Source organism: Candidatus Methylomirabilota bacterium (assembly GCA_035936835.1).
GTDB lineage: Bacteria > Methylomirabilota > Methylomirabilia > Rokubacteriales > CSP1-6 > AR37.
In genome coordinates this window covers 1-55935 of sequence record DASYVT010000159.1, presented here as the reverse complement: position 1 = coordinate 55935, position 55935 = coordinate 1, and the positions used below count along the sequence as shown (strand labels likewise).

Genomic DNA, 55935 nt, shown 5'->3' with positions numbered 1-55935 from the left:
AGTCCGTCACGTGGAAGTCGTCCTTGGCGAGCGTCTTCCTGATCGAGGGGTCGATGAGGGCAAAGTCGGCGTCGCTGCCGGGCGCGATCACGCCTTTGCGAGGGTAGAGACCAAATATTCGCGCGGCATTCGTCGCCGTGATGTCGGCGAAGCGCTCGAGCGTCATGCCGCGCTTGCCCACGCCCTCCGTGAAGCCGATGCCAAGGCGCGCTTCCGCGCCCACGTTGCCGCCCGTGACATCCTCGATCGTGCGCCCCCTGAGCTTGAGCTCGAGGCTCGTGGGGTACTCGTCGGTCGCCAGTGTCGAGAGCCCGCCGTGCACGAGCCCGTCCCAGAGCGCCTTCTGGTCCTCGGGGAACTTCAGCGACGGATAGGTGTGGGAGCAGAAGCCGCGCGGCGTCTTGTAGTACTCGGCGTTGAAGCACGCGTACTGGTGGAGCGTCTCCCCGTAGACCGGCAGGCCGAGGGATCGCGCCTCGCCGATCGCGTCCACGCCCTCCCTGGCCGAGGTGTGGACGAAGTACACTGCCGCATCGTTGGCTTTCGCCAGGGCGATCGTGCGCCGGAAGGCCAGCAGCTCGGAGAGCTTGCTGTGCACGAGGTGCAGGTTCGTCCCGTCCATCCGGCCTTCCTCGCGGAAGCGCTCGTAGTTGAATTGGACGAGGTCCTCGTCCTCGCCGTGGACGACCATGATGCCGCCGTGCGCGGCGACTTTCTCCATGGCGAAGCCGATGCGCCCGAAGTCGAGGCGGTTGCCCGCGCGCTTGGGGTGCGGCGGCAGGATGTTGGTCGTGAACACCTTGAAGGACGGGTGCCCCTGCTGGATCGCCTCGGGGATCTGCTCGAAGACGCGGAGCGGCAGCGCGCCCGCCAAGGTGATGTGGAAGGCGTAATCCACGTGCGACTGCCCCTTCCACCGCGCGGCGCGCTGCTCGAGCACCGGCATGATGTCGCTGCCCGGCCGCACGTAGCAGAAATCAATGTGGGTCGTGGTGCCGCCACAGGCCATGCCCCGCGTGTCCTCTTCGGGGCCAAGCGTGATGGACGGCGACTCCGGATGCGACATGATCGCGTGAGCGAGGTGCGTATGGGGCTCGACGCCGCCCGGCGTGACGATGAGGCCCGTCGCGTCTATGACCCGGGCGGCCTCCGTGGGCATGGTGCCGGGGGCGCCCAGCACCGCGATGCGCCCGTCCTGCACGCCCACGTCCCAGGAGCCGACGCCCTGGGGCGTCACGACACGTCCGCCGCGGATCACGAGGTCGAGCACGCGCCGAGCCTAGCCCAAGCCGTCGTAGCCGTCAAATCTAGTGTGGGACGAGGGCCCAGAGCGGATCGAGGTTTTTCGGATCGGGCTTGAGGAGGCCTACGCCGGGGGCGTTGACCAGCTCGACGATCTTGTCGTTGAGCGGCGTCTTCACGGCGACCTGCCGCCCCTGCTCGGCGACGTAGCCGTTGAGATAGTTGATCTCGGTGCGGCGCCCCTTCATCACGTCCTGGAGCATGGAGGGCCGGCCGCCGACCCGGCTCTTGGCGTCGCGCGCCATGTCGGCCTCGACTTCGTCCAGTCCCTTGCCCTGGGTCGCGTCCACGAAGCGCTGGGTCTCGATGCTGTAGATGGGCTCGACTTCGTACCCGCGCGCGCGCCCGACCTGGATCACCTCGGCCGCTGTGAAGACGGCGATGCGTCGCGGCACGCGGTCGGTCCGCGCTTCGGCGGAATCGAAACCGGACAGCCCCGAGATCGGATTGACCATGCAGTTGACGGCCAGCTTGGACCAGCGCTCGCCCCAGAGGTTAGTCGTGACCTTGCTGGTCGCGACGTCGTTCATGATGAGCGCAATTTCCCGTGCGCGTTGCGTGTCCTTGCCGTCGTGCTCGCCGATCTTGAAGCCAACGGCGCCTCTGTCGGTGCGGATCGCGTGGCCCGGCTCGTACATACCCGCGCTAATCGTGATGACGCAGCCGAGCGTCCGCTCCCTGCCCGCCACCGCCGCTACGCGCTCGTCGTTGATCCCATTCTGGAAGTCCACGACCACGCCGTCCGGCCGGCGGAGATTAGTCACCGCCATCGCGGTCGCCCACTCGGTGTCATAGCTCTTGACCGAGATGAAGATGGCGTCGAAGGGCTCGCGAAGGCTCTGCACCTCGTGGATGTGGAGCGCTTTGACAGGAACCACGTGCTCGCCGCAGGTCCCCGAGAGCCGGAGGCCCACGCGTTTCATCGCCTCGACGTGCTCCGGCCACTGCTCGATGAGCGTGACGTCGTGGCCGGCCTTCGTCAGCATGCCGCCGACGATCGAGCCGATGGCCCCTGCCCCGATGATGCCGATCCTGGTCGCCATGTCGCCTCCTTGGTCCAGGCGGTTCCCGAGCCAGGTGAGGAGTCTACCACTGCCGACGTGCGCGTTTGGGTCTCACGCAGGGTGACGAGCTGGGATCACCGCAAGCTGGGCGGGAGCTACTGAGCCGGCGGGGCCTCTAGCCCGACGCGATCTCGTCGAGCAGGGCCTTCGCCGCGCGGAGGTCCTGGGTGTCGAAGCCCTCGGTGAACCAGCCGTAGACGTCGGCGAGCGCACGGCGCGCGTCCTCGCGCCGGCCCTGGTCGCGCCACAGGCGGGCGAGGCTCGTCGCGGCGCGCAGCTCGAACGACCTCGCGTCCCGACGACGCGCCATCTCGATCGCCCGCTCGAAGCAGCGCGCGGCATCCTCGGGGACATGTGGCGCGAGCCGCCGTCGCAGCTCACCCTCGAGCCGGGCGATCTCGGAGCCATAGTAGCCGCCGCCATCCGGATCTCCCAGCGATGCCAGCACCTCCAGTCCTTGCGCCGACGCCTCGGCCTCGCCGTATAGCGACGCGAGGATGCAGCCGCTCATCACGCGGCGCCAGGCGGTGCTCTGTGCCGCCGCCATCTGCCGGCGCAGGGCGTTCAGCGGCTCGACGCCCTCAGGCCCGCTTCGGGACGCGTGGAGGAGCATGACCGTGTCGGTGGCCCAGGCCGCGAAGCCATGCGTCTCGATGAGGGCGAGGGCGCGCTCGGCGCTGGCGACCGCGGCGGGCCGATCGCCGCGCTGGTAGTGGACGAAGGTGGCGAACCATAGCGCGATGGCTGATGTGAACGCATGTCCCAGCGTCTCGGCGAGGCGCGACGCCTCGTACGCCGAGGCCAGCGCCTGCTCGGGATACCCGAGCGCCCACTGGCTCAGCGCCAGGTAGTAGCGGCAGCACACGCCGGGGTCGTGGCCGCCGTAGAGCAGGGCATATGATCCGTGGCGCTCCCGGTCGTAGAGGGCGACGCCGCGCTCCATGTGCGGCAGGGCGCGCTTCGCCTCGCCCATCGACACCAGCGTGGGCCACAGGGTATGGTGTGCCTCGAGCAATTGCCCTTGGTCGTCGCCTTGCGTGGCGATCGCGAGTAATCGCTCGCCGGCCTCCACCGCGGGGCCGTAGTCACCCCTTGTGTAGCGGACATACCAGAGACCCCACAGCACGGTGAACCGGCGCGCGGCGTCGTCGAGGCCCTCCACCAGCTCCAGCGCGGCGAGATACGACGCCTCCACGAGCGGCGAGGGCGCGCCGTGCACGGCGATGAGTGGCGTGCCCAGGGCGATGCGCAGGTCGAGGGCCTCGGACAGTGTATCCCGCGTCTCGGGCAGCTCGGCGAGGAGCGCCAGCGCACGCTCGAAGAACTCGACGGCCTCGCGGTTCGCGGAGCGCGCGACCGCCTTCGCCCCCGCCTCGCGCAGGTAGCGGACGGCCTTGTCTGGGATGGCCGCCCGCACCGCGTGGTGCGCGAGCACCTCGGCGTGCTCGGCGAGGCGGTCGGCGTGCAGGCGCTCGAGCCTCTCGAGGATCGTGGCGTGGAGCGCACGCCGGCGCTCCTGGAGCACGCCGTTGTAGGCGACCTCGTGGGTGAGGGCGTGCTTGAACGTGTACTCGATGTCGGGAAACAGGCGCGCCTCGTACAGGAGCTCCGCGGTCTGTAGCTCGCCCAGCGCCGGGTGCAGGGCGTTGTCCGCCATCTCCGCGACGGCGGCGAGGAGCGCCACGGGCACATCCTTGCCCACGACGGCGGCAGCCTGGAGCAGGCGCTTGAGTTCCGGGCGGAGGCGATCGATGCGCGCGGCGAGGATGGCCTGGACCGTCGCGGGCATCTGGATGGTGGCGGCGGGCCGGACGAGCCGGTACGCCCCGGGCTCGCCGGCGAGGGCGCCCGTCTCGACGAGGGTCCGCACGCTCTCCTCGAGGAAGAGCGGGTTGCCCTCCGTCCGCGCGATGAGGAGCGGCGCGAGCGGCGCGGTGGACGGGTCGGCGCCGAGGAGGGCCCGGAGCAGCGCGTCCGCGCTCTCCGGCGGCAGCGGGTCGATGCGGAGCTGGCGATAGTAGGTCTTGCTGCCCCAGCCGTGGCGGTACTCAGGCCGGTAGTTGACGGCGAGCAGGACGGCCGCGCTCCCCAGGCTCTCGGCCAGGCTGTCGAGGACGGCCTGCGTCTCCGTGTCGATCCAGTGGAGGTCCTCGAACAGGAGAAGCAGCGGCTGTACCTGACTCTCGCGCAGCAGCGCCCGCTTAACGCTCTCCATGGCGCGCCGGCGGCGCTGCGGCGGCTCCAGGCCGAGGAACGCGGCCCCGGGCTCGAGGGCGTCGAGGATCCACAGCACTGGCGCGACGGCCTCCTCGAGCGCGCGGTCGAGGGTGAGGAGCGTGCCCGTCACCTTGGCCCGGACGCTGCGCAGGTCGTCGCGGTCGTCGATGCGGAAGTAGCCGCGCAATAGCTCGGCCAGCGGCAGGAACGGCGTGGCCTTGCCGTAGGACACCGAGCTGGCCTCGAGCACCCGCCAGCCACCCCCGTTCGCGCCGAGCACGTGGTGCGAGTGGGTGAACTCGTAGAAGAGCCGCGACTTGCCGACCCCCGCCTCGCCGACGACGGCGACGAGCTGGCCCCGCCCCTGCCGGGCCTGGGCGGCCGCCTGCCGGATCTGGTCCATCTCCCCATCCCGGCCCACGAAGCGGCTGAACCCGCGGGCCCGCGAGGCCTGCAGGCGCGTCCGGACGGCGCTGGCGCCCGTCAGCTCGAACACCTCCACGGGCGCGGCGAGGCCCTTGACGGGGATGGGCCCGAGCGGGCGCACCTGCACGAACTCCTCTGCGAGGCGCAGCGTGTCCGCGGTGAGCCGAGTCGTGCCGGCCGGGGCGAGCTGCTCCATGCGCGCGGCGAGGTGCGTCGTCTGCCCGACCGCGGTGTAGTCCATCCGCAGGTCGCTGCCCACCGAGCGTACCACCACGTCGCCGGAGTTGATCCCGACGCGGATCTGGACCTCGGCGCCGTGGGTGCGCCGCACGTCCTCCGTGTAGCGCCGGATCGCCTCGTGCATGCGCAGGGCCGCGTAGCACGCGCGCACGGCGTGGTCCTCGTGGGCGAGCGGCGCGCCGAAGAGCGCCATGATGCCGTCGCCCATGACCTGATTCACCGTGCCCTCGTAGCGGTGCACCGCCTCCATCATCCGCTCGAGCACGGGGTCGAGGATCCGCCGCGCCTCCTCCGGGTCGCGGTCGGCGAGCAGCTCCGTCGAGCCCTTCATGTCGGCGAAGAGGACCGTGACCTGCTTGCGCTCGCCCTCGAGGGCGGTCTTCGAGGTGAGGATGCGCTCGGCGAGGTGCTTGGGCGTGTAGGCGTGCGGCGAGCTGAAGCGGGCGGCGGCGGGCGCGGCGGCGGCCGGCGCAGTGCCCGGCGCGATGGCGCTGCCGCAGTCGCCGCAGAACTTCTGGCCCAGCGGGCTGACGGTGCCGCAGGTGGGGCAGCGGCTGGCCAGGCCCGCGCCGCACTCGCCGCAGAACTTCTGGCCGCTGGCGTTCTCGTGCCCGCAGTCCGGACAGGCCGTCACCAGGATAGCCTCGCCCAAACGCCCGGCGGAAGCAAGGGCATCGGACAGCTTCCGTTGAGTCCCGCGCGAGTTTTCGGTATAACTAGGCCCCCATGCCCGCCGACCTCCTGACCCTGACCCGCGAGCGCGCCCAGGCCAACCTCTTCTGGCGCTACCTGGGCGTCCAGGTCGACGACGCCGGCGAGGGCTGGGTGCGCCTCCGCGTGCCCGTCAAGGACGGACTCCGGAACGCGGCCGGCGCCCCGGTTCACGGCGGCGTGCTCAGCGCGCTCGTGGACATGGCGGTCGGCGGCGCCCTCGGCACGACCCACGACAACGCCGCCGGTGGCGTGGGACAGGCCACGCTCGACCTCAACGTCAGCTTTCTCGCCGCGGCGGGCGACGGTGACATCGTCGCCGAGGGACGGCTCTTGCGCCGCGGGCGCTCCGTCGCGTTCGGCGAGGCCCGCATCACCGACGGCACGGGCAAGCTCGTCGCCGTCGGGCGCGCCACCTACATGCTGCTCCAACCGAAGCCCTAGCCCGGAACCCGGACCAAAGGAGAATCGCGTGGCCACCAAGATCGTCTTCGCCCCGAAGATGCCCGACCCCATCATGGATACCGCCCGCTCGATGGTGCCCGCGGGATACGAGCTGGTCGTCACCGAGCACGACCACCCGGACTTCCTCAAGCACGTGGCGGGCGCCGAGTACTACGTCGGGTTCCCGCGGGCCGGCATGGGCGAGGCCTTCTTCAAGGCGGGGTCGGGGCTCAAGCTGGTGCAGCTCATCAGCGCGGGCTACGACAGGGTCGACGTACCCGCAGCGAAGAAGGCCGGCGTGCCCATCGCCAACAACGGCGGCTCCAACTCCGTCGCCGTCGCCGAGCACACCATGATGCTGATCCTCGCCGTCTACAAGAAGATGGCCTGGCACCACATCAACGTGACGCATGGCAAGTGGCGGGTCGGCGACTTCTCGACCACGCGGACGTACGAGCTGGCGGGCAAGAAGCTCGGCATCGTGGGCCTCGGCACCATCGGCAAGAAGGTGGCGCGCCGCGCTGAAGGCTTCGACATGGACATCCAGTACTACGACATCGTCCGGCTCACCGAAGACCAGGAGGACGCCCTCGGCGTCAAGTTCACGCTCTTCCCCGAGCTGCTCCAGACCTCCGACGTGGTCAGCCTGCACGTTCCGCTCAACGACGCCACGCGCAAGATGATGGGCGCGCGCGAGTTCGCGATGATGCAGAAGGACGCCATCCTGATCAACACCTGCCGCGGCCCCGTCGTGGACGAAGAGGCCCTGCGCCACGCGCTCCTCTCGAAGCAGATCTCCGCGGCGGGGCTCGACGTCATGGTCGAGGAACCGCCGCTCATCAACCACCCGCTCTTCGGTCTCGAGAACGTCACCTTCACTCCGCACTCGGCGGGGCCGACCTGGGAGAACTGGACCAAGGCCTTCCGGAACGCCTTCGACAACGTCCAGCGGGTGGCGCGGGGCGAGAAGCCCCTCTGGGTCATCCCGGAGATGAGGTAGGAGGCCGCCCAGGACAAGACGGGGCGCGAGACATGGACCAGGGGCTCTCTCGCGGGCTGACGAACTACGGCGACCGGGATTTCGCGCTCTATCTCAGGCGATCGTTCGCCCGATCCATGGGCTACTCGGCCGAGAGCCTCGCCAAACCAGTCGTCGGCATCGCGGATTCGGGCAGCGGGTTCAACAACTGCCACCGCCACTTCCCCGAGCTGATCGACGCGGTCAAGCGCGGCGTCCTCGCGGCGGGCGGCCTGCCGATGGACTTCCCGACCATCTCGCTCGGCGAAGTCTTCCTCGAGCCGACCAGCATGCTCTACCGCAACCTCATGTCCATGGACGTCGAGGAGATGGTGCGCGCCCAGCCGATGGACGCCGTCGTCCTCGTCGGCGGCTGCGACAAGACGGTGCCGGCGCAGTTGATGGGCGCGGCCTCCGCCGGCGTCCCCGCCATCCAGCTCATCGGGGGGCCCATGATGACGGGGCGCTGGGAGGGCGAGCGCCTCGGGGCCTGCACCGATTGCCGCCGTTTCTGGGCGCGCTACCGCGCGGGCCAGATCTCCAAGGACGAGATCGAAGGAATCGAGAGCCGGCTTGCGACGACGGCGGGCACCTGCGCGGTGATGGGCACGGCCAGCACCATGGCCTGCCTCGCCGAGGCCCTCGGCATGACGCTGCCGGGGACGGCGGCGATCCCCGCCGTTCACGCGGACCGGCTGCGCGCCGCCGAGGCGACGGGCGAGGCCGCGGTGCGGCTGGTTGCCTCGCGGCTCACTCCCGAGCGCGTCCTCACTCCCGAGGCGTTCGAGAACGCGCTCCGCGTGCTGCTCGCCATCGGCGGCTCGACCAACGCCATCATCCACCTGACGGCGATCGCGGGCCGCGTGGGCGTGCCGATCTCCCTCGAGCGGCTCAACCGGATCTCGGACGAGACGCCGGTGCTGGTGGACCTCAAGCCCTCAGGCGATTTCTACATGGAGGACTTCTTCAACGCGGGAGGCCTGGGCGCCGTCTTGGCCGAGCTGCGGCCCCAGCTCCACCTCGACTGCCTGACCGTCACGGGCGAGACGCTGGGCGCGCGGCTCGACGCGGCTCCGCGCTACGTGGATCGCTCGGTGATCCGCGCCCGCACCGAGCCGATCATGGCCGTAGGCGGGCTGGTCGCCCTCTTCGGCTCCCTGGCGCCGGGCGGCGCCATCCTCAAGCGCTCGGCCGCAGACTCGCGCCTCTTCGAGATCGAGGCCGCCGCCGTGGTCTTCGAGTCGCTCGAGGACCTGGCGGCGCGCGTCGATGATCCTGCCCTGCCGGTGACGCCCGAGAGCATCCTCGTCCTCAAGAACGCGGGCCCCAAGGGCGCGCCGGGTATGCCCGAGGCGGGCTATCTCCCCATCCCGCAGAAGCTCGCGCGCGCCGGGGTCAAGGACATGGTGCGCATCTCGGACGCGCGGATGAGCGGCACGGCCTTCGGCACGATCGTGCTCCACGTGACGCCGGAGGCCGCCGTGGGCGGTCCGCTGGCGCAGGTCGAGACGGGCGATCGGATCCGTCTGAGCGTGAAGGAGCGGAAGCTCGATCTCTTGGTGAGCGAGGCCCTACTCTCGAAGCGGCGGGCAACGTGGAAGCCCGTCGCCTCGCCGGAGCGCGGCTACCGGAAGCTCTACCTAGACCACGTGCTCCAGGCCGACGCTGGCTGCGACTTCGACTTTCTTCGAAAGGCGCCGGCCCGCTGACCTATCGCCGCGCGCCGGCGTGGATGTCGGGGTTGCCCGTGTTCCAGTAGACGGCCTGCTTGACCTTGTGGATCTTCCACCCCGAGGCGCCGCGCACGAGGGCGTGGGTGTAGGCGCAGTAGGTGTCGAAGCGCGCGCCGTCCTCGGGCCGGAAGCGGTGAATGACCGCCGCGGACACGCACGTGGCGCGATCACCGTCCACGGTGACGAGGTGGTTGGCGCTCAAGTGCAGCGTCTTGAGCTTCTCGAGCGCGGCCCGTCTCAGGGCGACGAAGTCGTCGGCCTTGACGGTGGACGCCGGTTCGCCGCGCAGATCCGAATAGTCGGTCTCGATTTCGTCCGCGAAGCAGCGCCGGCACGCCACCCAGTCCTTGACGTCGAGCGATCGGGCGAAGCCGAGCACGACATCGATCACCGCGGCGCGATCCTGAAGCGGACTGAGTGAGCGTTCATCCGTCATGGCTTGGACGGCCTCATTTGCCCCCATTTTGCTTGGAAATCGGTCACTTGTCCCCAATCCACCGGCTCAGGATGCCATTCCCCAATCTTTTCAGCGCGTTAGCAGATTCATCCCCAGCTTGCCCACATAGTGTGGGTAAAGCCGCTCCAGACCACATCATACAGGGTGTCTCCAGCAGTGGGCAGTCTCAAAAAAGGCAAATGTTGACAGGGGTTTATCCTTCTATTAGAGTATCGCCTGCTCGGACCAGTAACTCACCCTGACCTCAGAAAGGTGGAGGAGGGTCATGATCACCGTTCCCGCGCACCGCGTGAAGCAGTTTGGCGTGGAATTCTTCCAGGCCTCTTTCTCGGCCAAGGACATTGATCGCCTGGTCAAGTTCGAGGTCTTGGGCTACGCGGGCGCGGCCACTCCTCCAGCCAAGGCCAAGCGGGGCAATCGCTCGCGCGTGAACTGGGAGGCGCTCGAGAAGCGGATCGGCGAGAGCGAGGCCGCGTACCAGCGCCCGGTCATCCGCCGCAAGATCGACGAGCTCGTGGCCTACTACAGAGATTGCAAAGACGCGGGCACCCTGCCCGCCATCCCGGGCGCGGTCATCATCACCTCCGAGAAGCGCTTCACCTTCACGCCGATGGCGAGCCAGCACGACCTGGGGCTCTTGCAGATCCCCGAGGAGCATGGCGTGCTCCGTGTGCTCGACGGCCAGCACAGGCTGTTGGCGCTCCACGCGCTCACCCAAGCGGGCGAGAATCTCAGCATCGAGGTCCCCGCGGTTCTCTTCGACAGGCTCGACGCGCGGCAGATTGTCGAGCTGTTCGTGACGATCAACGCCAAGCACACGCGCCTCAACCCCTCGCACATCGTGAGCCTGGCCGGCCGCAAGCTCTACCCCGACCCGAACCAGGCGCTGGCCCACGACGTCATCCGCTCGCTCAACGAGGACGACACCTCGCCGCTCGCCGGCGAGATCAAGATGCTCGGCACCGGTCGCGGGCGCGTCTCGCAGGCGCCGCTGGCCGAGGAGATCGTGGACTTCCTCGAGACCGTGGAGAAGATCGGCGGCGGAGCGCGCCTGACCGAGCTGCGCCAGGGAGCCAAGCGCTTCTTCCTGAACTACGTGAAGGCGGTGGCGGGCGTCTTTCCCGCGGCGTGGGCCGGACGCAAGTACTCGATCAAGACGGGCGCGGCGCTCCGCGCCTTCATCCGCGTGGCTCCCGACGTCATGGCGCGCTCGCGAGAGCTCAAGCGCGACCCCTTCGACCACAACGCGATCCGCGAGGCGGTCAAGCCCTGGAGCGACCGCCTGAAGGACCGCCGCTTCGAGACCGAAGGCGAGTGGAAGAACAAGCTCCAGGGCGGTACGCGCGGAACGGTGGAAGCGCTCACCCGCGAGCTGCGCGACGCGCTAAGGTAGGCGCCCGCGCCGCGGGCTACGCTTTCTCGTCCCAGGGAAAGTTCGCGGCGAGGATCTCGAAGGTCTTCTTGCCGCCCGGCAGCTCCGCCGTTACCGTGTCTCCCACCTTCTTGCCGATCAGCGTCCGCGCCAGCGGGGCCATGATGGAGATGCGGCCGCGGGCGGGATCGGTCTCCTCGGATCCCACGATCTGGTGCCGGCTTTCCTTGCCGGCTTCATCCTCGAGGCGCACCGTGGAACCGAACGTGACGCGGTCGCCGGAGGTGGGCGGCTCGATGACCTCGGCCGCGCCCAGCTTGGACTCGAGGTCATTGATCCGCGCCTCGGTGAAGCTCTGCTTCTCGCGGGCGGCGTGGTACTCGGCGTTCTCCTTGAGATCGCCGTGGGCACGGGCTTCGGCGATCGCCCTCGTGATGGCGGGCCGTTCGACGCGCTTCAGGCGGTCGAGCTCTTCCTTGAGGCGGGTGTGCCCTTCGCCCGTCATGGGCGTGCGCTGGATGGACATGCGTGTCTCTACCGCTCCGAGATTGTTTCGCCCTGCACCTGGATCTTGGCGCCCGTGAAGAGTGCCTTGATCCACCGCTCCCACGCCTGGTTCCGCTTCGCCTCGAGCAGCTGACCGCGCACCTGGTCGCGCATCTTGTCGAAGCCCTGGAGATCGGCGGCGCGCCGCTCGATCGTCTTGACCACGTAGAACCCGGTGCCGGTCCGCACGGGCTCGGAGATCGCGCCGGTCGGGGTGTGTAGGGCCGCCAGCAGCACCGCGCCCGGCAGCGCCTCCTTGTCCTTCGGAGGCTCGCCGCGCGAGAAGAGCTGCGTCTCGCCGGCGGCAAGCTTGTCGCGACGCGCCGCGGCCAGGAAGTCACCGGTCCCCACGTTCGCCGCGAAAGCCTTGGCGCGCTCCTCGGCCAGGACCCCCGCGCGTTCGCGCTTGACCGCGTTCAGCGCCTTGTCCTTGATCTCGGCGAAGGGTGGCACACCGGCCGGGAAGGACTCGGCGACGCGGGCGATCACGAAGCCGCCCGGTGTCTTGATCGGCGGCGACACGCCGCCCACCGCGAGACCGAAGATCGCCTCCTCGAGCTGCGGGTCGCGGCCGATGCCCTCGATCCCGTCACCGCGAGCAACCGTCGCTTCCTTCGCTTCGACGTCGAGCTTCTTCGCCTCAGCGGCGAAATCCTTGGTCGCGGCCAATCCGGGCCGCGCCTCGTCCGCCTTGGTCTGGGCGGCGCGCTCGCTGCGCTCGGCGGCGAGCTTCGCCTTGACCTTGACTGCCGCGTCGCGGAACGGCTGGACGCCGCCGTCCTGCACGTCGGAAACCATGATTGCGTGATAGCCGAAGGGCGTGCGCACGGGCTGAGGCGAGATCTCCCCCTTCTTCAGCGCGAATACCGCCTCCTCGAACTGCGGCACCATCTCGCCCTTGCCCACGAAGCCGAGATCGCCGCCCTGGGGCGCCGTCGCGGTGTCTTCCGACAGCTCCCTGGCCAGCTTGCCGAAATCCTCGCCGGCCTTCGCCCGCCGGATCGCCTCCTCGATCTTGGCCTTGGATTTGTTCTCGGCCTCGCTGCCGCCGGTGGGCGGCACGCGCACCAGGATGTGCGACGTCTTGAGCCGCTTGGGCCGCTCGAACTCGGCCCGGTGCTCCTTGTAGTACGCCTCGGTGTCCGCGTCGGGCACGGCCTTGGCGAAGGCCTTGGGGGAGATCAGGACATACTGGATCTGGCGGCGATCCGGGCGGCTGAACTGGGCCTCGTGCGTCTTCACGTACGCTTCCGCGTCGGCGTCGCTGACCGTCACCTGGGCGATCAGCGGCGCGCTCTCGATGGAGGCCCAGTCCGCGCGCACGCGCTCGAAGCGCGTCATGTACGCCTGCTCCACCTCGGCGTCGGACGCCTTGATGCCGTCCTTGACGAGCGCCTCCATCCTCTGGCGCACGAGGTCCCGGCGCACCTCGGTCTCGAATTCTCCGGGGTCAATGCGGGTCTGCTTGAGCTGGGCCAGGTACCGCTCGCGGGAGAAGCGCCCGTCCTCCTGGAAAGCGGGAATCGACTGGATGCGGAGCCGCAGCTCCTCGTCGCTGACCGTGATGCCCTCGCGCTTGGCCTGCTGGATGATGAGCGCCTCCTGGACGAGCTCGCTGATGACCTGCTGGGTCAGCCCCATGCGCTCGGCGATCTCCGGCGTGATGTCCTGCCGGTTGGCGCGGCGGTAGTACTCGAGGTAATTCCGCTGCATGCGCTGGAAGCGGGCGGCCGGTATCTCCTCGCCGTTGACCGTGGCGGGCGCGGCCGAGCGCGCGCCGTCACCTTTGAGGGAGCCCGAGCCGAAGTAGAAAAGCGACGTCGCGATGAACGCGACGATGACGAACAAGAGGATGAGCTTCAACCCCTTGAAATACTCCCGCATGGCGCCGATCAGCAACGCGACCTCCTTAGGGCGGATTCAGCCGGCAAGACGGCAGAGCACCTAGCCTACCACAGGACGTAGAAGGCATTGGACAGGCGGTTCCCGCCTGCTAGATGCGAAGGAGGGGGCGGATGGCGGGCAGCGCGAAGTAGATGAGGAAGGCGGCCGCGGCACCGTACATCATGCCGTGGACCTCCGCCCCCTTGCCGCGCAGGAGCTTGATGGCGCAGTACGCGACGAAGCCCGCCCCGATGCCGTCCGTGATCGAGTACGTGAAGGGCATCAGCGTCACGGTCAGGAGCGCCGGGAATCCCTCCTCGAGGTCGCCGAAGGGAATGTCCCGGACCAGCGAGGTCATGAGGAAGCCGACCAGGATCAGCGCGGGCGCCGTCGCCTGGGCGGGCACGACGCCTGCCACGGGAGCGAAGAACAGCGCCAGGAGAAAACAGCCGCCCGTGACCACGGAGGCGAGGCCGGTGCGCGCGCCCGCCGCCACGCCGGCCGCCGACTCGATGTAGGTCGTTGCCGACGACGCGCCCGCCGCCCCGCCCGCCACCGCCGCCAGCGAATCGACGAGCAGGACGCGGTTCAGGCGCGGGAGCCTGCCGTCGGGAGTGAGCCATCCCGCCTCGGCGCCCACCCCGATCACCGTGCCCATGGTGTCGAAGAAATCCGACAGCATGATCGAGAAGATCGTGACGATGGCGGTCAGGACCCCAACGCGGGCGAAGATCGAGAAGTCGAAGCCGGCGCCCAGGCTCGAGAAGTCCGGCCAGGCGACAAAGCGCGCCGGGATCACGGCCTGCCCCGGCAGCGGGAAGGCGCGGCCCCCCGTCCACGCGTTGACTCCCATCGCCAGCGCCGTGGTCAGGACGATCCCGAGGAGGAGCCCACCGGTCGTGCCGCGGGCCTGGAACCACAGCATCAGCAGCAGCCCGAAGAGCGACACCGCGACCGGCGCCGAAGTCAGGTCTCCGAGCGTCAGCGGCACGCCCTGAGGTCCGATCTTGACGATGCCGGCCGCGTTGAAGCCGATGAAGAGGATGAAGAGCCCGATGCCGACGCCGATGGCCCGCTTCAGCGAGGCCGGGATGGCGCGCATGATCGCCTCGCGGAGCCCGGTGAGCACGAAGACCGTGATGGCCACGCCCTCGAGCACGACCACGCCCATCGCGGTTTGCCACGGCAGCTTCATGCCGGCCACGAGCTGGAATGCGACGGCGGCGTTGAGCCCCATCCCCGAGGCGAGGGCGAGCGGGTAGTTGGCCGCGAGCCCCATGGCGATCGTCATAACTCCCGCCACGAGGCACGTCGCCGCCTGCGTGGCCGCGAAGGGCGGCCCCTGCCCCTGGAGCGCCGGGATGCCGGCGAAGCCCAGGATGGCCGGGTTCACGAAGATGATGTAGGCCATGACCATGAAGGTGGTCAGGCCCCCGCGGACCTCGCCGCCCACTGTCGCTCCCGAGCGCGCCAGACCGAAGCAGCGCTCGAGCAGCACTCAGTGGCCCTCGGGATGCTCGACGTGAGGCTGCGCTCCACCCTCCTCCGGCACCACGCGCCGCGCGACGGTGAGAAAGCCCGTGTGCGCGACCATGCGGTGGAAAGGACGCACCGACAGCCCGTCGATGTTCCACGGCCGCATCAGCGTCTCGAAGGTCTCGACGAGCGAGTATCCGGGGTGCCGGCGGAGCGCTTCGGACAGCTGGTGGGACTGGATGATCGTGGGCACGTAGGAGAGAAAGATGCCGCCCGAGCGCAGGACGCGCGTGACGGGATCGACCAGATGCCACGGCTCGGGCAGGTCGAAGACGGCCCGGTCCACCGGCTCCTCCTCGGCGAGCCCCTCCTCCACGGGCCGCAGCCGAACCGCGAGGTTCGACACCTCGCCCATGCGCATCTTGATGTTGGCGAGCGCGCGCCGCGCGAAGTCCTCGCGCTGCTCGTACGTGATGACCTTGCCCTCGGGCCCGACGGCGCGCAGGAGCGCCAGCGTCAGCGCGCCCGACCCCATCCCCGCCTCGATCACGCGCGCGCCCGGAAAGATGTCGGCCCAGAAGAGAACCATCGCGAGGTCCTTCGGGTAGATGACCTGGGCGCCGCGCGGCATGTCGAGCACGTACTCGGCCAGCGTTGGGCGCAGCGCGAGGCAGCGCGTGTTCTTGGAGGTGCGCACCCACGAGCCGTCGGGCCGCCCGATGATGTCCTCGTGCTTGATCCACCCGCGGTCGGAGTGGAAGGTCTCGCCCTTCCTCAACAGGATGAGATGGCGCTTGCCGCGCTGGTCGATGAGCAGCGTCTGCTCGCCATCCTGGAAGCGGGAGAGGAGGCTCACGGGCGGGCTCAGGTCAGCGCGAGCGAGGCTCGGGCAGCGTCAGGGAGACGGCGCAGCCCAGGATCGGCATGAGCGCCGAGATCCACAGCGCCGAGGACAAACCCCAGTGGTCCGCGACCCAGCCGAGCGCGGTGGCGCCGACCCCGCCCGCGCCGATAGCGAAGCCCACGATGAGCCCTGAGGCCATCCCAAGATTGCGCGGCATGTAGGCCTGCCCCAGCACCACGGAGACGGTGAACGTCGACACGAGGACGAACCCGAGGGCGGCCAGGAACACGAAGGTCCACACGCCGCTCACGAGCAGGAACGCCACGGCGAGCGGGGCGGCAAGGAAGAACACGCTGACCATGTAGCGGCGGTGGCCGATCCGGTCCGAGATCGGCCCCGCGATGAGCGTGCCCACGGCGCCCGCGCCGAGGAAGACGGCCAGGAGCGTGCCGACCATGCGGGGGTCGCCCTTGAGGACTTCGAGGTAGTAGAACGGCATGTACGTCGTGAACCCGAGCTGGGTCCACGCGCGGATGGAGATGACGAGGACGAGCAGGCTCATGCCTCTGACCATGGTCTTCGGCGCCAATGCCGCGCCCTGCGCGCGCGCCGGCAGCGGCCGCGACAGCCCCGGCAGCACGACCATGAGGAGCCCCGCCACGAGAAGCCCCGGCAGGAACATGCCCAGGGTGCCGGGCATGCCGAAGCCCGTGAGGAGGAGCGTGATGAACGGCGGGCCGACCGCGATACCGATGTTGCCGCCGGTCGAGAAGATGGAGACGCCCGTCGCCTTGCGCTCCCCGGCGACCTGGGTCGCGGTGCGATAACCCTCGGGGTGGTACGCGGCGACGCCGAAGCCGCTGATCATCACGAGCGCCAGCACGGCGTAGTAGGACGGCGCCACGCCGCTCAGCGCGATGCCCAGCGAGGAGAGGAACACGGACAACGGCAGGAGCCACCGCCGCGCCGTCTTGTCGGCGAGGAAGCCGAAGAGCGGCTGGATAAGCGACGACGAGATGTTGGCCATGAGCACGATCACGCCCGTCGCCGTGTACGTGAGACCGAGCGCGGTCTTCAGATACGGCAGGAGCGCGGGGAGCGAGCCCTGGTTCGTGTCGATGACGAGGTGCCCGAGCGCGAGCAGCCCGAGCAGCTTGTAGTTCGGCCTCGCCTTGTCGGCGGGCGCTGCGGCGGCGTGGACCGGAAGGGCAACCGCGGGCGCGCTCGGATCGGGCGTCATAGACTCCTATGCTACACTACCGCCGCCATGCGAGTCAGCGAGTTGGGCCACGTTTCCCTCTTCGTGCGCGACCTCGAATCGTCCGTTGCCTTCTATCGCGATGTCCTCGGCCTCCGCGAGACGGGGCGCGGCAAGGACGGGCGCATCGTCTTCCTCTCCGCCGGCGCCCACCACCACGACGTCTCGCTCGAGGTGGCGCGCGTCGAAGCGAAGGCCCTTCCCGCCGGAGCGCCCGGCCTCTACCACGTCGCCTTCCGCGTCGGCAGCACTCGCGAGGCCTTGCAGGCTGCGCGCCGCGAGGCGGAGCAGGCGGGGCTCCAGCCTTTCGGCGAGGCGGGCGGCGCGACACCCTGCTTCTGCGTCAAAGATCCCGACGGCCACACCGTCGAGCTCTACGCGGCGCTGCCCGCCTGACGCACGCGCCACATCAGCGCCGGGCCCGGAGCGGCGCTCACATGCCGAAGGCGTCGAGACCCGTGATGTCGCGTCCGATGATCAGCGTGTGGATGTCGTGGGTACCCTCGTAGGTGTTGACGGTCTCCAGGTTCATCATGTGGCGGATGATCGGGTGCTCGTCCACGATGCCGGCGGCGCCCAGGATGTCGCGCGCCAGGCGCGCCGTGTCGAGCGCCATCTGGACGTTGTTCCGCTTGGCCATGGAGATCTGCTGCGCCCGGACCTTGCCCTCGTCCTTGAGCTGGCCCAGGCGCAGGCACAAGAGCTGGGCCTTGGTGATTTCCGTGATCATCCAGACGAGCTTCTGCTGGACGAGCTGGAACGAGCCGATCGGCTTCCCGAACTGGATGCGCTGCTGCGAATACTTGAGCGCCCAGTCGTAGCAGCCCATGGCCGCGCCGATCGCTCCCCACGCTATCCCGTAGCGCGCCTGGGAGAGACAGCTGAGCGGGCCCTTGAGCCCCTTGACGCCGGGCAGCTTGTTCTCGAGCGGGATCTTGCAGTCGGCGAAAGCGAGCTCGGAGGTAATGGACGCGCGCATGGAGAACTTACCGTGGATGTCGAGCGTCGAGAAGCCGGGCGTGCCGCGCTCGACGAGGTAGCCGCCGATCTCGCCATCGTCGCCCTTGGCCCAGACCACGGCGACCTCGGCGACCGAGCCGTTGGTGATCCAGAGCTTGGTGCCGTTCAGCACGTACTCGTTCCCCTTCTTGATGGCGCGCGTCGCCATGGAACCCGGGTCGGATCCATGATCCGGCTCGGTCAGCCCGAAGCAGCCGAGCGACTGTCCGGACTGGAGCCGCGGCAGCCACTTCTCCTTCTGCGCTTCCGAGCCGTAGGCGTAAATCGGGTACATGACGAGGCCGCTCTGCACCGAGGCGAAGGAGCGCAGCCCCGAATCTCCGCGCTCGAGCTCCTGCATGATGAGCCCGTACGCGACGTTGTCGAGGCCGGCGCAGCCGTAGCCCTTGAGCGTGGCGCCGAAGACGCCCATCTCGCCGAGCGGCTTGGCGACTTCCAGCGGGAACGTCTCGTCGCGGTGGTGCTGGCTCACGACGGGCACGAACTCCTTCTCCACCCAGTCCCGGACCGCGTCCCGCACCATCCGCTGCTCTTCCGTTAGCAAGGCCTCGATGCCGTAGTAGTCGACGCCGCGATAGGTGTCCATCGGTGAGTCCTCAGGTCTAGGGGTTGGCGACTAGAGGTTGGTCGGGTGGGCGGGGCGCTCTTCTCCGAGCGCCTGGTTGAGCGCCTTCGCAAGCGCCTGATCGTGCTCGTGGGTCTTTGCGAAGATGCGGCACTGCGCGACCTTGCCGGGCAGGTATTTGAGCAGCTCCTTGAGCGGCTCCGCCGACACGGTGCGCGTGGCCGAGTCGTAGACGTAGATCTGGCGGTCCTGCATCCCGATGGGGTTGAGCGGCCGCGGGTCCTGCTGGGCCATGTCGATCTTGAACGGGAAGTCCCGCATCGCCGCCGGCAGGAGCTCGCGCACGCGCTGCTCGACCTCCTCGGCCTTCATGAAGCCGAACCCCCGGCGCGGCTCGAAGAGATCGAGGACGACCTCGTGGGACATCCGCCACTTCAGGCGCCGGTCGAGGATGTGCCGCCACTCCTGGCCGAGGGTCTTGCGCTCAGGATCGCCGGCGTCCTGCCAGCGCGCAACCTCTTCGAGCAGGGTCCACTCGGTCAGGTGGAGATAGGGCGCCAGGTCCTTGTTGAGGTCGTAGGGAAACATGAGCCGGATCGTGTCGCGGAAGATCTCCTTCAGGTGCAGGTCGATGCCTCGCGTGGTCCGGTGATAGTAGACGTTGGTGTACATGTAGAAGCGCGCATTCAGGAACATGATGAACGCCTGGATGCCCCCGCGATCGAGCGTCAACCCTTTGTCGCTGAAAAACGAGTAGTAGATGATCCGCTCGATGTCGATGGGCCCGACGGCAACGCCGCACATGTACGAGTCGCGGAGTACGTAGTCCATGTTGTCGGCGGTGTAGATCCCGCTGAGCAGCGGCTTCAGGTGGGCGAGCCAGCGCGGGTGCTCGGCCTCGGGCCGCGTCCGGTCCTTGCCCATGAGGTAGCAGATCCAGTCGGGGTTGATCGCTTCGCCGGTCTCGAATGGCGCCGAGGGGCTGCGCCGGAGCCCGCGGATCAGGTCGGCGATCTGCTCGCGGATGATCCGCTGGCCGACGATCTCGTGCGTGAGACCGAAATCCGCCAGAAAATTATCGTCGAAGAAGTGCCCGAAGGGCCCGTGTCCGATGTCATGGAGCAGCCCCGACATCCGCAGCAACTCTTCCAGGAGCGCCGCCGACGGGGCGTCCGGGAACTCGGCCTTGAGCGAGGGGTGCAGCTGCTGGGCGAAGCGGCCCGCCAGGTGCATCGCCCCCAGCGAGTGCTGGAATCGGCTGTGCTCGGCGGCCGGGAAGACCCAGCGCGCCGACTGGAGCTGCGGCACGCGCCGGAGCCGCTGCATCCAGGGCGAGTCGAGGAGGTCCTGCTCCGTCGCTTCGCCGGGGATGCCGTCGGGGCGCGTGTAGAGGATGTACTGGTGGATCGGGTCGGCGATGAGGCCGCGCCCCTGGTAGGTGTCCACGCCGCGCATCGGGGCCCGCTTACCGGTCGCTGGTCTTGAGGAGGCGGTAGCGGTCCACGGGGCGCACGGTGATCGCCTCGAGGCGGGCCTCGCGCATGACCACGAGCTGCACGTCCTGCCCGACCACGCCAAGCCAGAGCCGCCGGTAGAACTCCGCCTGACTCGAGACCTCGGCGCCGTTGACGCGCACGATGACGTCGCCCGGGCGGAAACCCGCCGTGCGCGCGGGTCCGATGGGCGAGACGCCCGCGACGATCACGCCCCCACCGACGAGCTCTCGCGTGTAAAGCCCAATCCACGGCCGCGGGCGGCGGCTCTCGACGCGGCCCTTGGCGATCAGCTCCTGCTTGCCGCCAAGGAACTGCTCGATCGGAACGGCGAGGTTGACGAAGGGCGCTTCCCCGAGTCTCAGCGAGGTGATGCCCACGACGGCGCCGGTCGCATCCACCAGGGCCGCGCCGCCGAAGGCCGGGCTGTAGGGCGCCACGAGGATCGCCCGGTCGAGCATGTATTCCCACGAGGCGGCGAAGGGCCTGATCTCCCAGACCTTGCCCGGCACCGCCACGAGGGTGCCGTCGTCGTCGAGACCCACCGTGCCCGTCAGGTCTCCGACGGCCATTTTTGTCGAGTCACCGAGCGTGGCCGCCTGCCAGGGCCCGGGACCGTCCAGCTTGACGACACCAAGCCCCGACTCGAGGTCGAGGCCGACGAGCTTGGCCGGGACCTTGCGCCCGCCGCGGAGCGTCACGTCGATCCACCCGGCGTCCAGAACAACATAGCTCACTGTGAGCACGTACCCGGACTGATCGAAGATGACGCCGCTGCCCCAGCGCTCCGCGCCGAGCGTCGCCACGGACGGCCGGTCTGGGGGCACCTCGACGTGGATGCCGACGATGGACGGCGCGACGCGCTCGATGTGCGACGGCAAGGCCGGGACGCGGTTCGGGTCCGGCCGGGGCGCGTCACCCTTCGGCGCCGCGACAAGCAGCGCGGGAAGGGCCAGGAGCAGGACGGCGGCGATCAGGGCGGAGCGGCGCATGGCTGGCTTCACTCAGCCCTCGCCTCGTCACTCGAGGCGAGCGTCTCAGCTCGAACTGCGTCCTCAGCCCTCGCCTCGTCGCTTGAGGCAAGCGTCTCAGCTCGAAGTGCGGTCATGTACTGCTTCTCGTAGTACGCGCGAAAGGCCCCGGACTTGATCGGCTTCCACCACGCTTCGTGTCCCTTGTACCACGCCACGGTCGCCTCGAGGGCGGCGGCGAAAGCATGCGCCGGCTTCCACCCGAGCCCCCGGATCTTGTTCAAGTCGAGCGCGTACCGCCGGTCGTGGCCCGGCCGGTCCGCCACCGGGGTGATGAGGCTCTCGGGCTTGCCGAGCAGGTGCAGGACCTGCCGGGTCAGCACCACGTTCTCGACCTCGTGGCTGCCGCCGATGTTGTAGATCTCCCCGTCCCTGCCCTTGCGGAGCACGAGGTCGATGGCCGCGCAGTTGTCGAGGACGTAGAGCCAGTCGCGCACGTTCTTGCCGTCGCCGTAGAGCGGCAGCGGCGTGTCTTCGATCGCGTTGGTGATGAAGAGCGGGATGACCTTCTCCGGGTACTGGTACGGGCCGAAGTTGTTGCTGCTGCGCGTGATCACCACGGGCAGGCGGTGGGTGATCCAGTACGCCTTGGCGAGGAGGTCGGCCGCGGCCTTGGAAGCCGAGTAGGGATTGGACGGGTTCAGCGGGTCGAGCTCGCGCGCGCCGCCCTTGGCGATGCTCCCGTACACCTCGTCGGTCCCGACGGCGAGGAAGCGCCCGATCTTCCGCTCCCGCGCCGCCTCGAGGAGCGTGAAGGTGCCGCCGACGTTGGTCTTGAGGAACTCGCCGGCGCCCGCGTTCGAGCGATCCACGTGGGTCTCGGCGGCGAAGTGAACGACCGCCGCCGCCCCATCCATCGCTTCGTCCACGACGGCGCGATCGCAGATGTCGCCGTGGACGAAACGGTAGCGGGGGTCCTTCTCGACGTCGCGGAGGTTCTCGAGGTTGCCCGCGTAGGTCAGCTTGTCGAGGTTGACCACCGCGTCCTCGGGGTGACTCGTCAGGACGTGGCGGACATAGTTGGAGCCGATGAAGCCCGCCCCACCCGTCACGAGGATCTTCACCGGCGGCCTATCCCCGCACGACGTCCCAGACGCCGGCGCCGGCGAAGTCCCAGGGCAGCCGCCCCTCCTCGCACTCGGCCGGGGCCGCCTGGAACTGGACGTCGACGAAATAGATGATCCGCCCCCGCGTCGCGGCGAGATTCCTCACGCCGTGCGCCACGCCAGGCGGAATGCGTACGAGGCGTGAGGCGCCGTCGCCCAGCACCAGCCGGCGCGCGACGCTCGAAGTCGGCGAGCCCGCGCGGACGTCGAGCAGCACCAGGAGCATCTTGTCGGCGGGCGGGACGAACCAGACGTCCGTCTGACCCCGGTGGATATGGAAGGCCTTGATCGCGCCGGGCTCCAGCTCGCTGTAGTTGATCTGCTTGACCTCGAAGCCCGGAAGCCCGGCGTGGATGCCGGCGCCGAGACGCCCGAGCTCCGTGAAGTTCCCGCCGTCGTCCGCGAAGCGCTTGAGGTCGACGAGCTCCACGCCCTGGATGGCCGGCTGCGCGGCGTAGTCCTGCACCGAGTAGGCGCGCTGGGCGTCGTCGTTGAGGCGCATCAGACGAGCCCAACCTCGCTGCGGTCGCCCAGCATGAAGTTGAACGACCTCGGCTTGCGCGCGCTCCTGTGGATGGACACGTTGCGCCCGATGAGGCTCGACTCGATGCGGCCGCCGATGTCCGAGATGCTGGAGCCCTCGAGCACGATGGAGTGCTCGACCTCGCTGCCCCGCACCACGACGCCGTCGCCGATGGAGGTGAAGGGCCCGATGTAGGCGCTCTCGATCACCGCGCCCTTGCCGATGATCGCCGGCCCCCGCACCGTGCTCTTGACCACCCGCGCGCCGGCCTCGACCACGACCTTGCCCGCGATGTCGGAGTCCTCGACGACGCCGTCCGTCCTCGGCAGGAGCGTGTCGAGGATGATGCGGTTGGCCTCGAGCATGTCCTCGAGCTTGCCCGTGTCCTTCCACCAGCCTTCAATGACGTGCGGCCGGACGACGTGCCCCTGGTCGATGAGCCACTGGATCGCGTCGGTGATCTCGAGCTCGCCGCGCGCCGAAGGCTTGATGGCGTTGACGGCCTGGAAGATCGTCGCGTCGAACATGTAGACACCGACCAGCGCCAGGTCGGACGGCGGGACCTTGGGCTTCTCGATGAGCCGCACCACCTTGCCGTCCCGGAGCTCGGCCACGCCGAACTGGGTCGGATCGGGCACGCGGGCCAGCAGGATCTGGCTCTGCGGCTTCTCGTCGCGGAAGCGCGTGACGAGCGGCTCGAGCTTCTCGCGGATTAAGTTATCGCCGAGGTACATGCAAAAGGAATCGGACCCGAGGAAGGGCTCCGATACCAGCACGGCGTGAGCAAGCCCAAGCGGAGCATCTTGCTGGATATAGGTGACCCTGACGCCGAAGCGCGAGCCGTCGCCGACGGCGTCACGGATCTCCTGGTGTGTCTCGCCGACCACGATGCCGATCTCGCGGATGCCGGAGGCCGCCAGCGCCTCGATCCCATAGAAGAGGATAGGCTTGTTGGCCACCGGGATCAGCTGCTTGGCCGAGGTAAAGGTGATGGGGCGGAGTCGCGTCCCGCGCCCGCCGGAGAGGATTAACCCTTTCATTTTGCGGCCGATTATAGCAGTCTTGTTCCGGCTCCGACAGGGAGGAGGGCCTTCTTCTTTGCTCCGACCGGGAATGGTGGTAATATGAACCTGTTGATTCCAAAGACGCAACCGCCGCAAGGAGCGATCGCATGAAGACGTTGAAGGAGATGCTGGGCGAGGCCAGGCAGGTCATCCCGGAACAGCCGCCGGCAGAGCTCAAGAAGCGGCTCGACGCGGGCGAGAGCGTCGTGGTCATCGATGTGCGCGATCCCGACGAGTACCGCGACGGCTCGATCGAAGGCGCGAACAACATCAGCCGCGGATTCCTAGAGTTCCGCATCGGCACGGCCGCGGCCGATCAGACGACGCCCATCGTGCTGTACTGCCAGACCGGCCTGCGCTCCATGCTCGCGGCCAAGGCGCTCCACGATCTCGGCTACACGAACGTGGTCAACCTCCAGGGCGGCTTCCAGCGCTGGGCCCAGTCGGGACTCGGCGTCGTGAAGGACGCGCCGCTCGGCAGCGAGCAGATCCAGCGCTACAGCCGCCACTTCCTCCTCCCGCAGGTCGGCGAGAAGGGGCAGCGCAAGCTCCTGCGATCGAAGGTGCTGCTGATCGGCGCGGGCGGGCTCGGCTCGCCGACGGCGCTGTATCTCGCCGCCGCGGGCGTCGGCACTCTCGGGCTCATGGACGGCGACGTCGTAGACGTTTCCAACCTTCAGCGCCAGGTGCTCCACACGACGGCCAGCGTCGGACGCTCCAAGGTGGACTCCGGCGCCGAGACCATCCAGGCGCTCAACCCCGACGTCAACGTCATCAAGCTGCCCACGCGCATCGACGTGGACAACGTGATGGACATCATCAAGGACTACGACCTCGTCGTGGACGGCTCGGACAACTTCGACACCCGATACCTCGTCAACGACGCCTGCTGCCTCGCGGGCAAGACCAATGTCCACGGCTCGATCTTCCAGTTCGAGGGGATGGCGACGGTCTTCGTGCCCGGGCAGGGCCCCTGCTACCGCTGCCTCTATCCCACGCAGCCGCCGGCGGGCCTCGTTCCCTCCTGAAGCGAGGCCGGGGTCCTGGGCGTGCTCCCAGGCGTGATCGGACTGGTGCAGGCGACCGAGGCCATCAAGCTCCTGCTGGGCATCGGTGATCCCCTCATCGGGCGGCTCCTGACCTACGACGCCCTCGGGATGCGCTTCCGCGAGGTCAAGCTCAGGCGCGATCCGAAATGCCCGGTGTGCGGCGAGCATCCGAGCATCCGGGACCTGTCGATCCACCGCGAGGGCGCCCCCGCGGCTTGCGCCATCGACGACAACGGCCATCAGGCCGCGGCCACCGCTCCCGTAGCCAAGGCCGGAGGCTAGCGGCTCCCCTCGTGTTGTGGGCTGCCGTCGCCGGCCGGGCCCTCGGCCTGCTCGTGATGGCGGCGCTCGGCTGGCAGATCCTCGATCGCGAGCTAGATTTCAATGCCACGACCGGGCCGCTGCGCTTCATTCACGGCATCGACCTCGTCATCCACGAGGCCGGCCACGTTTTCGCGACCTTCCTGCCTCGCTTCCTCTACGTCCTCGGCGGCTCGGCGCTCCAGGTGCTCCTGCCGGCCGTCTGCGCGTGGACCTTTCTCAAGCAGCGCCAGCCCGGTTCTTTCGCCGTCGCCCTCTTCTGGACCGGTGAGAGCGTCACGGATGTCGCCATCTACATGGCCGACGCCAAGAACCGGGCGCTGCCGCTTCTCGGCGGCGACCCTGCCGGCCACGATTGGCACTACCTGCTGGGACAGTTGGGGCTGCTCAACTGGGCGCAGACGCTCGGGCGGCTGACCTTCGGCCTCGGGATCTTGTTCATCACGATCGCGCTTGGCATTCTCGCGAACGAGACATATCGCGCCTGGCAGCGCGCCGCGGAAGGGACCGTGAGAACGAGGTGAGAAACGGAATGGCGCGCCCGGAGGGATTCGAACCCCCGACCCTCGGCTTAGAAGGCCGATGCTCTATCCACCTGAGCTACGGGCGCCCGAAGAGGATTATGGCGGGCGCGGAGGCCGCGGAGCAACGTCTAAGTGACTGGCGGTCTCACACGGTCAGCGTAACGCTGCCCGTGCGCAGGTCGTACACGGCTCCGACGACCTTGACCCGGCCGCGCTTCACCGCCGGAGCCACGATGGGCTGAAGGCTTCGGAGCACTGCCACGCCGATCTCGACGTTGGCGCGTATCGCATTGTCGAGCAGGGTCCCCGGGCGTCCCTTGGCCTTCAACACGGCGGGGCGGATACTGTTGATCAGCGGGCCGATGGCGCCGGGCAGGGGCTCCTTGTCGTCCATGTGCTTGATAGCGGCCTTGACCGCCCCACACTCGCCGTGACCCAGCACCATGATAAGCGACACGCCCAACTCGGCCACGCCGTACTCGATGCTGCCCTTCACCGGCGGGCCCGCCCCGCTGACGACGTTGCCGGCCACGCGGACCACGAAGAGATCGCCGATGCCTTGGTCGAAGAGAAGCTCGGGCGACACGCGCGAATCCGCGCAGCCGACGATGACGGCCATGGGCCGCTGCCCCTCGGCGAGCGGCCGGAAGTCGCCGGGGCTGCGGCGCAGGCTCGTCGTCTCCCCCTTCACGAACCGCTGATTGCCCTCGAGGAGCCGCTGGAGCACCTCGTCCGCGGGCGGACCGCCAGGACCCGGCGACGCGGCCTGCGCCGCCGGACCCCGCACCACCACGAGGCCGGCCGCGACGGCGGCCAGGCGCAGTAGATCCCGCCGGGACAGGCCCGCATCCCGCTCCATCATGGCGCTCCCTGCCGTGTGCCTATCTGGCCCCGAGCACGCGCGCCGCTTTGCCGTACTGGCCGGGAGAGACCCAGAGGATGGCGCCGTAGCGGCCGCTGCCGGCGTGGACGGCATCGATGGCGATGACGTTGATCCGCTTCGCCGCGAGCTTGGCCATGAGCTTGGCCCCCGCGCCGACTCGATCTGCGCCGCGCACGAGGAAGGCGCGCTTGGGGGCGGCGATCTTCCACTTGTTCTTCCGGGCCACCTTGCGGAAGGCGGACGGCTTCGCGGGGATGAAGTCCATCTGGGCGCCGCCCCGGTGCGGAAAGCCGGAGAAGGCGACCAGGTTGATGCCGGCCTGATGGAGCACGCTGAGGGCCCGCGCCCCCTGTCCCGGACGGTTCGGCACCATCATCTTGAAGTACGTGACCCGCCTGACGATTGGCATAGACATCTCCTCCTCGAGACCACGAGGTCATGCTGCACGGTGCGCTGCAAGGAAGACCCGCCGGCGACCCCAAACCCCGCGGCCGCCGGCGAGTCGTGAACTGGTCGGGGTGAGAGGATTTGAACCTCCGACCCCCTGCTCCCAAAGCAGGTGCGCTACCAGGCTGCGCCACACCCCGGTATGTCCTCGCGAGTATACCGCCCGGCCCGACGGCCGTTCAAGGCTCGGAAAGCAGCCAGGCGCGGGCTTGCTGACATGCCTGCGCGCGATGGCTGACGCGGTTCTTCTCATCGGCCGCGAGCTCGGCAAAGCCGCGCCCGAGCGGTGGGTAGAAGAAGAGCGGGTCGTAACCGAAGCCGCCGTCGCCGCGCGGCGCCTCCAGCAGGGCGCCTTCGACCACGCCTTCGAAGGTCATCTCGCGGCGGCGGCGCGGGCAGACGATGGCGATGAGGCAGCGAAAGCGCGCGGTCCGCCGCTCGCGCGGGACTGCCGCCATCTCCCTGAGCATCAGCTCGCAGCGTTCGGGATCGCTCAAGCCCAGGCCCCCATAGCGAGCCGAGAGCACACCGGGGCCGCCGCCGAGGGCATCCACCTCGATTCCCGAGTCGTCCGCCAGGGACATCTCGCCGGTCGCGAAGGCGACGGCACGCGCCTTTGCGAGGGCGTTCTCCGCGTAGGATGATTCGCCCTCGGGAGGCAGGGTGACGCCGGGACAGTCCGCGAGATTCAGGATGCGGAAGGGGATGCCCGAGAGGAGCGCGGCCATCTCGCGCGCCTTGGCGCGGTTGGCCGTGGCCAGCACCAGCGCCCGCTCAGAGGACGCTAACTCAGAGGACGAAGGCCGCCTCGCCTCGCGCCTCGACGGCGCGGCGCTGGAGGGCGATCAGGCGCCCGATGCCCTGCTCTGCCAGCGCCAGCATGGCGGCCAGGCTGTCCCGGCCGAACGGCGTCTGCTCGGCCGTCCCCTGCACCTCCACGAATGCGCCGGCGCCAGTCATGACCACGTTCATGTCCACCTCGGCGGTCGAATCCTCGACGTAGTTCAGGTCGAGCGCGGGCGCGCCCCCGACGATGCCGACGCTGATCGCGGCGACGCAGTCCCGCACGGGCGTGCTCGGCAGCGCCCCGGCCTTGACAACGGTGCCGATGGCGTCCGCCATGGCGATGAAGCTGCCGGTGATCGCGGCCGTGCGCGTGCCGCCGTCGGCCTGGATCACGTCGCAGTCGACCCAGACGGTGCGCTCGCCCAGCTTCGCCATCTCGACCACGGCGCGGAGCGAGCGGCCCACGAGCCGCTGGATCTCCTGCGATCGCCCGGAGGGCCCGTTCCGCTCGCGATTCATGCGCGTGTTGGTCGAGCGCGGCAGCATGCCGTACTCCGCGGTCACCCAGCCCTTGCCCTGTCCCTTGAGGAAGGGCGGCACCTTTTCCTCGATGGACGCCGTGCAGATAACCTTGGTGTCTCCGAACTCGACGAGGACCGAACCCTCGGGGTGGCGCAGGTAGTCGCGGGTGATCCGGACGAGGCGCAGCTGGTCCGAGGCCCGGCCGTCGTGCCTGACGGTCATCTAGAGGCCTCGCTCCTGAGCGGTTGTGTTTGAACCGTACGCACGCGCTGGTCGTAGCGGCGCTTGTACTCGGCGAGGCTCGCGTAGATGGCGCGGGCGATCGCTTCCCGGTGCTCGGGGGAAGAGAGTTTCTTCTCCTCCTTCGGGTTCGTCAGGAAGCCGATCTCGATCAGGATGGCCGGCATGGCGGCGCCGCCCAGCACGTAGAAGCCCGCCTGCTTGACGCCGCGGTTGGTGAGGCGGAGCGACTGGGTCATCGAGTCCTGGACGGTCTCGGCGAGGAAGCTCGACTCCTGCTGGAACTCGGACTGGGCCATGTCCCAGAGGATGCTCTTGAGGAGATCCGTCTTCTGGCGCGACTGGGGATTCTCGAGCTGGACGACGTCGTTCTCGATGGCGGCGATCTGCCTGGCCTCGTTGTCCGTCGCCTCGGAGGAGAGGAAGTAGGTCTCGACGCCCTCGGAGACGGATCGCGGGTGCGCGTTGGCGTGGACGGAGACGAAGAGGGCGGCGCGCTGCTTGTTGGCGAAGTTGGTCCGCTCGCGGAGCGGCACGAAGACGTCCGTGCTGCGCGTCAGGACCACCTTGATGCCGAGGCCGTCTTCGATCATGCGCGCGGCGCGCCGGGTCACATCGAGGACCACGTCCTTTTCCCGGACGCCGTTGGGTCCCCTGGCGCCGGGGTCGTGGCCGCCGTGGCCCGCGTCGAGCACGATCAGCTTGAGCGGCGGCGCGCCGCCGTTGTTGGTCCGCGGGCCTTCAGTGCCCACGCTCTCTTTCGCGCGGTAGATGTCCACGACCACGCGGAAGGGATCCTGGAGCGAGGCGGTCTTGACTTCGGCGGCGGGGCCCTCGAGGACGATGTTGAGCAGGCCGTCGGGCCCGGCCGCCTCGAGACGCGCCTCCTTGACGAGCCCGTCGCCGATCTCCTCGAGATGGACGCCCGGCACGTTGAGCCCGCTCAGCCTCACGCGGATCTCGGTGCGGCCGGCCGCAGTGAGGTAAGAGAGCCCGGCGGCCGCTTCGACAACGATCCGGGTGAAGGAGGGGTACGAGCGGTAGCGCAGCTCCTCGAAGGCCACGCTTGAATCCACGCGCGTGACGGGCGGCTTCGCTGCCGCCAGGGCGGGCCGCGCGGCGCTCACGCCCGGAACCAGTCGGCCCAGCCCTTTGTCGAGGAAGTCCGCCGGGATGAGCCAGCCCTTGGCGGTGACGCGCGGGGCTCCCTCGAGGACGAGAGCCTGGCCCTGGAGGGTCAGCCGCGACTGGTCGCGGCTGAACATGGCGCTCCGCTTGGCGACCGTCAGCGTGCCCGTCTTGCCCTTGACGGCCCAGGAGCCCTTGAGAAGACCGGCCAGACGCTCGGCGGCGACGTAAGAGCCGCCGTCGTCCATCACCTGGAGGGGCAGCTGGCCGAGAGCGCCCTTGGGTCCCTTGATCTCGACGGCGGCCGGGCGAGCGGAGGCGGCCTCGGCGGGAGACATCCCCGCCAGGGCGGCACAGCAGAGCATGAACGAGGCCAGGAATCGCACGAAGATGGGACGCATATAAGGCTCCCGCCATTCTATCAACGCCCGGGCCGCAGGCGAAGCAAAAGGCCTGCAGGCGAAGCAAAAGGGCCCGCAGCGCGCTTACGCTGCGGGCCCCGAATGGTGGAGGCGGTGGGAATTGAACCCACGTCCGGAAACCCTCCGCGACAGGCATCTACATCCATAGCCGGTTGTCTTGTGCTCTCGCCACCCATCCCTCCAACCGGCTGGTTGTCAGGGCGGCCAGCTCCTAAAAGTCTCGCCCCTCACCCAAGAGCGGGGTTCGGAGCCAGTCTCCGGAATATGACGTCCGAACCCGCACCCCGTTGACCCGATGCGGAGGACGCTGGCGGGTGTTAGGCCGCCAGAGCTAGCTGGTTGTCGGCAGCTATGACCGTGCCCACAGTTTTACGAGGAGCGAGCACCTCGGGATGCCACCTGCGCTTCATTGATCCCCGTCGAAACCGGTCGCCCCCCTTTCAGGCACGCTGCCGCGCCCGTGCTTCTTTCGCCATCTCGCGCTTCGCCTCGCGCTCGCGTAGGCTCGCGCGCTTGTCATGGAGCTTCTTGCCGCGCGCCAGGCCCAACTCGCACTTGGCGCGCCCACCCTTGAAGTATAGACGAAGCGGGATCAGGGTCAACCCGCGCTCGGCGACCTTCCCCAGAAGCCGCCCGATCTCCTTCTTGTGCAGCAGGAGCTTGCGCCGCCGCTCCGGGTCGTGGTTGGCGTCGGTGCCGTGGTGGTACGGCGCGATGTAGCAGCCGATCAGCCATGCTTCGCCGTTGTCGACGGCGGCGTAACAGTCCTTGAAGTTGACCTGGGACTCGCGGAGCGACTTCACCTCGGTCCCGCGCAGCACAATGCCGGCCTCGTAGGTCTCGAGGACCTCGTAGTCGTGGTACGCCTTGCGGTTCGTGCTGATGACCTTGTCAGCGGTCATGGTGTCCCGAAACCCGCGGGCCCCTTGACTTCACGGGCTCGCCCGGTATCCTAGTGAGGCTGTTCGGGCCGAAGTGGCGGAACTGGCAGACGCGCATGGTTCAGGGCCATGTGCCCGCAAGGGTGTGGGGGTTCAAATCCCCCCTTCGGCACCAAAGATTGCTCAGCGGGCGTGCCGCTTAGTGTACTCGGTCGGCCCGAACGTCAGCGGGAGTATTTCGGCAGTACCGCAGCGACCTCCTCTATCGGCCGGAGCGCGATGGGCATCCTGGTCTTCACCGCTCCCTCAGACCGGCACGCGGCATCGGTGGTAGTCTCCGGGGAATGCCCCGCCGGCCCGTTCCGCTGCGCGCAGTCAGCGCGCTGTTCCTGAAGCGCCAGCACCTCTCCGCACCGCGCGCGGCCCCGCTGACAGCAAAGCGCCTCGGCCGCTTCGTCGAGGACGTGGGCGGGATCCAGCTGGACTCGATCAACGTCCTGGACCGCGCGCATTACCTCACGGTGTGGAGCCGGTTCGGCCCGTACGACCGCGCGCGGCTCGACCGGCTCGTCTACCGCCGCCGGCTCCTGTTCGAGTACTGGGCGCACGCCGCCTGCCTGGTGCCGACCTCCGCCTTGCCGTGGTGGCATCGCGCCATGCTCGACTATCGCGTCCGCCACACCGGCTGGTCGGACCTGCTCCGTCGGAACCCGAAGATGCTGGGGGATGTGAAAGCGGCGGTCGCAGCCAAGGGACCGCTGGGCAACGCGGACTTCGAGGGGCGTCGCCCGAGTGGCCGCGGTGGGTGGTGGAGCTGGAGGCCCGCCCAGCACGCGCTGCATTACCTGTGGATGACCGGTGCGCTCACGATCCACTCGCGGCGTCACTTCACCAAGCGCTTCGACCTTTTCGAGCGCGCGATCCCGGCCGTGCGCGAGTGCGAGACGGTCTCGCTCGAGGAGTTTCAGCGTTGGCACGTCGAGCGCTCGCTGCACGCCATGGGGGCCACGACCGAGCCGGACTTGACCGGCTATCTGACGTTCCCCCGCTTCCGACCCGGCGCGCGCCGGAAGGCGCTACGCGCCATGATCGAGCGGGGCGAGGTCGCTGAAATCGAAGTCGAGGGGTCGCGACATCGCTGGTTCGCGCTCACGCGTGACTTACCCACGCTGGCTCGCGCGGGCCGGGCGCCGTCAGCGTCGCAAGGGACCACGTTGCTCTCGCCGTTCGACTCCCTCCTCTGGTACCGCGACCGAGTGAAGCGCCTCTTCGGCCTCGACTACCGTATCGAGGTCTACACCCCGGGCCACAAGCGCGTGCACGGTTACTACACGCTGCCGATCCTCCATCAGGGCAATCTCATCGGCCGCGTCGACGCAAAGGCCCATCGCCTCGAACGGCGACTCGAGGTGCGCCACGCGCACTTCGAGCCGTGGCTCGCGAAGGCGGGCACGCCGCCGGGCGGAGGCGAACCGGTGGATCAGGGCGAGGCCATCGCGGGCCTCGCCGAGGCGCTCCTCTCCCTCGGCGCGTTCGTAGGCGGCGACGAGATCGCTCTGCGACGCGTGACGCCGCATCGTCTGCGGGCGCCGCTGGCGCGGGCGCTATGCACCGCCAGGCAGCCAACTACGCCGATCTAAGTCTCAGCGCTGGCGCCACTGGCGGATCTGCTCGGCGTGCTCGCGGTAGTGACCCGCCGCGACGCCATCCACCAGCCCCGAAGCCGACTTGCCCTCACCGAAGTGCTCGTCGGGCAGCCGGGAGGCGGCGCTCAGCAGCTCGCGATGGGAGGCGTCCACCTCTCGGAGGAGGTCCGCCGACGGCCGACCCTTACGGGCTTCCACGAACCGGGCATTCCAGCTGTCAAAATCATCGTAGGCGCCGTCCGGATATGGCGCCTCCCCCCGACCCAGCCGCTCCAGCGCCGGGATCATTTCCCGATGCCAGCCTGTGACGTGGGCGAGGATCTCGCGCACGCCCCAGCTCCCCAGCCAGACCTGGCTCATCTGGGCTTCGTCGAGGCCCTTGATGGCCGCCTTGAGCCCGTCGTACTCCTGCTCGGTCTTTTCGAATAGCTCCCGCTTGGCTCCCATGGTGCCTCCTGTCGTCGAGGATGTAGGTGGATCCAGCATCCCCTGAGACACCGGAGCGGGCGGATCGTGAAAAGGCGGGCGGATCGGGCGATCGAGGAGGTCTAGCTCAACTCGGACAAGAGGACCCGCCGCCCCAGCTTCGACGACTGGTGCGCGGCCTCCACGACTCTCAGGGCGAGCAGTCCCGCCTCCACGTCCACCGCGGGCGCCGTTCTGTAGGCGCAGGCGTCGAGGAAGAGCTTGAGCTCGTGGCTCAAGGGCTCGGGGCCCGTGGCCTTGTGGGTCTCGGCCGCGCCCTCGGGGGCGTTCCAGGCACTGCCCTGCCTGGTGTGGCGGTTGGCGAGGACCTTGACCTCGGCTGTGCCGAAGTCGCCTGCCAGCGTCTCTTGCTCGCCCACGATCACGCAGTCGCGGTAGGTACCGGGCGCGAAGTAGCCGGCTTCCACGAAGGTGGGCACTGGGCCGTACTCCACGGCACAGAAGCCGAGATCGTCCATTCCGCGGCCGAGGAAATCTCGCAATGTGGCCGTGACCGCCGTCGGCTCGCGGTCGAGCAGATGGGCGAACAGATCGAAGTAGTGGATCCCGTCCGTCTGCGTCACGCCCACGTCCGTGCGCGGGCGCTTGAAGCCCGCGAAGCGCCCCGTGCAGTAGCGCACGGGCCCCACCGAGCCGCTCCGAATCCGCTCGCGCATGAAGGTCGTCACGGGATGGAAGCGGAAGATGTGGCCGACCTGGAGCACGCGCCGGGTGGAGCGGACGACGTGAGCGAGCTCGCGGCCTTCGGCGGCGGTCAGCGTCAGCGGCTTCTCGACGAAGCAGTCCTTGCCGGCGTGCAGGCACTCGCTCGCGAGCACCAGGTGGTAGTCGGCGGGCGTCACGAGGTCGACCGCGTCCACGTGGGGCAGCGCGGCGCGGAAATCGGCGACCGTGCGCGCTTCGGGCACGCCCGTCTTGACGGCGAAAGCCCGGCGCTCCGCCGACACGTCGGCGACCCACACCTCGCAGCCCAGCTCGCCCAGCACACGCAGGTGCTTCTCGCCCCAGCGCCCCAGCCCGATCAGCAACACCTTCACTCTCGCGTTCTCCTCTCGTAGCTCGGGCCCTCGCCGCCCAGGTCCTCGGCGATCTCATAGCGCAGCAGGCGGTCCTTCATCCAGCGCACCGCCAGGAGATCCTTGAAGGCGCTCCAGGCGCGGTTGCCGATGCCGTACTTGGACTCGCCGAATCGGCGCGGGCGGTGGTTGACCGGCACCTCCAGCACGCGATAGCCGCGCATCTTGAGGAGCGTCGGGACGAAGCGGTGGAAGCCTTTGTAGAGGACCAAGTCGCGCAGACACTCGCGCCTGAAGGCGCGGAAGGTGCACCCGCTGTCCTGGACCGTCTCCTCGGTGAGCGCGTTACGGACCCTGTTGGCCACGCGTGACGACGCGCGGCGGACCCACGAGTCACCGGTGCCCCGGTTGACCCGCCAGCCCGTCACCGCGTCCCACTGGTCCAGCTGCGCGAGCATGCCCGGAATATCGTGCGGGTCGTTCTGGAGGTCGGCGTCCATGACCACGACCCATCGGCCGCGCACGGATTTGAAGCCGGCGTCGGTCGCAGCGGTCTCGCCGGCGTTGGCCTTGAGCCGCACGAGGCGCGCCCGCGGATCCTGCTCGTGGAAGGCCCGCACGATCTCCGCGCTCCGGTCCCGGCTGCCGTCATCGACGAAGATGACCTCGTAGCTGAGCTTTGTCGGAGCGAGGACTTCGCGGATCTCAGGCCAGAGGAGCGGCAGGTTCTCCTCTTCGTTGTAGACCGGGACCACGATGGAGAGATCGAGCGCGGCCGCAGGCACGCGGGCGCCGCCGGAGGCGATGCCGCTCACCCGCGCTGCGGCGGGTCGATGCGCCGGTTGGTACCCTGCCACTCCGTGACCAGTTGCTGTGGCAGGCCGAGCCTGTCGAGGACGCGCGCCAGCGTGTGATCCACGAGGTCCTCGATCTGCTTGGGCCGGTTGTAGAAGGCGGGCATGGGCGGCAAGATGACCGCCCCCATCTCCGCGAGCGCCGTCAGAACGCGCAAGTGGCCCAGGTGAAGCGGCGTCTCGCGCACCACCAGGATGAGCGGGCGCCCCTCCTTGAGCGTCACGTCCGCCGCGCGCGTCAGCAGGTTGTCTGCTAAGCAGTGGGCAACGGAGGCCGCCGCTTTGACGCTGCACGGCACGATGACCATGCCGTCGGTCTTGAATGAGCCCGAGGCAATGGCCGCGCCGATGTCCTTGTTGTCGTAGCGGCGCGTGGCCAGAGCCTCGACGTCCTTCACCGCCCAGTCGGTCTCCTCCACGATGGTGCGCTTGGCGGCTTCGGACACGACCAGATGCGTCTCCACGTCGGGCAGCGCGCGCAGTAGCTCGAGGAAGCGGATGCCGTAGATCGCACCGGAGGCGCCCGAGAGCCCGACCACTATGCGCTTCACAGCCTGAGCCTCCGCTTGTACACCTCGTCGCGCGTCTTGTTGTACAGCACCTCCCACTCGGCGCTGCCTTCAGGGGCGGGGCGAGAATAGCTGCCGAGCGTCTTCCGGACCTCCTGGTCCACCGTCTCCTCGAGGCGGCCCTCGTCCTCGAGCACCCGGAAGATCTCGGTCCTCAGGTGTGTGCGGACCTTTTCGTCGGCGATCTGCCGGATGACGACGCCCTCGACGGCCGCGAGGTCAGTGAGGATGCGCTCGGCCAAGCCGAAGAGACGCTCGCGGCTCATCCGCATCACAGGATGAACCCTCGCTCGCGGGAGAGCTTGGTCTTGGCCAGGGTGACGAGGCGCTTGTAGTCGGAGGCAGAGTCCTTGATCAGCTTGGCGTTTTCGAGGAGCAGGGCCTTGACCTCGGCCTCGATCTTCTCCTCGGCCAGGAAGTTCTCGGACAGGATGTGGCGGACCACATCCCGGGCCCGGGGCTCGTCCTTGATATCGGCGAGCTTCCGGGTGACCAGCCGCTTCACGACGGCCTCCGCCATCCTTCCCGCGATCTCGTCACGCCTAGCCATGGACCCGCTTGAGACTACACGCAGGGCTTGGAGGGTGTCAAGCGAACTGGCCGAAAACTCGGCCAAATCCGGGCTTTTCAGGCCGGCAGAAGCACTCGGAACCGCGAGCCCTTTCCCGGCAGGCTCTCGACCTCAACAAGCCCCCCATGGGCGTGGGCCAAGGCCCGAACGAGACTCAACCCGAGGCCAAGCCCGGGGGCCGCCGACGTCTCGGGATGGGCGATCCGCACGTAGGGCTCGAAGATGCGAGGCAGGGCCTCGGCCGGGATGCCGACACCATCGTCTTCGACGGCAAGCTCGACCAGGCCCGGCCGATCCGCCGCGGGTCTTGCCTGCACGAGGACGCGGCCGCCGCGCGGTGAGTACTTGACGGCATTGGACAGGAGGTTCTTGAGCATCCGGTCCACCGCATCGCGGTCGGCGCAGAGCGGCGGCAGCGACGCGGCCACGCTCAAGTCGAAGCGATGGAGCGCGTGCTGGCACGCGAAGACCTCGACATTGCACTCGACGAGCTCGCGAAGATCGAACGGCTCGCGGCGCAGCGAGAGCCCGCGGCCGGACTCGATGCGGGAGAGGTCGAGGAGATCGGCGACGATGCGCCCAAGGCGCTGCGACTCGGTCTGGACGTGGTGGAGATAGCGACGCGCGCGGTCGGGCGGCACGTCGCGGGCGAGGAGCAGCTCGCTGAATCCCTGGAGCGCGGTCAGCGGCGTGCGAAGCTCGTGCGAGACCTCCGAGAGAAACTCGCTCTTGGCCTGATCGATCTCGCGCAGCCGTTGCGTGGCCCGCGCGACTTTGCCCTCGAGCTCCTCCGCGAATCGCCGCTGGCGCTCCGTCAGCCGCGCGTTCTCGACCGCCAGCGCCACGTGGAGCGCCAGCGCCTGCGCGGCGCCGCGGGTGGCGACTCCAAGATCCCCGTTTCGCTCGATGGCGAGCGTGCCCACCGGACCGTCTCCTGCGTCGAGCGGCAGGACGAGCCGCCGGCAGGGCGTCGCCGAACCGCTCGAGGGGCTGTCCGCGGGCTGCGATGCGTCGGGGGCGCTCGCGGTCAGCGGGGCGCCGTCTCCTGCATCCAGGAGGAGCCTCACCCTGTCCACGCCGAGGGCCCGACGCGTGAGGGCTGCGACCTGGGCCAGCCGCGCGCCGAAGGCCGTCTCGACGGCCAGGCTCCGCTGGATCTCGAGGAGGGCGCGGAGCTGGGCCCCGCGGCCGCGCGATTGATCGACCAGCCGGCCCACGGTCAGCCCCATCGCGAGCGGGATGGTGAGCGAGACGAGACCGTCTACCACGGGTCTCGACAGGCCGGCCCGCTCGATCAGGGGAAAGATCAAGGGCGCCTGGAGGAACCCGGCCAGGAGCCCGACCAGCGCGCCGCCGTGAGCGCCTCGGGCCCATGCGGCCCAGAGCGCCGGAAGCAGATAGAGGTGGCGCAGCGGCGATCCGTCGTCGCCTGCCACTGCGACGATGGCCGCAGCGATCAGCGCCACCAGCGCGAGCGGACCCGCGATCACACGAAGAGCGTCCGGTAGGCGGCGAAGAAGGCGACCGTGGCGAAGTAGCCGGGCACGAGGCTGCCGCTCCACGCGCGTAGCGCGCAGCAGGCGAGACCCAGAAGCGACAGGTAGAAGGTCGCGCCGGCCATGGCCTCGATCGCCTGAGGCAGCGCGGGGTCGAGGAGATAGCGCACAAGCGCGCACGCGGTAGAGACCACGGCGGCGGGCCAGAAGCTCCACCGCCGCCAAAGCGCCGAGAAGATCGCGCCGCGGAAGAGCCACTCGGCCGTGAGCGCATTGACCCCGACGTCGTAGGCGAGCGCCGTCAGGTAGCGGCCTCCGTCGGGCACGGAGACCGCGTACCCCAGCGTCAGCGAAGCGGCGATGAGCAGGTGAAGCCCGAGGAAGGTCCCCGCCGCCGTTCCCAGGAGGATGGCGCGCGGTGCGCAAGGTAGGCGCCAACCGATCCGCTCGAGACTACGGCGCCACGCGCCGGCGTCACGGGCGAGGACGAGCGGCACGAGCAGATACGCCAGCGCGCCCGCGAGCGAGACCCGGGCAGCCAGCGCGGCCAGGACGAGCGCCGCCGCCTCGCGGAGCGCCGGTCCGCGCCAGCCCTCCCGTCCGTCGAGTGCCACCACCCACCCGGCGGCGAGAAATCCCGCATGAAGCGACGCGCTGGCGAGCGCATGGCCGATCCCGCCCGCCGCGCCAAGCCCAGTCTCGGCCGCCAGGCCCGCGCCTGCGCCCAGCGCCGCCGTGGCGGCGACCACGGCGAGCGGGCGCGCGATCGACGGCGCGCGCGCCGCGCGCTCAGTCTCGAACGGGCCAGTCAGGAGGCGCATGAGCGACCATGTCGATGAAGAGCCTCGTGAGCCGGGCGTCGAGCGTACGCCCCGCCTCGGCCGCGAGCCGCTCGAGGGCCTCGGCGTGCGTCAGGGCGCGCCGGTACGGCCGCTTGGAAGTAAGCGCGTCGTAGACGTCGACCACGGCGACAACGCGCGCGCCGAGGGGTATCGTCTCGCCGGAAAGCCCGTCGGGATAGCCGCTGCCGTCCTCGCGCTCGTGGTGATGGCGGACGATGAGGGCACCCTCCGCGAAGGACTCGAGCGGCGCCACGATCTGGGATCCCGTGAGCGGGTGCCGCCGCATGACGGCCCATTCCTCCTCGGAGAGTGGCCCGGGTTTCCTGAGGATTTGCTCCGGCACGCCGATCTTGCCCAGGTCGTGGAGCAGACCGGACTGGGCGATCACTTCCGCCTGCCGCACGGTCAACCCCGCTTCGAGCGCGAGCCGGCGCGCCAGCGCCGCCACGCGGTCCGAGTGTCCGCGCGTGTACTCGTCCTTGGCCTCGAGCGCGTTGGCCAGCCCGAGCAGGCTTTGGAGGATGGAACGCTGCAGCCGCCGGTGGGTCTTCTTGAGATCGACGGCGTAGGCGAGCGACTGCTGGTAGGCGGCGCGGAGCTTGTCGTGGGCGCGCACCGTCTCCTCCTCGCGCACCCGCGCCACCTCGTAGAGATTCTTGAGGTCGCGCGCGTAGGCCAGGGCCTGCGACAGCGCTACGTCGGCCGCCACGACCGCGTCTCCGGCAGCAGCGCCTCGACGAGAGCCAGGAGCGCCAGCGGCGAGAACGGCTTGGTCAGGTATTCGTCGGCGCCGGCGCCGAGGCCGCGGGTTCGGTCTGCCTGCTGGCCGGCGGCCGTGAGCATGATGATGGGCGTGCGCGCGAAGGCGGGCTCACGCCTGAGCTGCCGGCATACCTCGAGGCCGTCGAGCCGCGGCATCTGCACGTCGAGGAACACCAGGTCCGGCTTGATCCGGCGCGCGAGGATGAGCGCCTCGGCGCCGTCCGAGGCCTCGACCACCCGTACGTCGGCGTCTTCGAGCGTAAAGCGCACCAGTTCCACGATGGAGGGCTCGTCGTCCACTACCAGGATGGTCGTCATGGCCGCGTTGAACTGCGAGCGGCATGCCATGACCGAGATCGTTATGCGGCGGAGGGTTGCGTAGCGGCGGGCGCCGCTTGTGCCTCAGGAACTGGGCGGTCCGACGTTCCGGCTGCCCCGCCCGCGGGGCATGCGGCTACTGCGGCTGGGAGGAGCGCGAAGCCACGAGCAGGCGCGTCAGGGCGCGGGCCAGGGCCGCCAGCGCGCGGGCGAAATCGATCTCCGCCGCAGAGCCGTCGGGGCCCTTGCCCTGCAGGCGCATCTCGGCGCGCTGGCGGGCGCGCTCGGCACGCTCCCGGTCGATCTCCTCCGGCCGCTCCGCGTGCTCGGCCAGGATAATCACGCGCTCGGGGCGCACCTCGGCGAACCCGCCCGCCACGGACAGGTGGTGCTCTTGCTGGCCGCTGCGATAGACCACCTCTCCGGGAGCCAGGGTGGTCAGGAAGGCCGCGTGCCCGGGCAGGACGCCAAAGTAACCCTCGACGCCGGGCGCGACAACCTCGTCAACCTCGGCGGTGACGAGCATCCGCGTCGGAGTCGCAAGCTCGAAGAGCATTCTACTCAGCCCTCGCCTCGCCGCTGATCCACTCGGGCCTCGCCTCACGGCTTCGCCGCTCAGCTCGAACTGCCTCGCCTGCGGCTCGTCGGCAGCGTCTCAGCTCGAACGACATCATTTTACTTCGGCCATCTTGCGGGCCTTCTCGCGCGCTTCCTCGATGCCGCCGACCAGGTAGAAGGCCTGCTCGGGCAGGTCGTCGCAGAGGCCGTCCACGATCTCCTTGAAGCCCTGGATCGTGTCGGCGAGCTTGACGTAGCGCCCCGGCTGGCCGGTGAAAGCCTCGGCCACGTGCAAGGGCTGCGAGAGGAAGCGCTGGATCTTGCGGGCGCGCGACACGGTGAGCTTGTCCTCGTCGGAGAGCTCTTCCATGCCGAGGATGGCGATGATGTCCTGGAGGTCCTTGTAGCGCTGGAGTATCGACTGCACGGCGCGGGCGATTGCGTAGTGCTCGGCGCCCAGGATGACCGGGTCGAGGATCCGCGAGGTCGAGGCCAGCGGATCGACCGCGGGGTAGATCCCCAGCTCGGCGATCTGGCGCGAGAGCACCGTCGTCGCGTCCAGGTGGGCGAACGCCGCCGCGGGCGCCGGGTCGGTGATGTCGTCGGCCGGCACGTAGATCGCCTGCACCGAGGTGATGGAGCCCTTCTTGGTCGACGTGATCCGCTCCTGGAGCGCGCCCATCTCGGTGCCGAGGGTCGGCTGGTAGCCGACGGCCGAGGGCATGCGGCCGAGGAGCGCGGAGACTTCGGAGCCCGCCTGGGTGAAGCGAAAGATGTTGTCGATGAAGAGGAGGACGTCCTGCCCCTCCTCGTCGCGGAAGTACTCGGCAGATGTCACGCCGGTGAGCGCCACGCGCAGGCGCGAGCCGGGCGGCTCGGTCATCTGGCCAAAAATGAGCGCCGTCTTCTCGATGACACCCGATTCCTTCATCTCGTGATAGAGGTCGTTACCCTCGCGGGTGCGCTCCCCTACCCCGGCGAAGACCGAGATGCCGCCGTGCTGTTTCGCGATGTTGTTGATGAGCTCCATGATGATGATCGTCTTGCCGACGCCGGCGCCGCCGAAGAGGCCCGTCTTACCGCCCTTCGTGTACGGCTCGAGCAAGTCCACGACCTTGATGCCGGTCTCGAACATCTCGACCTTGGTCGACTGCTGCTCGAACGAGGGCGCCGGCCGGTGGATCGGCAGCGTCTTGGTCGCCGTGAGCGGCCCGGCCTTGTCCACGGCTTCACCCGTGATGTTGATGATCCGGCCGAGCGTCTCCTTGCCCACGGGAATCGTGATCGGCTGCCCCGTGTCGTTGACCGGCATACCGCGCGTCAGCCCGTCTGTCGCCGCCATGGCGACGGCGCGAACACGGCCTTCGCCCAGGTGCAGCGCCACCTCGAGAACGAGCTTGGCCGAGTATGCGAAGACGTCGGTGCTGCCCGCATTGGGCACCTCGAGCGCGTTGTAGATGGCCGGCAGCTTGCCGGGCTCGAACTCGACGTCGACCACCGGGCCGATGACCTGGACGATCTTGCCTTGGCTCATGACCGATCCTTTCTCTGCTTCTCGCTACGCTTCGACTGACTGGCGAAGGGCTTCCGCCCCGCCGACGATATCCAGGAGCTCCTTGGTGATGCGCTCCTGGCGGGCCTTGTTGTACTGAATGGTCAGGATATTGATCATCTCACGGGCATTCTTGGTCGCGGACTCCATAGCCGTCATGCGCGCGCCGTACTCGCCGGCCACCGACTCCATGAGCGCCCGGTAGACCTGCGTGGTCACGTGGCGCGGCAGGAGCGAGGCCAGGATGGCCTCGGGGCCCGGCTCGTAGAGATACTCTTCCTGCGGCCCCGCGGCCTCGCCGCCGCCATCCTCGGCCTCGATCGGCAGGAGCTGTTGGCGCACGGGGCGCTGCACGGCGACCGAGCGGAACTCGTTGTACAGGAGGTGAACCTCGTCCACCTCCTCCGCGAGGTAGTCCTGCATGAGCCCGCCCGCCAACTCCTGGGCGTGGGAATAGGCCAGCCGGTCGAAGAACCCCAGCATCTCGGACTTGACCGTGAACTGGCGGCGGCGGTAGAAGTCGCGGGCCTTCTTGCCCACCACGACGAGCGTCACCGAAGCCTCCCCCGCCCCGCGCAGGAAGCGCAGCGACTCGCGGAGGATGTTGGAATTGAAAGCGCCGCACAGCCCCTTGTCCGCCGTGATGATGACCAACCGCTTGCGCCCCGTATCGCGACGCGCGAGCAGCGGATGGGTCTCGTCTCCGGAGTGACCGGCGAGCCCTCCGAGGAGCTCACGCATCTTCGTCGCGTACGGGCGCGCCGCGAGGATGCGCTCCTGCGCGCGGCGAAACTTCGACGCGGCCACGAGCTTCATGGCCTTCGTGATCTTCTGCGTCGACTGGACGGATCGGATCCGCCGCTGGATGTCCCGGAGCGTCGCCATGGGTCGGAAGCCTTACGCCGCCTTGATGCCCCGCGCGACGATGAACTCCGCCTTCGCCTCGTTGATCGCTGCCGTCAGCGCGTCTCGGAGCTCGTCCGTCAGCTCCTTCTTGTTGGCAATGTCGGGCAGGAGCTTCGGGTGCTTGCGCTCGAGGTGCGGGTAGAGGAACTCCTCGAAGGGCCGCACCTGCTCGATCGGCAGGTCGTCCATGAGGCCCTGGCCGCCGGCGAAGATGATGGCGATCTGTCTCTCGATCGGCAGCGGGGCGTACTGCCCCTGCTTGAGCAGCTCCACCATGCGCCCGCCGCGGGCCAGCTGCTGGAGCGTCGCCTTGTCGAGGTCGGAGCCGAACTGCGCGAAGGCCGCGAGCTCGCGGTACTGGGCGAGGTCGAGGCGGAGCTTGCCCGCGATCTGGCGCATGGCCTTGATCTGCGCCGAGCCGCCGACGCGCGAGACCGACAGGCCCACGTTCACGGCGGGCCGGATGCCCGAGTAGAACAGATCGGACTCGAGGTAGATCTGGCCATCCGTGATCGAGATGACGTTGGTCGGGATGTAGGCCGAGACGTCTCCCAGCTGCGTCTCGATGATCGGCAGCGCCGTCAGCGACCCGCCGCCCAGCTGGTCGTTGAGCTTCGCGGCGCGCTCGAGAAGCCGCGAGTGGAGATAGAAGACGTCGCCCGGGTATGCCTCGCGTCCCGGCGGCCGGCGCAGCAGTAGCGACATCTGCCGGTAGGCCGTGGCGTGCTTGGAGAGATCGTCGTAGATGCACAGCGCGTGGCGGCCCGAGTCCCGGAAGAACTCCGCCATGGCGCAACCCGTGTACGGCGCGAGGTACTGCAGTGCCGCCGGCTCCGACGCCGAGGCCACGACGACGGTGGTGAAGGCCATGGCGCCCGTGTCCTCGAGAACTTTCACGACCTGTGCGACGGTGGAGCGCTTCTGGCCGATCGCGACGTAGAAGCAGAAGACGTCCTGCCCCTTCTGGTTGATGATCGTATCCACGCCGATGGCGGTCTTGCCCGTCCCGCGGTCGCCGATGATGAGCTCGCGCTGGCCGCGCCCGATCGGGATCATGGCATCGATGGCCTTCAGTCCCGTCTGGAGCGGCTGCTTGACGCCGGCCCGGTCAACGACGCCCGGGGCGTAGCGCTCGAGCGGCCGGAATTCCTCGGACGCGATCGGGCCCTTGCCGTCCACAGGCTGGCCGAGGGCGTCGACGACGCGGCCGGTCAGCGCCTCGCCGACGGGCACCTGGGCGATGCGCTTCGTGCGCGTGACGGTGTCGCCTTCCTTGATGAGGATGTCGGAGCCGAGCAGCACGGCGCCGACGTTGTCCTCTTCGAGGTTCAGCACGAGACCGAAGACGTCGCCCGGGAACTGGAGCAGCTCGCCGGCCATGGCGCCCTGGAGTCCGTAGATGCGGGCGATGCCGTCGCCCACCTCGATGACGCGGCCGGCTTCCTTGAAGTCGACCTCGGCCTCGTAGCCCTGGAGCTGCCGCTTGATGATCTCGCTGATCTCTTCCGCCTTGATCATGCTATCCCCTCACCAGCCGCTCGCGCATGCGCGCGAGCTGCCCGTCGAGACTGCCGTCGAGAATGAGACTGCCGACCCGGGCGACAAAGCCGCCCAGGAGATTCGTGTCCACGGTTTCCTCGAGGATGATCTGCTTGCCGAGCTCAGTCTGGAGGCGCCGGGCGAGCCGGTCCTTCTCGGCATCGGTCAGCGCCACGGCCGTCCTGACCTGGGCGCGAACCCGGCCGAGTGCGGCGTCCGCGAGGTCTTGATAGGCGGTAACGATGGCCGCCAGGTGGTCCAGGCGGCCGCGCTCGGCGACGAGCGCCACGAAGTCCTGGACGAGCTTGCCGCACCCCGCCTGCTGGGCGAGCGTCAGGGCGGCCGCGCGACGGTCCCCCGGCTTGATCCACGGCCGGGCGAGCACGTCGACGGCCTGGCGGTTGGCCTGGAGAACGTCGAGAAGGGCGGCGAGCTCACGCCCCGCGGCCTCCCCTGCCCCGGCTTCGGCAGCCGCCGCGTGCAGCGCCTTCGCGTAGCGGCGGGCGGTTCCCTCCTGGGCGCGCATCGGAGCTAGTTCTTCTGGCCCATGCGAGCGATGGCGTCGTCGACGACGCGGCGGTGATCGGCGTCGTTGAGGCTCTTCTTGATGAGCCGCTCGGAGACCGCAATGGCGAGATCGGCAACCTCCTGGCGAAGCTCCTGACGCGCGCGGCGGACGTCCTGGTCCATTTCCTGCCGCGCGCTCGCGACGAGGCCTGCCGCCTCGGCCCGCGCCGCATCGACCAGGCGCCGCTGCTCGTCGGCTGCGTCCTTGAGGGCCGTGGCGCGGATGCCCTGCGCCTCGGCGTGCACGGCCTGGATCTTCGCGGCGAATTCGTCCCGCTCCTTCCGGGCCTCGGCCCGCGCCGCCTGGGCTTCGTCGAGCGATCTCTGGATGACCTGGGTGCGCTCGTCCATCTTCGCCAGGAGCGGCTTGTAGAGCAGCTTGGTCAATAGGATAAGCAGGATGAGGAAGTTGACGGCCTGGATGATGAGGGATTTGTCCAGGCTGATGAGCCCGCCCTCTCCCCCGCCTGAGGCGAAAGCCACGGAGGGCACGAGACCCGCGAGGACGCATGCGATGGCCCAAGAGCATGCGAAGGCTAAACTACGACGCATCGTGAATTCTCCGGCTGCGAGATGTTGTGAAATAAGGGACAAACGCTAGACGTGTATCACGCCGAGAGGAAAACTGTCAAGCGGCTTCGTGGCTTCGGGCCGCGATGACACCGCCGCCCACGACGAGGTCGCCCTGGTAGAAGACGACCGATTGACCCGGCGCCGGCGCCCACTGTGGCGCCTCGAATCGCACCTCGACCCCCTGCCCGCTTGGCCGGATGGTCGCGGGAGCGGGCTTGTGGCGGTGGCGAATCTGCGCCGTCACCTCGAGCGGGCCCTCGAGCCCATCGATGGCGATCCAATTGACCTGCTCGGCCACGAGCGTGTCCACCTCGACCTCCCGCGCCTCGCCCACCACGACTGCGTTGCGGGCCGGATCGAGCGCAGTGACGTAGAGCGTGCGCCCAGTCGCGAGCCCCAGGCCGCGGCGCTGGCCAACCGTAAACGCCGCCAGCCCCTCGTGCTGACCGAGCACGCGGCCGCCTCCATCCACGATCGGGCCTGGTCTGAAGGCCTGCGGGATTCGGCGACGGAGAAAACCCCGATAGTCGTCGTCCGGGATGAAACAGATCTCCTGACTCTCAGGCTTGTCGGCGGTGACGAGTCCCAACGCTCGCGCGCGGTCGCGTACCTCCGCCTTCGTGAGGTCGCCGACGGGAAAGCGCGCGGCGCCGAGCTGGGACTGCGAGAGCGGCCAGAGAAAATCCGATTGGTCCTTCTGGGTGTCGACACCGCGCCAGAGAAGATGGCGGCCCGTCGCCGGATCACGCGTGATCCGCGCGTAGTGCCCCGTCGCGACCGCCACCGCGTCCCAGGCGCGGGCGCGCGCGAGGAGCGAGCCGAACTTGACCTCCCGGTTGCAGACGGTGCACGGCACGGGCGTCCGGCCCGCCGCGTACTCTCGCGCAAAGTCGTCGATCACTGTGCGGTCGAACTCCGCCTCACTGTTCAGCAGGTAATAGGGGATGCCGAGCCGGCGCGCGACCTGGCGCGCGTCGTCCACCGTCGCGGGCGAGCAGCAGCTGCCGAAGCGCTGAGAGGCCTCCGTGGCCGGCTGCCACGGCCACACGCGCAGCGTGACACCCACCACGTCAACGCCCTGCTCGACGAGGACCGCGGCTGCGACGGAGGAGTCGACGCCTCCCGAGAGTCCGACGACGATGCGCTCGGCCATGAATCCAGTCTACGCGATCTACCCGCGGCGGCCGGTGATCAGCTCGGTCAGGCGCTCGAGGTCCTCGGCCGAGGTGTACGTGATCTCGATGCGCCCGGCGCGCTCGCTTCCGACCAGCCGCACGCGCGTGGCGAGGGTCTCCCGCAGCGAATCCTCGAGGGCGGCGAGCTCCGCCGAACGGCGCCCGGCGCGGCGCGGCGCCTGGCGCTGCTTGCGCTGGACGCCCTCCTCGGTCGCGCGGACCGACCAGGAGTGGGCGAGGATCTCCTCGCGGAGCTTGAGCTGCTCGGCAGGGGAGGCGAGCGAGAGGAGGGCGCGCGCGTGGCCCATGGTCAGCCGCCCCGCGCGAAGATCGGCCTGTATCAGCTCGGGGAGCTTGAGCAGGCGCAGGCAATTGGCCACGCTGCTGCGGTCCTTACCGACGCGCTGGCCGAGCTCTTCCTGCGTCCACGCGAACTCGGTGAGGAGACGCTGATAGGCTTCCGCCTCTTCCATCGGGTTAAGATCTTCGCGCAGTAGATTCTCGACGAGTGCCAGCTCAAGCGTTTCAGCATCGGTGGCCTCACGGACAACGGCCGGGAGGTAAGTCAACCCGGCCATTTTTGCGGCCCTCCATCTCCGTTCGCCGACGACGATCTCAAATTGCTGACCACGACGCCTTACAACCAAAGGTTGGAGTACGCCGGAGCGCTTCAGTGACTGCGAGAGATCACGTAAACTATTATCATCAAAGGCTTTTCTTGGCTGTCTTGGATTGGCGACTAGGCTGTCGATCGGCAGTTCCTGGACCCTAGACGCTCCTGTCTCAACGGCCGGGGCAGGGGAGGAGGGCAGGAGAGCTCCGAGGCCTCGTCCCAAGCCATGTTTAGCCTTCATGGGCAAGAACCTCCTTGGTCAACTCGAGATAGGCTGTTGAGCCCGGGGAGCGGAGATCGTAAAGCATGATCGGCTTGCCGTGGCTTGGCGCCTCGGTGATCCGTATGTTCCTCGGGATTATCGTCTGCATGACCTGGCTCCGCAGATGCCCTTGGACCTCGCTCTTCACCTGGGCTGCCAGACTTGTTCGGCCGTCGAACATGGTGAGAACGACCCCTTCGATCTCAAGCTTCGGATTGAGCTTCTCCTTGACTAGCCCGATAGTGCGAAGGATATGGGCCAAGCCTTCCATCGAATAGTACTCACACTGGAGCGGCACTAAGGCCCGGTCAGCTGCGGTCAGGGCATTGAGGGTGAGCAGGCCCAGGGAAGGGGGGCAGTCGATGATGATGAAATCATAGCTTTCCTTGACGGGTGCCAGAGCCTGCTTCAGCCGGCTCTCGCGGTCATCCGTCGCTACCAGCTCGATCTCGGCCCCCACGAGGTCGATGTCGGAGGGTACCAGGTCGAGAAACACTAGATCTGTCCTGATTCTGGCGTCCTCGATCCGCACCCCTTCAAGGAGGACGTGGTAGATGGTCCTCTGAAGCCCGGTCTTGTCAACACCCAGCCCCGTCGTAGCATTGCCCTGGGGATCAAGGTCAATGAGAAGGGTCCGCCGCTCTGCCAGACCGAGTCCAGCGGCAAGGTTCACAGCGGTAGTCGTCTTCCCCACTCCGCCTTTTTGATTCGCTGTCGCGATGATCCTGCCCAAGAGCTCCCCCGGCGGTGTTCCACGTGAAACAACCCAATCCTCGTTCCACGTGGAACAATAACGAAGCCATCAATGAGAATCAATCGCCCTTTGTCACCATAAAGAACATTCTAGACACGCCTATCTTGGGAAACTCGGCCCTCTTCCACTCCGACTGGCCCTTCCACATGCCCTTCGACAGGGCACCACCAACAACTGGAGGGCCCGAGGCAAGGAAGCTGCCCCCGGGTCTCAAGTAGGTCATCGCGGTATCGATCAAGTCCGTTCCAAGACCTACCGATCTGGTCAGTACAAAGTCAAATTCTCCTTCTAATTCAGGTACTTCTATTACTATATCCTCGGCTCTCCCATGGCGCACCACGATGTCCGCCATGCCGAGTTCACGTGTAAGAGCATGGAGAAAGGACACCGGTTTGCGCTTCGATTCGACAAGAGTGAGCGACAAGCCCGGCTCCACCAAACGAAGGGGGACGCCCGGAATCCCCGCTCCCGCTCCGATGTCCAGGACTCGAAGCGGCCCCCGAGGCAAGAACGCCCTGAAGAGCAGCGAGTCGAGAAAGAGCCCTCGCCCGATCGCCGCTCGCGTCTTGAGCGCCGTGAGGTGATGCGTTCGGTTCCAGAGGATCAGCAGATCGGCGTAGCGCCCGAAGGCGTTGCGCTCCACCGGCGTCGCGGCTCTGCCCAGGAGAGCAGGGAAGGCCTTGAAGAGTTGCTCGAGGGAGTCGGTCGCCGTGCGGGCCACGCGGCTACTGGGGCGGCCCCGCGGCCAGCGCCAGGCTCACGCCTTCTTCTGCGCGCGCGCGCCGGGCTTGGCGGGCGCTCCGCCGCGCTCCATGTAGCGCTGCTGGGCGATCTGGAACACGTTGGAAAGCGTCCAGTAGAGGACCAGCCCCGAGGGCAAACTGAGGAACATGAAGGTGAAGACGACCGGCATGAGCAGCATCATCTTCGCCTGGCGTGGATCACCCATGGTGGGCGTCATTTTCTGCTGGACGAACATGGACACGCCCATGAGGATCGGCAGCACGTACGTCGGGTCCTGAGCCGCCAGGTCGCAGATCCAGAGATCCATACCGAAGAGCCGGCCGAAGCAGACGAACGGGGCGTTCTGCATCTCGACAGCCACGGAGAGCGCGACGTAGAGGGCGTAGAAGACCGGGATCTGCACGACCATCGGCAGGCATCCGCCGAGCGGATTGACCCGATGCTCCCGGTAGAGCTCCATGGTTTCGCGCTGGATCCGCTGCGGGTCGCTCTTGAACTTGGAGCGCAGCGCGTTGATCTGGGGCTGCAGCGCCTGCATCGCTTTCATCGAGCGCATGCTCTTGATGGTCAGCGGGAAGAAGATCACCTTGGTGAGCACCGTGAGCAGGATGATGGCGACGCCGTAGTTGTGCGTATAGCCATTGAACCAGCGCAAGAGCCATAGGATGGGGACGGCGACCCACTCCATCGGCAGGCCGCCATAGCTCTGGGGCAGGGGGAAGCCGCCGAAATGGACCGCCTTCTCGAGCCCGAAGCCGAGGGCCTTCAGCCGATCATATTCCTTGGGGCCGATATAGGCGAGCAGCCGCCCGTCCCAACTCTTGCCGGGCTCGAGAGTGGGAAGCGCGGCCCGAACGGCGACGAGGGCCGTGTCACCGATTTTGCCCTCGGCCAGCTTGAATCCAGGCGTCTGGGGCACGAACGCGGCCAGGTACCATTCGCTCTCGAGGCCGATCCACTGGCCGTCGCCGACGAGGTCCGCGATCTTCGCGATGTCCTCGTGCACCGCATGTCCATTGACCGCCCGCACGACGCGCGTCGGGTGCTGCCCCTGGAATTTCTCTGTGACGTCCTTCGGCCACGTCACCGGCGCGCTCCACCCGATGACGATCTCCGCGGCCTGCGCGGCGCGGCCCCGGTTCTCGACGCGCAGCACTCGCTCCACGTCGTAGCCGTCCGCGCGGAAGCGAAGCGTCTCGGTGATGCGGAGCCCGAAGCCATCGTCTCCCACGAGCGTGATTTCGCCGCGCGCGGCGGCGCGGCCCAGGTCCAAGGACTCGGGGGCCAGCGAAAAATCCACGATGCGCGGCGGCTGGCCGGCGCGCTCGATGGTGATCCCTCTCGGCCCCATCTGGCCCGGCACGATCATCGGCTTGAGCCCGCGGTAGTCGAGTTCCCAGGCGGTCAGGTCTCCGCCTCGGCTCGAAACCTGGGCCTTGTACAGCGGCCCGTCCACCCGAGCCGTCCGGGGCGGCAGTGCGGCCACAGGCACGGGCGCTGGCACTGCGGCAGCTGCCGGGGTCGACGCCGGGGTTGGGGCAGGAGAGGCGACCGGCTTCGGGCCTGGCGCCTCCGCCTTGGGAGGCGGCGGAGTGTCAGACGAGTGCATGAAGAACGTCTGGTACGCGATGAGGAGCCCCGCCATCAGCAGCGCTGCAATGATCGCTCGCTTCTCCATCAGGCCCGCGTCTTCTTCAAGATTCGCGCCCCTCTCTCGGCCGTGTCAACGCATCGGGCGGCGGATCATAACCGCCCGAATTGAAGGGATGGCATCGCGCGAGACGTCGCAGCACCAGCCAGCCTCCCCGGATGACTCCGTGGCCGGACAGCGCCTCGCGCGCGTACTCCGAGCAGCTCGGCTGAAAACGGCAGGCGGCGGGCAGGAGCGGCCGCAGCAGCAGCTGGTATCCCCGCACGACCCCGCAGGCGATGCGAGAGCCGACGCTCATTCGCCAGCGTTCCGGCTCGCGGCCGCGTGCGCGCTCGCCATCTCATCCCGCAGCTCGTCGAGCGGCACCTCGAGCGCCCATGCGCGCGCCACGAAGACCGCGTCCACACCGCGCAGCTTCGCCGGCCCGAGCCCGCGGTACGCCGCGCGGAGCCTCCGCCGCGCGCGGTTGCGGCGGACGGCGCCCCGGATCTGCCGACTCACCGCGAAGCCCGCGCGCGCAGGGCCGCCGCGCGGCACCCACAGAAGCACAAAGGCGCGCCGCTCCTCTCGTCGGCCCTGTTGAAAGACCGCTTGGATCTCACTGGTGTGCCTGAGGCGAGCATCCCGGGAAAGCCCGAGCGCCCCGACGGCTCGGCTCACAACAGCACCGTTAGACGGTGAGACGCTTGCGTCCCTTCGCGCGGCGGCGCTTGAGGACCTTCCGCCCGCCCGGTGTCTTCATCCGCTCCCGGAAGCCGTGCGTCTTCTTCCGGCGGCGCTTGTTCGGCTGGTACGTCCGTTTCATGGAAGAACTCCTTCCGTCGGTCGTTGAACCCGCGTAGTGTACTGACCGCCCTTTGGCAAGTCAAGGTGCGGACCCTCTTGCGAGCGTGTTTCGCGGTGTGGTAACGTGCCGTCCTCTCGCTTCCCGCGATTTTCGGAATGGCCGGAGACACGCCGGGGAAGCGGCTCGCATCACGTGAGGTTGCCGCTGCGCTTTCATCCGAACCAGATGACACGTAGGCTGCCGGCTTCGCTTGCTTCGCTCGCAGCACACCGCGGTCACCGTAGCGCCCTCCGTTATCCACACCTGTGGATAACTCTGTGTGTAACTCTTTCCAGCCCCGTTCCCGTGCGACTTTAGCGATGCTCGAATCCCTGTGGAGCCGCATGCTCATCGCCTTGGCGACCAAGGTGCCCCCGGCGGCGCTCGACTCGTGGCTCCGCCCATGCCGGCTGACGGCCGTCGAGGGCGACCACATCAAAATCGCCGCGCCGAACACGTACACGCGCGACTGGCTCCACCAGCACCACACCGAGTCGCTCCAAGCCGCGGCCCGCGAAGTCCTCGGCGGCAACCCGCGCGTCTCGCTCGACATCGACCGCGAGGCCCCTTCTCGCGCCGCCGAGCCCAATGAAACCGAGCCGCCCGTCGCGGCACCGGGTCTCTCCGTCCGCTACACCTTCGACTCGTTCGTGGTCGGCAACTCGAACCAGTTTGCCCAGGCCGCTTGCCAGGCCGTCGCCGAGCTGCCGTCGCGCGCCTACAACCCGCTCTTCATCTACGGCGGCGTAGGTTTGGGCAAGACCCACCTCCTCCACGCGGTCGGTCACCAGATCGCCCGGCTCTACCCTCATCTGCGCCTCCTCTACCTTTCGTCGGAACGCTTCACCAACGACCTGATCAACGCCATCCGCTACGACAGGACGGCGGAGTTCCGCGCCAAATACCGCACCATCGACCTGCTCCTGATCGACGACATCCAGTTCATCTCGGGCAAGGAGAGGACCCAGGAAGAGTTCTTCCACACGTTCAACGACCTCTACGAGGCCCGCAAACAGATCGTCGTGTCCTCCGACTCGGCGCCCAAGGAGATCCCCGACCTCGAGGAGCGCCTCCGCTCCCGCTTCGAGTGGGGCCTGATCGCCGACATCCAGCCGCCCGACTTCGAGACGCGGGTTGCCATCCTCAAGAAAAAAGCGGAGATCGAGCGGGTCCGGCTCCCGGACGACGTCGCGTACCTCATCGCCAGCCGCATCAAGGCCAACATCCGGGAGATCGAAGGCTCGCTCACCCGGATGATCGCTTTCTGCTCGCTCTCCGGCCGCGACATGAGCGTGGAGCTCGCCCAAGAGGTCCTGGCCGATCTCTGGGGCGAGGAGGAGCGCGTCATTACCATGGAGCACATCCAGCGAAAGGTCGCCGAGTTCTTCGGGATCAAGCTCTCGGACATGCGAGCCAAGAACCGCACCAAATCGGTTGCTTTCCCGCGCCAGATCGCCATGTACCTCTCGCGCCAGCTGACTCACTCGTCGCTCAGCGATATCGGGCGCGCCTTCGGCGGTAAAGACCACACGACGGTCATCCACGCGGTCTCCAAGCTTCAGCTCCTGATCCAGGAAGACCCAAAGCTCAAGCAGACCATCGACGCGCTTACCCAGGGGATTACCCTGTGATCCACCGTCGTCCCCATGGCCCGCGCGGCTTTGTCCACCGAGTCGCGGATAGTCCATCTGCTGGCGTATCAGCCTCTTGCACGTCGTCCACAGCGTCCACCGCCACGACACCTACTACGACGACGGTCTTCTCTCTTGCTTCCTTAAAGAACGGAGATTGATATGGAAGTCCATGTGGACCGGGATGCCTTCCTCAAGGGTCTCCAGATGGTTCACAACGTGGTCGAGCCTCGGCAGACCTTGCCGATTCTGGCGAACGTGCTCCTCGAGAGCGAAGGGGAGACGCTGCGGCTGACCGCAACCGATCTCGAGGTCGGCGCGCGGGTCTCGGTGCCGGCCAAGGTTGCGTCGGGCGGCTCGATCACGCTCTCGGCGCGAAAACTTCTCGAGATCGTCAAGGAGCTGCCGGCCGCGGCGCTCACCCTCAAGGTCCAGGACAATGCGTGGGTCGCGCTGCGGTGCGGCGGGGCCTCGTACAAGCTGGTCGGCTTGAGTGCGGCGGATTTCCCGGCCGTGGCGACGGGGGCGGCGGCGGCGGCGTGGATCACGCTCGACGGCAAGCTCTTGCGGGATATGCTGGCGCAGACGATCTTCGCGGTCTCGCACGACGAGAGTCGCTACGCGCTGAATGGGGTGCTCTTCGCCGTGCAGGACCGCGAGATCCGGATCGTGGCCACGGACGGCCACCGGCTCGCGCTGGCGGTGCGACCGTTGGCGAGCGTGGGGGCGGCAGTCTCGGGCATCGTGCCGCGCAAGGCTGTGCAAGAGATCGCGCGCATCGTCGGCTCCGGCGAGGACGTCCAGGTGGCCATCAGCGAGAACCAGTTCATCTTGCAGATGCCCAACGTTCTCTTGATGGCGCGGCTCATCGAGGGCACGTTCCCGAACTACGAGCAGGTCGTTCCGAAGGCGCATCCGCACCGGATTGTGATCTCCCGAGGCGCGTTGACGGCGGCGCTCCGGCGGGTGTCGGTGCTCTCGGAGGAGCGGACCAAGCCCGTGAAGTTTACGCTTTCCCCAGGGCTGCTCAAGCTTACCGCTTACAGCCCGGACTTCGGCGAAGCCGAGGAGCAGATCGAGGTGCCGTACGCAGGGGAGGAGATGACGATCGGATTCAACTCGCGCTACGTGCTGGACGCTCTTGGCGCGCAGGGGGCGGAGCAGGTCGTGATGGAGCTCAAGGACGGATTGAGCCCTGGAATAGTCAAAAGCTTCGAGGAGGAAGGATCGCTCTGTGTTATCATGCCTATGAGAATTTGACATTCTCATGGGGGCAGAGATCGGGTGCTCATCCAGTGGATTACGATCGCTGAATTCCGTAGTTATCGTTCTCTCTCCTTCAGTCCCGCCCCCGGCCTCAACGTCCTGAGCGGACCCAACGCCCAGGGGAAAACCAATCTCCTGGAGGCGATGGGGCTCCTGCTCGTGGGACGCTCCTTCCGCGGCGCAAAGCCTGCGGATCTTCTCCGCTGGGGAGCCGACGGCGCGTCGCTGAGCGGAGCCGTGGTGCGCGGCAATGTCATGCGCGAGATCCGGCGCGGCGTCACGCAGCGCGAGGACGGCGGGTGGGTCGTGACGGGCGAGGGGTGCCCGTGGGCGCGCGCCATCCCCTTCGGCTGGCAGGATCTGGCCATTCTCACCGGCGGACCCCAGGCTCGGCGGAACTTTCTCGACGGCTTCGCGGCCAAGGTCCATCCGGCGCATGCGGCGGCCCGCAATCGCTACCGGCAGATCCTGGGGCGGCGCAATCTCCTCCTCCAGCGTGGGCAGTACGAGCAGATCCATCCCTGGGACGAGCAGCTGGCGAAGACTGGAGTCGAAATCCTCGCGCGGCGGCGCCAGGCTGTGGCCGCCCTCGAGGGCGAAGTCGCGGGCCTCTACCCGGAGTTGGCGGGGACGGACCAGACGGTCCGACTCGAGTATCGGTCCGCGCTCGGCCCGGCGGCGACGGAAGGGGAGTTTCTCGAAGCGCTGGGGGCGCGCCGTGAAGACGAGATGCGCCGGCGGTCTACCCTCGTCGGACCGCACCGGGACGATCTCGCGGTGGAGTTGGACGGTCACGACATGCGGAATTTCGGCTCGCGCGGCCAGCAGAGGCTCCTGGTGCTGGCGCTGCGCCTGGCCGAGGCCGGGCCGGTCGAGGCCGCCGTCGGGAGCCCGCCCGTCCTGCTGCTCGACGATGCGCTGTCAGAGCTCGATCCCGACATCCAGGGGCGCGTGCTGCGGCACGCCACCCGGAGCGGGCAGGTCTTTCTGACGACCGCGGAGCCGGGGCTGCCCGAGGCGGGCGGCGCGACCTGGTGGGACGTGAAAGGGGGCATCGTGGCGGAATCCATGGGCGCAGTTGTCGGGGGGACGGCGTGAGCGCCGAAACCTATACCGCGAGCGACATCAAGGTCCTCGAGGGGCTCGAGGCCGTCCGCAAGCGCCCCGCCATGTACATCGGGGACACGAGCGCGTACGGACTCCATCACCTTGTCTACGAGGCGGTGGACAACGCCGTGGACGAGGCCATGGGCGGCTACTGCGACAGCATCAAGGTCATCCTCCACTCCGACGGCTCGTGCTCGGTCGGCGACAACGGGCGCGGTATCCCGGTGGACACGCACAAGGAAACGGGCAAATCGGCGGCCGAGGTGGTCCTCACGGTGCTCCACGCCGGCGGCAAGTTCGAGCACTCCGCGTACAAGGTGTCGGGGGGCCTGCACGGCGTCGGCATCTCGGTGGTCAACGCGCTCTCCGAGTGGCTCGAGCTCGAGAGCCGGCGGGGCGGCAAGGTCTGGACGCAGCGCTACGAGTATGGCGCGCCCCAGGGCGACCTCGCGCCGGGAGAGAGGACCTCGAAGCACGGTACGGTCATTCGCTTCAAGCCCGACGCGAAGATTTTCGAGGAAACCGCGTTCTCCTTCGACACGCTGTCGAACCGCCTGCGCGAGATGGCCTTTCTCAACAAGGGCCTCAAGATCGTCATCGAGGACGAGCGGGACGAGCGCACGCACACGTTCCTCTACAAGGGCGGCATCATCG

The 55935-nt window shown here is 68.4% G+C and carries 56 protein-coding genes, 3 tRNA genes, 1 other RNA gene and 2 pseudogenes (1 of these 62 only partly in view); 14 read left to right on the top strand and 48 right to left on the bottom strand.

The window, feature by feature from the left end:
- The 3 genes from VGV06_14515 to VGV06_14505 all read right to left on the bottom strand — a co-directional run.
- Positions 1–1270, bottom strand: partial view of an amidohydrolase family protein gene (locus VGV06_14515; protein ID HEV2056359.1) — the 5' portion only. The gene continues 161 nt to the left of window position 1, outside the view; 1270 of the gene's 1431 nt are visible here — the first part of the coding sequence; it begins with the start codon at positions 1268–1270; its stop codon lies beyond the left edge, outside the window.
- Between the two features lie 37 nt (positions 1271–1307).
- A complete protein-coding gene (locus tag VGV06_14510) occupies positions 1308–2345 on the bottom strand; it encodes a ketopantoate reductase family protein (protein HEV2056358.1) in 1038 nt (345 codons plus the stop codon).
- A gap of 136 nt (positions 2346–2481) precedes the next feature.
- On the bottom strand, positions 2482–5883 hold the full coding sequence (locus tag VGV06_14505; protein HEV2056357.1) for an adenylate/guanylate cyclase domain-containing protein: 3402 nt from the start codon (positions 5881–5883) through the stop codon (positions 2482–2484).
- A 92-nt stretch (positions 5884–5975) separates the two neighbouring features.
- Here VGV06_14505 and VGV06_14500 point away from each other — a divergent pair, with 92 nt between their 5' ends.
- From VGV06_14500 to VGV06_14490, 3 genes are read left to right on the top strand one after another with little or no spacing between them, the layout of a single operon-like run.
- Positions 5976–6404 carry a PaaI family thioesterase gene (locus VGV06_14500; protein HEV2056356.1) on the top strand — a complete coding sequence of 143 codons (429 nt, stop codon included), beginning with the start codon at positions 5976–5978 and terminating at the stop codon, positions 6402–6404.
- A gap of 28 nt (positions 6405–6432) precedes the next feature.
- On the top strand, positions 6433–7404 hold the full coding sequence (locus VGV06_14495; protein HEV2056355.1) for a 2-hydroxyacid dehydrogenase: 972 nt from the start codon (positions 6433–6435) through the stop codon (positions 7402–7404).
- A 32-nt stretch (positions 7405–7436) separates the two neighbouring features.
- Complete coding sequence (locus VGV06_14490; protein HEV2056354.1) at positions 7437–9131, top strand: IlvD/Edd family dehydratase; 1695 nt, start codon at positions 7437–7439, stop codon at positions 9129–9131.
- Position 9132: 1 nt separating this feature from the next.
- Here VGV06_14490 and VGV06_14485 read toward each other — a convergent pair whose 3' ends face one another.
- On the bottom strand, positions 9133–9591 hold the full coding sequence (locus tag VGV06_14485) for a nuclear transport factor 2 family protein (GenBank protein ID HEV2056353.1): 459 nt from the start codon (positions 9589–9591) through the stop codon (positions 9133–9135).
- A gap of 286 nt (positions 9592–9877) precedes the next feature.
- Between VGV06_14485 and VGV06_14480 the strand changes: the two genes are divergently transcribed.
- On the top strand, positions 9878–11005 hold the full coding sequence (locus tag VGV06_14480; GenBank protein HEV2056352.1) for a DGQHR domain-containing protein: 1128 nt from the start codon (positions 9878–9880) through the stop codon (positions 11003–11005).
- Between the two features lie 16 nt (positions 11006–11021).
- Here VGV06_14480 and greA read toward each other — a convergent pair whose 3' ends face one another.
- From greA to VGV06_14455, 5 genes are all read right to left on the bottom strand, one after another.
- A complete protein-coding gene (gene greA / locus VGV06_14475) occupies positions 11022–11504 on the bottom strand; it encodes a transcription elongation factor GreA (protein ID HEV2056351.1) in 483 nt (160 codons plus the stop codon).
- Between the two features lie 14 nt (positions 11505–11518).
- On the bottom strand, positions 11519–13429 hold the full coding sequence (locus VGV06_14470) for a SurA N-terminal domain-containing protein (GenBank protein HEV2056350.1): 1911 nt from the start codon (positions 13427–13429) through the stop codon (positions 11519–11521).
- Between the two features lie 94 nt (positions 13430–13523).
- A complete protein-coding gene (locus VGV06_14465; protein HEV2056349.1) occupies positions 13524–14912 on the bottom strand; it encodes an NCS2 family permease in 1389 nt (462 codons plus the stop codon).
- A complete protein-coding gene (locus VGV06_14460) occupies positions 14913–15746 on the bottom strand; it encodes a tRNA (adenine-N1)-methyltransferase (protein ID HEV2056348.1) in 834 nt (277 codons plus the stop codon).
- 13 nt (positions 15747–15759) lie between these two features.
- Positions 15760–16974: an MFS transporter gene (locus VGV06_14455; protein HEV2056347.1), complete on the bottom strand. Its 1215-nt coding sequence runs from the start codon at positions 16972–16974 to the stop codon at positions 15760–15762.
- A gap of 27 nt (positions 16975–17001) precedes the next feature.
- On the opposite strand from VGV06_14455, the gene VGV06_14450 reads away from it, so the two are divergent.
- Entirely contained in the window at positions 17002–17388 is a 387-nt protein-coding gene (locus VGV06_14450) for a VOC family protein (GenBank protein HEV2056346.1), read from the top strand.
- A 37-nt stretch (positions 17389–17425) separates the two neighbouring features.
- Here the strand turns inward: VGV06_14450 and VGV06_14445 are convergent, their stop codons facing one another.
- The 6 genes from VGV06_14445 to VGV06_14420 are packed head-to-tail and all read right to left on the bottom strand — an operon-like array spanning position 17426 to position 23770.
- Complete coding sequence (locus tag VGV06_14445) at positions 17426–18598, bottom strand: acyl-CoA dehydrogenase family protein (GenBank protein ID HEV2056345.1); 1173 nt, start codon at positions 18596–18598, stop codon at positions 17426–17428.
- A gap of 30 nt (positions 18599–18628) precedes the next feature.
- Entirely contained in the window at positions 18629–20023 is a 1395-nt protein-coding gene (locus VGV06_14440) for an HD domain-containing protein (protein ID HEV2056344.1), read from the bottom strand.
- A 19-nt stretch (positions 20024–20042) separates the two neighbouring features.
- Complete coding sequence (locus VGV06_14435; protein HEV2056343.1) at positions 20043–21062, bottom strand: S1C family serine protease; 1020 nt, start codon at positions 21060–21062, stop codon at positions 20043–20045.
- Between the two features lie 8 nt (positions 21063–21070).
- Positions 21071–22165: a dTDP-glucose 4,6-dehydratase gene (rfbB, locus tag VGV06_14430; GenBank protein HEV2056342.1), complete on the bottom strand. Its 1095-nt coding sequence runs from the start codon at positions 22163–22165 to the stop codon at positions 21071–21073.
- Positions 22166–22172: 7 nt separating this feature from the next.
- Complete coding sequence (locus VGV06_14425; GenBank protein ID HEV2056341.1) at positions 22173–22709, bottom strand: dTDP-4-dehydrorhamnose 3,5-epimerase family protein; 537 nt, start codon at positions 22707–22709, stop codon at positions 22173–22175.
- Positions 22709–23770, bottom strand: coding sequence for a glucose-1-phosphate thymidylyltransferase (locus tag VGV06_14420; protein ID HEV2056340.1), 1062 nt, complete (start codon positions 23768–23770; stop codon positions 22709–22711). The genes VGV06_14425 and VGV06_14420 overlap by 1 nt, the downstream gene beginning before the upstream one ends.
- A gap of 131 nt (positions 23771–23901) precedes the next feature.
- Here VGV06_14420 and VGV06_14415 point away from each other — a divergent pair.
- From VGV06_14415 to VGV06_14405, 3 genes and pseudogenes are all read left to right on the top strand, one after another.
- Positions 23902–24225: pseudogene (locus VGV06_14415) on the top strand (rhodanese-like domain-containing protein).
- 27 nt (positions 24226–24252) lie between these two features.
- Positions 24253–25029: pseudogene (moeB, locus tag VGV06_14410) on the top strand (molybdopterin-synthase adenylyltransferase MoeB).
- A gap of 107 nt (positions 25030–25136) precedes the next feature.
- Positions 25137–25688 carry a hypothetical protein gene (locus tag VGV06_14405; GenBank protein HEV2056339.1) on the top strand — a complete coding sequence of 184 codons (552 nt, stop codon included), beginning with the start codon at positions 25137–25139 and terminating at the stop codon, positions 25686–25688.
- Positions 25689–25697: 9 nt separating this feature from the next.
- Here VGV06_14405 and VGV06_14400 read toward each other — a convergent pair.
- The 9 genes from VGV06_14400 to smpB form a co-directional block, all read right to left on the bottom strand.
- Positions 25698–25774 (bottom strand) — tRNA-Arg (locus VGV06_14400).
- A gap of 59 nt (positions 25775–25833) precedes the next feature.
- Positions 25834–26550 carry a carbonic anhydrase gene (locus VGV06_14395; GenBank protein HEV2056338.1) on the bottom strand — a complete coding sequence of 239 codons (717 nt, stop codon included), beginning with the start codon at positions 26548–26550 and terminating at the stop codon, positions 25834–25836.
- Positions 26551–26569: 19 nt separating this feature from the next.
- Positions 26570–26980 carry a hypothetical protein gene (locus tag VGV06_14390; GenBank protein HEV2056337.1) on the bottom strand — a complete coding sequence of 137 codons (411 nt, stop codon included), beginning with the start codon at positions 26978–26980 and terminating at the stop codon, positions 26570–26572.
- Between the two features lie 101 nt (positions 26981–27081).
- Positions 27082–27158: transfer RNA gene (locus VGV06_14385), tRNA-Pro, on the bottom strand.
- Positions 27159–27197: 39 nt separating this feature from the next.
- Positions 27198–27782, bottom strand: a complete 585-nt coding sequence (gene rdgB, locus VGV06_14380) for an RdgB/HAM1 family non-canonical purine NTP pyrophosphatase (GenBank protein HEV2056336.1) — start codon at positions 27780–27782, stop codon at positions 27198–27200.
- 25 nt (positions 27783–27807) lie between these two features.
- Positions 27808–28548, bottom strand: a complete 741-nt coding sequence (gene rph / locus VGV06_14375; protein HEV2056335.1) for a ribonuclease PH — start codon at positions 28546–28548, stop codon at positions 27808–27810.
- Complete coding sequence (locus VGV06_14370; protein HEV2056334.1) at positions 28545–30095, bottom strand: N-acetylmuramoyl-L-alanine amidase; 1551 nt, start codon at positions 30093–30095, stop codon at positions 28545–28547. Before VGV06_14370 ends, rph begins: the two co-directional genes overlap by 4 nt.
- Positions 30096–30198: 103 nt before the next feature.
- Positions 30199–30553, bottom strand: a transfer-messenger RNA (tmRNA) gene (gene ssrA / locus VGV06_14365).
- A 3-nt stretch (positions 30554–30556) separates the two neighbouring features.
- Positions 30557–31018 carry an SsrA-binding protein SmpB gene (gene smpB / locus VGV06_14360; GenBank protein HEV2056333.1) on the bottom strand — a complete coding sequence of 154 codons (462 nt, stop codon included), beginning with the start codon at positions 31016–31018 and terminating at the stop codon, positions 30557–30559.
- Positions 31019–31085: 67 nt separating this feature from the next.
- Here smpB and VGV06_14355 point away from each other — a divergent pair.
- Together VGV06_14355 and VGV06_14350 are read left to right on the top strand one after the other, a co-directional pair.
- A tRNA-Leu gene (locus VGV06_14355) sits at positions 31086–31172 on the top strand.
- A 169-nt stretch (positions 31173–31341) separates the two neighbouring features.
- Positions 31342–32637, top strand: a complete 1296-nt coding sequence (locus tag VGV06_14350; protein ID HEV2056332.1) for a crosslink repair DNA glycosylase YcaQ family protein — start codon at positions 31342–31344, stop codon at positions 32635–32637.
- A gap of 3 nt (positions 32638–32640) precedes the next feature.
- On the opposite strand, the gene VGV06_14345 is transcribed toward VGV06_14350, so the two are convergent.
- From VGV06_14345 to rpmH, 24 genes are all read right to left on the bottom strand, one after another.
- Entirely contained in the window at positions 32641–33090 is a 450-nt protein-coding gene (locus tag VGV06_14345; protein ID HEV2056331.1) for a ClbS/DfsB family four-helix bundle protein, read from the bottom strand.
- A gap of 101 nt (positions 33091–33191) precedes the next feature.
- A complete protein-coding gene (locus VGV06_14340; GenBank protein HEV2056330.1) occupies positions 33192–34166 on the bottom strand; it encodes a Gfo/Idh/MocA family oxidoreductase in 975 nt (324 codons plus the stop codon).
- On the bottom strand, positions 34163–34960 hold the full coding sequence (locus tag VGV06_14335; protein ID HEV2056329.1) for a glycosyltransferase family 2 protein: 798 nt from the start codon (positions 34958–34960) through the stop codon (positions 34163–34165). The genes VGV06_14340 and VGV06_14335 overlap by 4 nt, the downstream gene beginning before the upstream one ends.
- Positions 34957–35550: a UbiX family flavin prenyltransferase gene (locus VGV06_14330; protein ID HEV2056328.1), complete on the bottom strand. Its 594-nt coding sequence runs from the start codon at positions 35548–35550 to the stop codon at positions 34957–34959. Before VGV06_14330 ends, VGV06_14335 begins: the two co-directional genes overlap by 4 nt.
- Positions 35547–35834, bottom strand: a complete 288-nt coding sequence (locus tag VGV06_14325; protein ID HEV2056327.1) for a DUF507 family protein — start codon at positions 35832–35834, stop codon at positions 35547–35549. The genes VGV06_14330 and VGV06_14325 overlap by 4 nt, the downstream gene beginning before the upstream one ends.
- 5 nt (positions 35835–35839) lie before the next feature.
- The gene (locus tag VGV06_14320) at positions 35840–36118 is read right to left on the bottom strand and encodes a DUF507 family protein (GenBank protein HEV2056326.1); all 279 of its coding nucleotides are present in this window, start codon (positions 36116–36118) and stop codon (positions 35840–35842) included.
- 77 nt (positions 36119–36195) lie between these two features.
- Entirely contained in the window at positions 36196–37629 is a 1434-nt protein-coding gene (locus VGV06_14315; protein ID HEV2056325.1) for an ATP-binding protein, read from the bottom strand.
- Positions 37626–38456, bottom strand: a complete 831-nt coding sequence (locus tag VGV06_14310; GenBank protein ID HEV2056324.1) for a CPBP family glutamic-type intramembrane protease — start codon at positions 38454–38456, stop codon at positions 37626–37628. Before VGV06_14310 ends, VGV06_14315 begins: the two co-directional genes overlap by 4 nt.
- Positions 38425–39186: an HD-GYP domain-containing protein gene (locus tag VGV06_14305; protein ID HEV2056323.1), complete on the bottom strand. Its 762-nt coding sequence runs from the start codon at positions 39184–39186 to the stop codon at positions 38425–38427. The genes VGV06_14310 and VGV06_14305 overlap by 32 nt, the downstream gene beginning before the upstream one ends.
- Positions 39171–39587, bottom strand: coding sequence for a response regulator (locus VGV06_14300; protein ID HEV2056322.1), 417 nt, complete (start codon positions 39585–39587; stop codon positions 39171–39173). Before VGV06_14300 ends, VGV06_14305 begins: the two co-directional genes overlap by 16 nt.
- A gap of 106 nt (positions 39588–39693) precedes the next feature.
- Complete coding sequence (locus VGV06_14295) at positions 39694–40113, bottom strand: F0F1 ATP synthase subunit epsilon (GenBank protein ID HEV2056321.1); 420 nt, start codon at positions 40111–40113, stop codon at positions 39694–39696.
- A gap of 114 nt (positions 40114–40227) precedes the next feature.
- A complete protein-coding gene (gene atpD, locus VGV06_14290; GenBank protein HEV2056320.1) occupies positions 40228–41649 on the bottom strand; it encodes a F0F1 ATP synthase subunit beta in 1422 nt (473 codons plus the stop codon).
- Between the two features lie 24 nt (positions 41650–41673).
- Positions 41674–42552, bottom strand: coding sequence for an ATP synthase F1 subunit gamma (gene atpG, locus VGV06_14285; GenBank protein HEV2056319.1), 879 nt, complete (start codon positions 42550–42552; stop codon positions 41674–41676).
- 12 nt (positions 42553–42564) lie between these two features.
- A complete protein-coding gene (gene atpA, locus VGV06_14280; protein ID HEV2056318.1) occupies positions 42565–44091 on the bottom strand; it encodes a F0F1 ATP synthase subunit alpha in 1527 nt (508 codons plus the stop codon).
- A gap of 1 nt (position 44092) precedes the next feature.
- Positions 44093–44638 (bottom strand): ATP synthase F1 subunit delta, encoded by a 546-nt coding sequence (gene atpH / locus VGV06_14275; GenBank protein HEV2056317.1) that lies wholly within the window; start codon positions 44636–44638, stop codon positions 44093–44095.
- A gap of 5 nt (positions 44639–44643) precedes the next feature.
- On the bottom strand, positions 44644–45162 hold the full coding sequence (atpF, locus tag VGV06_14270) for a F0F1 ATP synthase subunit B (GenBank protein HEV2056316.1): 519 nt from the start codon (positions 45160–45162) through the stop codon (positions 44644–44646).
- Positions 45163–45307: 145 nt separating this feature from the next.
- Positions 45308–46405 carry a tRNA 2-thiouridine(34) synthase MnmA gene (gene mnmA, locus VGV06_14265; protein HEV2056315.1) on the bottom strand — a complete coding sequence of 366 codons (1098 nt, stop codon included), beginning with the start codon at positions 46403–46405 and terminating at the stop codon, positions 45308–45310.
- A gap of 18 nt (positions 46406–46423) precedes the next feature.
- Positions 46424–47281: a ParB/RepB/Spo0J family partition protein gene (locus VGV06_14260; protein HEV2056314.1), complete on the bottom strand. Its 858-nt coding sequence runs from the start codon at positions 47279–47281 to the stop codon at positions 46424–46426.
- A complete protein-coding gene (locus VGV06_14255) occupies positions 47271–48035 on the bottom strand; it encodes an AAA family ATPase (GenBank protein ID HEV2056313.1) in 765 nt (254 codons plus the stop codon). Before VGV06_14255 ends, VGV06_14260 begins: the two co-directional genes overlap by 11 nt.
- Positions 48036–48114: 79 nt before the next feature.
- Entirely contained in the window at positions 48115–48777 is a 663-nt protein-coding gene (gene rsmG, locus VGV06_14250) for a 16S rRNA (guanine(527)-N(7))-methyltransferase RsmG (protein ID HEV2056312.1), read from the bottom strand.
- 36 nt (positions 48778–48813) lie between these two features.
- Positions 48814–50478 (bottom strand): membrane protein insertase YidC, encoded by a 1665-nt coding sequence (yidC, locus tag VGV06_14245; protein HEV2056311.1) that lies wholly within the window; start codon positions 50476–50478, stop codon positions 48814–48816.
- 16 nt (positions 50479–50494) lie between these two features.
- Positions 50495–50749, bottom strand: a complete 255-nt coding sequence (gene yidD / locus VGV06_14240) for a membrane protein insertion efficiency factor YidD (protein HEV2056310.1) — start codon at positions 50747–50749, stop codon at positions 50495–50497.
- Entirely contained in the window at positions 50746–51111 is a 366-nt protein-coding gene (rnpA, locus tag VGV06_14235) for a ribonuclease P protein component (protein ID HEV2056309.1), read from the bottom strand. Before rnpA ends, yidD begins: the two co-directional genes overlap by 4 nt.
- Positions 51112–51121: 10 nt before the next feature.
- Positions 51122–51256: a 50S ribosomal protein L34 gene (gene rpmH, locus VGV06_14230; GenBank protein HEV2056308.1), complete on the bottom strand. Its 135-nt coding sequence runs from the start codon at positions 51254–51256 to the stop codon at positions 51122–51124.
- A gap of 341 nt (positions 51257–51597) precedes the next feature.
- Here rpmH and dnaA point away from each other — a divergent pair, with 341 nt between their 5' ends.
- The 4 genes from dnaA to VGV06_14210 form a co-directional block, all read left to right on the top strand.
- A complete protein-coding gene (gene dnaA, locus VGV06_14225; protein ID HEV2056307.1) occupies positions 51598–52908 on the top strand; it encodes a chromosomal replication initiator protein DnaA in 1311 nt (436 codons plus the stop codon).
- A 162-nt stretch (positions 52909–53070) separates the two neighbouring features.
- Positions 53071–54168: a DNA polymerase III subunit beta gene (dnaN, locus tag VGV06_14220; GenBank protein HEV2056306.1), complete on the top strand. Its 1098-nt coding sequence runs from the start codon at positions 53071–53073 to the stop codon at positions 54166–54168.
- Between the two features lie 24 nt (positions 54169–54192).
- The gene (gene recF, locus VGV06_14215; protein HEV2056305.1) at positions 54193–55272 is read left to right on the top strand and encodes a DNA replication and repair protein RecF; all 1080 of its coding nucleotides are present in this window, start codon (positions 54193–54195) and stop codon (positions 55270–55272) included.
- Positions 55269–55935, top strand: a 667-nt coding sequence (locus VGV06_14210; GenBank protein ID HEV2056304.1) for an ATP-binding protein, incomplete at its 3' end; no start/stop codon positions are given. The genes recF and VGV06_14210, both read left to right, overlap by 4 nt.

What these genes read in the sequence shown, in the direction of transcription:
- VGV06_14510 (HEV2056358.1), bottom strand. Translation starts at nt 2,345, where the DNA reads ATGGCGACCAGGATCGGCATCATCGGGGCAGGGGCCATCGGCTCGATC.
- VGV06_14500 (HEV2056356.1), top strand. Translation starts at nt 5,976, where the DNA reads ATGCCCGCCGACCTCCTGACCCTGACCCGCGAGCGCGCCCAGGCCAAC.
- VGV06_14490 (HEV2056354.1), top strand. Translation starts at nt 7,437, where the DNA reads ATGGACCAGGGGCTCTCTCGCGGGCTGACGAACTACGGCGACCGGGAT.
- VGV06_14485 (HEV2056353.1), bottom strand. Translation starts at nt 9,591, where the DNA reads ATGACGGATGAACGCTCACTCAGTCCGCTTCAGGATCGCGCCGCGGTG.
- VGV06_14480 (HEV2056352.1), top strand. Translation starts at nt 9,878, where the DNA reads ATGATCACCGTTCCCGCGCACCGCGTGAAGCAGTTTGGCGTGGAATTC.
- VGV06_14455 (HEV2056347.1), bottom strand. Translation starts at nt 16,974, where the DNA reads ATGACGCCCGATCCGAGCGCGCCCGCGGTTGCCCTTCCGGTCCACGCC.
- VGV06_14450 (HEV2056346.1), top strand. Translation starts at nt 17,002, where the DNA reads ATGCGAGTCAGCGAGTTGGGCCACGTTTCCCTCTTCGTGCGCGACCTC.
- VGV06_14445 (HEV2056345.1), bottom strand. Translation starts at nt 18,598, where the DNA reads ATGGACACCTATCGCGGCGTCGACTACTACGGCATCGAGGCCTTGCTA.
- VGV06_14435 (HEV2056343.1), bottom strand. Translation starts at nt 21,062, where the DNA reads ATGCGCCGCTCCGCCCTGATCGCCGCCGTCCTGCTCCTGGCCCTTCCC.
- VGV06_14425 (HEV2056341.1), bottom strand. Translation starts at nt 22,709, where the DNA reads ATGCGCCTCAACGACGACGCCCAGCGCGCCTACTCGGTGCAGGACTAC.
- VGV06_14420 (HEV2056340.1), bottom strand. Translation starts at nt 23,770, where the DNA reads ATGAAAGGGTTAATCCTCTCCGGCGGGCGCGGGACGCGACTCCGCCCC.
- VGV06_14395 (HEV2056338.1), bottom strand. Translation starts at nt 26,550, where the DNA reads ATGATGGAGCGGGATGCGGGCCTGTCCCGGCGGGATCTACTGCGCCTG.
- VGV06_14390 (HEV2056337.1), bottom strand. Translation starts at nt 26,980, where the DNA reads ATGCCAATCGTCAGGCGGGTCACGTACTTCAAGATGATGGTGCCGAAC.
- rph (HEV2056335.1), bottom strand. Translation starts at nt 28,548, where the DNA reads ATGACCGTCAGGCACGACGGCCGGGCCTCGGACCAGCTGCGCCTCGTC.
- VGV06_14370 (HEV2056334.1), bottom strand. Translation starts at nt 30,095, where the DNA reads ATGCGTCCCATCTTCGTGCGATTCCTGGCCTCGTTCATGCTCTGCTGT.
- smpB (HEV2056333.1), bottom strand. Translation starts at nt 31,018, where the DNA reads ATGACCGCTGACAAGGTCATCAGCACGAACCGCAAGGCGTACCACGAC.
- VGV06_14350 (HEV2056332.1), top strand. Translation starts at nt 31,342, where the DNA reads ATGCCCCGCCGGCCCGTTCCGCTGCGCGCAGTCAGCGCGCTGTTCCTG.
- VGV06_14345 (HEV2056331.1), bottom strand. Translation starts at nt 33,090, where the DNA reads ATGGGAGCCAAGCGGGAGCTATTCGAAAAGACCGAGCAGGAGTACGAC.
- VGV06_14325 (HEV2056327.1), bottom strand. Translation starts at nt 35,834, where the DNA reads ATGAGCCGCGAGCGTCTCTTCGGCTTGGCCGAGCGCATCCTCACTGAC.
- VGV06_14320 (HEV2056326.1), bottom strand. Translation starts at nt 36,118, where the DNA reads ATGGCTAGGCGTGACGAGATCGCGGGAAGGATGGCGGAGGCCGTCGTG.
- VGV06_14310 (HEV2056324.1), bottom strand. Translation starts at nt 38,456, where the DNA reads ATGCGCCTCCTGACTGGCCCGTTCGAGACTGAGCGCGCGGCGCGCGCG.
- VGV06_14300 (HEV2056322.1), bottom strand. Translation starts at nt 39,587, where the DNA reads ATGGCATGCCGCTCGCAGTTCAACGCGGCCATGACGACCATCCTGGTA.
- VGV06_14295 (HEV2056321.1), bottom strand. Translation starts at nt 40,113, where the DNA reads ATGCTCTTCGAGCTTGCGACTCCGACGCGGATGCTCGTCACCGCCGAG.
- atpD (HEV2056320.1), bottom strand. Translation starts at nt 41,649, where the DNA reads ATGAGCCAAGGCAAGATCGTCCAGGTCATCGGCCCGGTGGTCGACGTC.
- atpG (HEV2056319.1), bottom strand. Translation starts at nt 42,552, where the DNA reads ATGGCGACGCTCCGGGACATCCAGCGGCGGATCCGATCCGTCCAGTCG.
- atpA (HEV2056318.1), bottom strand. Translation starts at nt 44,091, where the DNA reads ATGATCAAGGCGGAAGAGATCAGCGAGATCATCAAGCGGCAGCTCCAG.
- atpH (HEV2056317.1), bottom strand. Translation starts at nt 44,638, where the DNA reads ATGCGCGCCCAGGAGGGAACCGCCCGCCGCTACGCGAAGGCGCTGCAC.
- mnmA (HEV2056315.1), bottom strand. Translation starts at nt 46,405, where the DNA reads ATGGCCGAGCGCATCGTCGTCGGACTCTCGGGAGGCGTCGACTCCTCC.
- VGV06_14260 (HEV2056314.1), bottom strand. Translation starts at nt 47,281, where the DNA reads ATGAAGGCTAAACATGGCTTGGGACGAGGCCTCGGAGCTCTCCTGCCC.
- yidC (HEV2056311.1), bottom strand. Translation starts at nt 50,478, where the DNA reads ATGGAGAAGCGAGCGATCATTGCAGCGCTGCTGATGGCGGGGCTCCTC.
- yidD (HEV2056310.1), bottom strand. Translation starts at nt 50,749, where the DNA reads ATGAGCGTCGGCTCTCGCATCGCCTGCGGGGTCGTGCGGGGATACCAG.
- rpmH (HEV2056308.1), bottom strand. Translation starts at nt 51,256, where the DNA reads ATGAAACGGACGTACCAGCCGAACAAGCGCCGCCGGAAGAAGACGCAC.
- dnaA (HEV2056307.1), top strand. Translation starts at nt 51,598, where the DNA reads ATGCTCGAATCCCTGTGGAGCCGCATGCTCATCGCCTTGGCGACCAAG.
- dnaN (HEV2056306.1), top strand. Translation starts at nt 53,071, where the DNA reads ATGGAAGTCCATGTGGACCGGGATGCCTTCCTCAAGGGTCTCCAGATG.